The sequence below is a fragment of the Arthrobacter sp. efr-133-R2A-120 genome (assembly GCF_030209835.1).
GTDB lineage: Bacteria > Actinomycetota > Actinomycetes > Actinomycetales > Micrococcaceae > Arthrobacter.
In genome coordinates, this window is the sequence record NZ_JARVRF010000061.1 from 1 (window position 1) to 57,178 (window position 57,178).

The 57,178-nt window shown below is 63.9% G+C and carries 56 protein-coding genes (1 of these 56 cut by a window edge); 27 read left to right on the forward strand and 29 right to left on the reverse strand.

The window, feature by feature from the left end; genetic code table 11:
- Positions 1–135 precede the first annotated feature (135 nt).
- The 5 genes from pgsA to QRN52_RS21005 all read right to left on the reverse strand — a co-directional run bounded on the left by pgsA (position 136) and on the right by QRN52_RS21005 (position 5,634).
- Complete coding sequence (pgsA, locus tag QRN52_RS20985) at positions 136–765, reverse strand: phosphatidylinositol phosphate synthase (RefSeq protein ID WP_284755546.1); 630 nt, start codon at positions 763–765, stop codon at positions 136–138.
- Positions 758–1,366, reverse strand: coding sequence for an HIT family protein (locus QRN52_RS20990; RefSeq protein WP_284755547.1), 609 nt, complete (start codon positions 1,364–1,366; stop codon positions 758–760). Before QRN52_RS20990 ends, pgsA begins: the two co-directional genes overlap by 8 nt.
- 29 nt (positions 1,367–1,395) lie before the next feature.
- A complete protein-coding gene (gene thrS / locus QRN52_RS20995; protein ID WP_284755548.1) occupies positions 1,396–3,405 on the reverse strand; it encodes a threonine--tRNA ligase in 2,010 nt (669 codons plus the stop codon).
- Positions 3,406–3,651: 246 nt separating this feature from the next.
- Positions 3,652–3,936: a YegP family protein gene (locus QRN52_RS21000; RefSeq protein WP_284755550.1), complete on the reverse strand. Its 285-nt coding sequence runs from the start codon at positions 3,934–3,936 to the stop codon at positions 3,652–3,654.
- Between the two features lie 111 nt (positions 3,937–4,047).
- A complete protein-coding gene (locus QRN52_RS21005; RefSeq protein ID WP_284755551.1) occupies positions 4,048–5,634 on the reverse strand; it encodes a S53 family peptidase in 1,587 nt (528 codons plus the stop codon).
- Positions 5,635–5,877: 243 nt separating this feature from the next.
- Here QRN52_RS21005 and gad point away from each other — a divergent pair, with 243 nt between their 5' ends.
- The 4 genes from gad (at position 5,878) to QRN52_RS21025 (ending at position 9,437) form a co-directional block, all read left to right on the forward strand.
- Entirely contained in the window at positions 5,878–7,278 is a 1,401-nt protein-coding gene (gad, locus tag QRN52_RS21010) for a glutamate decarboxylase (protein ID WP_284755641.1), read from the forward strand.
- Between the two features lie 43 nt (positions 7,279–7,321).
- On the forward strand, positions 7,322–8,188 hold the full coding sequence (locus QRN52_RS21015) for a class II glutamine amidotransferase (RefSeq protein ID WP_284755553.1): 867 nt from the start codon (positions 7,322–7,324) through the stop codon (positions 8,186–8,188).
- 89 nt (positions 8,189–8,277) lie between these two features.
- Positions 8,278–8,430, forward strand: a complete 153-nt coding sequence (locus tag QRN52_RS21020; protein ID WP_172465612.1) for a hypothetical protein — start codon at positions 8,278–8,280, stop codon at positions 8,428–8,430.
- A 116-nt stretch (positions 8,431–8,546) separates the two neighbouring features.
- Positions 8,547–9,437: a helix-turn-helix transcriptional regulator gene (locus tag QRN52_RS21025; RefSeq protein ID WP_284755556.1), complete on the forward strand. Its 891-nt coding sequence runs from the start codon at positions 8,547–8,549 to the stop codon at positions 9,435–9,437.
- Positions 9,438–9,452: 15 nt separating this feature from the next.
- Here QRN52_RS21025 and QRN52_RS21030 read toward each other — a convergent pair whose 3' ends face one another.
- Together QRN52_RS21030 and QRN52_RS21035 are read right to left on the reverse strand one after the other, a co-directional pair.
- Complete coding sequence (locus QRN52_RS21030) at positions 9,453–9,896, reverse strand: hypothetical protein (RefSeq protein ID WP_284755558.1); 444 nt, start codon at positions 9,894–9,896, stop codon at positions 9,453–9,455.
- A gap of 203 nt (positions 9,897–10,099) precedes the next feature.
- The gene (locus QRN52_RS21035; RefSeq protein ID WP_284755559.1) at positions 10,100–11,080 is read right to left on the reverse strand and encodes a cation diffusion facilitator family transporter; all 981 of its coding nucleotides are present in this window, start codon (positions 11,078–11,080) and stop codon (positions 10,100–10,102) included.
- On the opposite strand from QRN52_RS21035, the gene QRN52_RS21040 reads away from it, so the two are divergent.
- The 7 genes from QRN52_RS21040 (at position 11,072) to QRN52_RS21070 (ending at position 15,528) form a co-directional block, all read left to right on the forward strand.
- Complete coding sequence (locus QRN52_RS21040) at positions 11,072–11,215, forward strand: hypothetical protein (RefSeq protein WP_284755561.1); 144 nt, start codon at positions 11,072–11,074, stop codon at positions 11,213–11,215. The genes QRN52_RS21035 and QRN52_RS21040 overlap by 9 nt on opposite strands.
- Positions 11,216–11,254: 39 nt before the next feature.
- Positions 11,255–11,464 (forward strand): hypothetical protein, encoded by a 210-nt coding sequence (locus tag QRN52_RS21045; protein WP_284755563.1) that lies wholly within the window; start codon positions 11,255–11,257, stop codon positions 11,462–11,464.
- On the forward strand, positions 11,461–11,982 hold the full coding sequence (locus QRN52_RS21050; protein ID WP_350225171.1) for a DUF6328 family protein: 522 nt from the start codon (positions 11,461–11,463) through the stop codon (positions 11,980–11,982). Before QRN52_RS21045 ends, QRN52_RS21050 begins: the two co-directional genes overlap by 4 nt.
- Positions 11,983–12,255: 273 nt before the next feature.
- Positions 12,256–12,567, forward strand: coding sequence for a hypothetical protein (locus QRN52_RS21055; RefSeq protein WP_284755565.1), 312 nt, complete (start codon positions 12,256–12,258; stop codon positions 12,565–12,567).
- A gap of 56 nt (positions 12,568–12,623) precedes the next feature.
- On the forward strand, positions 12,624–13,310 hold the full coding sequence (locus QRN52_RS21060) for an SRPBCC family protein (protein ID WP_284755566.1): 687 nt from the start codon (positions 12,624–12,626) through the stop codon (positions 13,308–13,310).
- A complete protein-coding gene (locus QRN52_RS21065; RefSeq protein ID WP_284755568.1) occupies positions 13,307–13,582 on the forward strand; it encodes a hypothetical protein in 276 nt (91 codons plus the stop codon). The genes QRN52_RS21060 and QRN52_RS21065 overlap by 4 nt, the downstream gene beginning before the upstream one ends.
- Before the next feature lie 53 nt (positions 13,583–13,635).
- Positions 13,636–15,528 carry a transketolase gene (locus tag QRN52_RS21070; protein WP_284755569.1) on the forward strand — a complete coding sequence of 631 codons (1,893 nt, stop codon included), beginning with the start codon at positions 13,636–13,638 and terminating at the stop codon, positions 15,526–15,528.
- Between the two features lie 76 nt (positions 15,529–15,604).
- Here QRN52_RS21070 and QRN52_RS21075 read toward each other — a convergent pair whose 3' ends face one another.
- Positions 15,605–16,681 carry a LacI family DNA-binding transcriptional regulator gene (locus QRN52_RS21075; protein WP_284755572.1) on the reverse strand — a complete coding sequence of 359 codons (1,077 nt, stop codon included), beginning with the start codon at positions 16,679–16,681 and terminating at the stop codon, positions 15,605–15,607.
- 165 nt (positions 16,682–16,846) lie between these two features.
- Here QRN52_RS21075 and QRN52_RS21080 point away from each other — a divergent pair, with 165 nt between their 5' ends.
- From QRN52_RS21080 to QRN52_RS21110, 7 genes are all read left to right on the forward strand, one after another.
- Positions 16,847–17,710, forward strand: coding sequence for an ABC transporter substrate-binding protein (locus tag QRN52_RS21080; protein WP_284755574.1), 864 nt, complete (start codon positions 16,847–16,849; stop codon positions 17,708–17,710).
- Between the two features lie 69 nt (positions 17,711–17,779).
- Entirely contained in the window at positions 17,780–18,568 is a 789-nt protein-coding gene (locus QRN52_RS21085; RefSeq protein WP_284755576.1) for an amino acid ABC transporter permease, read from the forward strand.
- On the forward strand, positions 18,565–19,341 hold the full coding sequence (locus tag QRN52_RS21090) for an amino acid ABC transporter ATP-binding protein (RefSeq protein ID WP_284755578.1): 777 nt from the start codon (positions 18,565–18,567) through the stop codon (positions 19,339–19,341). The genes QRN52_RS21085 and QRN52_RS21090 overlap by 4 nt, the downstream gene beginning before the upstream one ends.
- Complete coding sequence (locus tag QRN52_RS21095) at positions 19,341–20,384, forward strand: Gfo/Idh/MocA family protein (protein ID WP_284755579.1); 1,044 nt, start codon at positions 19,341–19,343, stop codon at positions 20,382–20,384. Before QRN52_RS21090 ends, QRN52_RS21095 begins: the two co-directional genes overlap by 1 nt.
- A gap of 66 nt (positions 20,385–20,450) precedes the next feature.
- The gene (locus QRN52_RS21100; protein ID WP_284755581.1) at positions 20,451–21,572 is read left to right on the forward strand and encodes an NAD(P)/FAD-dependent oxidoreductase; all 1,122 of its coding nucleotides are present in this window, start codon (positions 20,451–20,453) and stop codon (positions 21,570–21,572) included.
- A gap of 207 nt (positions 21,573–21,779) precedes the next feature.
- Positions 21,780–22,028, forward strand: coding sequence for a hypothetical protein (locus QRN52_RS21105; protein WP_284755583.1), 249 nt, complete (start codon positions 21,780–21,782; stop codon positions 22,026–22,028).
- A 143-nt stretch (positions 22,029–22,171) separates the two neighbouring features.
- The gene (locus tag QRN52_RS21110) at positions 22,172–22,582 is read left to right on the forward strand and encodes a YegP family protein (protein ID WP_350225172.1); all 411 of its coding nucleotides are present in this window, start codon (positions 22,172–22,174) and stop codon (positions 22,580–22,582) included.
- A 139-nt stretch (positions 22,583–22,721) separates the two neighbouring features.
- Here QRN52_RS21110 and ligD read toward each other — a convergent pair whose 3' ends face one another.
- On the reverse strand, positions 22,722–23,744 hold the full coding sequence (gene ligD, locus QRN52_RS21115; protein ID WP_284755584.1) for a non-homologous end-joining DNA ligase: 1,023 nt from the start codon (positions 23,742–23,744) through the stop codon (positions 22,722–22,724).
- A 64-nt stretch (positions 23,745–23,808) separates the two neighbouring features.
- Positions 23,809–25,635, reverse strand: coding sequence for a gamma-glutamyltransferase (ggt, locus tag QRN52_RS21120; RefSeq protein WP_284755586.1), 1,827 nt, complete (start codon positions 25,633–25,635; stop codon positions 23,809–23,811).
- A gap of 178 nt (positions 25,636–25,813) precedes the next feature.
- Between ggt and QRN52_RS21125 the strand changes: the two genes are divergently transcribed.
- From QRN52_RS21125 to QRN52_RS21165, 9 genes are all read left to right on the forward strand, one after another.
- The gene (locus QRN52_RS21125) at positions 25,814–26,803 is read left to right on the forward strand and encodes a LacI family DNA-binding transcriptional regulator (RefSeq protein WP_284755587.1); all 990 of its coding nucleotides are present in this window, start codon (positions 25,814–25,816) and stop codon (positions 26,801–26,803) included.
- 2 nt (positions 26,804–26,805) lie between these two features.
- Positions 26,806–27,786, forward strand: coding sequence for a 2-hydroxyacid dehydrogenase (locus QRN52_RS21130; protein ID WP_284755589.1), 981 nt, complete (start codon positions 26,806–26,808; stop codon positions 27,784–27,786).
- A complete protein-coding gene (manD, locus tag QRN52_RS21135) occupies positions 27,783–29,000 on the forward strand; it encodes a D-mannonate dehydratase ManD (protein WP_284755591.1) in 1,218 nt (405 codons plus the stop codon). Before QRN52_RS21130 ends, manD begins: the two co-directional genes overlap by 4 nt.
- Before the next feature lie 3 nt (positions 29,001–29,003).
- The gene (locus tag QRN52_RS21140; protein WP_284755593.1) at positions 29,004–30,527 is read left to right on the forward strand and encodes a mannitol dehydrogenase family protein; all 1,524 of its coding nucleotides are present in this window, start codon (positions 29,004–29,006) and stop codon (positions 30,525–30,527) included.
- Positions 30,524–31,576, forward strand: a complete 1,053-nt coding sequence (locus QRN52_RS21145; RefSeq protein WP_284755595.1) for an NAD(P)-dependent alcohol dehydrogenase — start codon at positions 30,524–30,526, stop codon at positions 31,574–31,576. Before QRN52_RS21140 ends, QRN52_RS21145 begins: the two co-directional genes overlap by 4 nt.
- Before the next feature lie 48 nt (positions 31,577–31,624).
- Positions 31,625–32,998: an MFS transporter gene (locus QRN52_RS21150; protein WP_284755596.1), complete on the forward strand. Its 1,374-nt coding sequence runs from the start codon at positions 31,625–31,627 to the stop codon at positions 32,996–32,998.
- 79 nt (positions 32,999–33,077) lie between these two features.
- Positions 33,078–33,752 carry a bifunctional 4-hydroxy-2-oxoglutarate aldolase/2-dehydro-3-deoxy-phosphogluconate aldolase gene (locus QRN52_RS21155; RefSeq protein WP_284755597.1) on the forward strand — a complete coding sequence of 225 codons (675 nt, stop codon included), beginning with the start codon at positions 33,078–33,080 and terminating at the stop codon, positions 33,750–33,752.
- Positions 33,749–34,702 carry a sugar kinase gene (locus tag QRN52_RS21160; protein ID WP_284755599.1) on the forward strand — a complete coding sequence of 318 codons (954 nt, stop codon included), beginning with the start codon at positions 33,749–33,751 and terminating at the stop codon, positions 34,700–34,702. The genes QRN52_RS21155 and QRN52_RS21160 overlap by 4 nt, the downstream gene beginning before the upstream one ends.
- 222 nt (positions 34,703–34,924) lie before the next feature.
- Complete coding sequence (locus QRN52_RS21165) at positions 34,925–36,214, forward strand: serine/threonine-protein kinase (RefSeq protein ID WP_284755600.1); 1,290 nt, start codon at positions 34,925–34,927, stop codon at positions 36,212–36,214.
- A gap of 27 nt (positions 36,215–36,241) precedes the next feature.
- Here QRN52_RS21165 and QRN52_RS21170 read toward each other — a convergent pair whose 3' ends face one another.
- The 19 genes from QRN52_RS21170 to QRN52_RS21260 form a co-directional block, all read right to left on the reverse strand.
- Positions 36,242–36,499 carry a DUF6458 family protein gene (locus tag QRN52_RS21170; protein WP_284755601.1) on the reverse strand — a complete coding sequence of 86 codons (258 nt, stop codon included), beginning with the start codon at positions 36,497–36,499 and terminating at the stop codon, positions 36,242–36,244.
- Positions 36,500–36,680: 181 nt separating this feature from the next.
- Positions 36,681–37,424, reverse strand: coding sequence for a polyprenol monophosphomannose synthase (locus QRN52_RS21175; protein WP_284755602.1), 744 nt, complete (start codon positions 37,422–37,424; stop codon positions 36,681–36,683).
- Positions 37,425–37,860: 436 nt separating this feature from the next.
- Positions 37,861–39,537, reverse strand: coding sequence for an amidohydrolase (locus QRN52_RS21180; protein WP_284755604.1), 1,677 nt, complete (start codon positions 39,535–39,537; stop codon positions 37,861–37,863).
- A gap of 32 nt (positions 39,538–39,569) precedes the next feature.
- Positions 39,570–42,467, reverse strand: coding sequence for a DEAD/DEAH box helicase (locus QRN52_RS21185; RefSeq protein ID WP_284755605.1), 2,898 nt, complete (start codon positions 42,465–42,467; stop codon positions 39,570–39,572).
- Positions 42,468–42,491: 24 nt separating this feature from the next.
- Entirely contained in the window at positions 42,492–43,286 is a 795-nt protein-coding gene (gene tatC, locus QRN52_RS21190; RefSeq protein ID WP_284755645.1) for a twin-arginine translocase subunit TatC, read from the reverse strand.
- A 48-nt stretch (positions 43,287–43,334) separates the two neighbouring features.
- Positions 43,335–43,601 carry a Sec-independent protein translocase subunit TatA gene (tatA, locus tag QRN52_RS21195; protein WP_234749305.1) on the reverse strand — a complete coding sequence of 89 codons (267 nt, stop codon included), beginning with the start codon at positions 43,599–43,601 and terminating at the stop codon, positions 43,335–43,337.
- A gap of 32 nt (positions 43,602–43,633) precedes the next feature.
- Complete coding sequence (locus QRN52_RS21200) at positions 43,634–43,984, reverse strand: hypothetical protein (protein WP_284755606.1); 351 nt, start codon at positions 43,982–43,984, stop codon at positions 43,634–43,636.
- Between the two features lie 9 nt (positions 43,985–43,993).
- A complete protein-coding gene (locus tag QRN52_RS21205) occupies positions 43,994–46,030 on the reverse strand; it encodes a helix-turn-helix transcriptional regulator (RefSeq protein WP_284755607.1) in 2,037 nt (678 codons plus the stop codon).
- 95 nt (positions 46,031–46,125) lie between these two features.
- Complete coding sequence (locus QRN52_RS21210; RefSeq protein ID WP_059389230.1) at positions 46,126–46,521, reverse strand: FKBP-type peptidyl-prolyl cis-trans isomerase; 396 nt, start codon at positions 46,519–46,521, stop codon at positions 46,126–46,128.
- Between the two features lie 49 nt (positions 46,522–46,570).
- Entirely contained in the window at positions 46,571–47,515 is a 945-nt protein-coding gene (locus QRN52_RS21215) for an FKBP-type peptidyl-prolyl cis-trans isomerase (protein WP_284755609.1), read from the reverse strand.
- Between the two features lie 110 nt (positions 47,516–47,625).
- Positions 47,626–48,990, reverse strand: a complete 1,365-nt coding sequence (gene pafA / locus QRN52_RS21220) for a Pup--protein ligase (protein ID WP_284755611.1) — start codon at positions 48,988–48,990, stop codon at positions 47,626–47,628.
- A gap of 1 nt (position 48,991) precedes the next feature.
- Positions 48,992–49,699 (reverse strand): proteasome subunit alpha, encoded by a 708-nt coding sequence (prcA, locus tag QRN52_RS21225; protein WP_284755612.1) that lies wholly within the window; start codon positions 49,697–49,699, stop codon positions 48,992–48,994.
- A 1-nt stretch (position 49,700) separates the two neighbouring features.
- Complete coding sequence (gene prcB, locus QRN52_RS21230; RefSeq protein ID WP_284755613.1) at positions 49,701–50,510, reverse strand: proteasome subunit beta; 810 nt, start codon at positions 50,508–50,510, stop codon at positions 49,701–49,703.
- Positions 50,511–50,588: 78 nt separating this feature from the next.
- Positions 50,589–50,792: a ubiquitin-like protein Pup gene (locus tag QRN52_RS21235; protein ID WP_234749319.1), complete on the reverse strand. Its 204-nt coding sequence runs from the start codon at positions 50,790–50,792 to the stop codon at positions 50,589–50,591.
- A gap of 122 nt (positions 50,793–50,914) precedes the next feature.
- On the reverse strand, positions 50,915–52,531 hold the full coding sequence (dop, locus tag QRN52_RS21240; RefSeq protein WP_284755647.1) for a depupylase/deamidase Dop: 1,617 nt from the start codon (positions 52,529–52,531) through the stop codon (positions 50,915–50,917).
- A gap of 50 nt (positions 52,532–52,581) precedes the next feature.
- Positions 52,582–54,396, reverse strand: coding sequence for a proteasome ATPase (arc, locus tag QRN52_RS21245; protein ID WP_084784542.1), 1,815 nt, complete (start codon positions 54,394–54,396; stop codon positions 52,582–52,584).
- Between the two features lie 101 nt (positions 54,397–54,497).
- Positions 54,498–55,550: a tRNA (adenine-N1)-methyltransferase gene (locus QRN52_RS21250; RefSeq protein ID WP_284755614.1), complete on the reverse strand. Its 1,053-nt coding sequence runs from the start codon at positions 55,548–55,550 to the stop codon at positions 54,498–54,500.
- 118 nt (positions 55,551–55,668) lie between these two features.
- The gene (locus QRN52_RS21255) at positions 55,669–56,838 is read right to left on the reverse strand and encodes a site-2 protease family protein (RefSeq protein WP_284755615.1); all 1,170 of its coding nucleotides are present in this window, start codon (positions 56,836–56,838) and stop codon (positions 55,669–55,671) included.
- Positions 56,839–57,178, reverse strand: partial view of an HAD family hydrolase gene (locus QRN52_RS21260; RefSeq protein WP_284755617.1) — the 3' end only. The gene runs 392 nt beyond the window's last position; only the last 340 of its 732 coding nucleotides appear in the window; its start codon lies beyond the right edge, outside the window; it ends in the stop codon at positions 56,839–56,841. It lies immediately after the preceding gene.

Consider the following 57,178-nt stretch of genomic DNA (forward strand, 5'->3'; position numbering starts at 1 on the left):
CCCCCGCCAAACACCCCGACGCAACCACTACTTCAGACCCACCCGGACATAAACCTGCACAGACACGAAACGCGCCTGCACACGGGGTTGATCGCCGTCGCGCAAAAACAGGGCCGGCCGCGGGCAAATCACCGCTTAGGCTGGCGTCCCGCCGTCGACGTCTGCCATCGCCTGTTCGCGGACGGCCGCCATCCTTTGGACGACCGTGACGCCCGTGGCGGCGGCGAGAATGACAAGGGTCACCAGCAAGACGACGGGAGGCAACCCGAGTCCGGTCAGGCCGGTGACGAGGAGCACCGAAATGAGCCTCTCCGCGCGCTCGGCGATGCCCACATTGGCGTAGAAGCCCAGTGATTCCGCCTTGGCGCGGGCGTACGAAACCACCATCCCGAGTACCAGGCACGCGAGTGCCGCCATGGCAATCGTGCCGTTCCCGCCGCCCGTGAAGAACCAGATTGCGACGCCAGCGAAAATCGCGCCGTCAGCCAGCCGGTCCAGCGTGGAGTCGAGGAAGTTTCCCCACGGTCCGCTGCGTCCCTGCTCCCTCGCCATGATGCCGTCCACGACGTCGGACAGCGCGAAAACGGCAATCAGCAGCGAACCCCACCAGAGCTGGCCCAGGGGGTAGAGAATCAGGGCGCCGAGAACAACGCCGGCGGTCCCGACGACGGTAACGGCGTCCGGCGAAACCCCAACCCTGAGTAGGAATCGGGCAAGGGGCGAGAACAACCCGGTGAAAAACCCGCGGGCGTGCCGATTAAGCATCCGTCTCCCCGGATAGCTCCGACTCTTCCGGCCAAGCGTCGGCCACCTGCTGCCGGACCTCGTCAAGCGTCTGTGTGATGGCCTTCGTCTGGGCGATAATCGGGAAGAAGTTTCCGTCCCCACCCCAGCGCGGAACCACGTGCTGGTGCAGGTGCGCGGCAATTCCCGCCCCGCCGGCCACACCTTGGTTCATGCCCAGGTTGAACCCGCTCGGGTTGGCCACCTTTCGCAGCACCCGCATCGCAGTCTGCGTGAGCTCCGCCATTTCCGCCGTTTCCTGCACCGTGATGTCCGTGTAGTCCGGAACATGCCGGTAGGGGCACACCAGCAAATGACCGGGGTTGTAGGGGAATAGGTTGAGCACCACGTAGCACGTCTTGCCGCGGCGCACGATGAGGGCTTCCTCGTCCGTGCGGCTCGGAGCCACGCAGAACGGGCAGTCGTCCTGGTTCTTGAACTGGTTTTGGCCGCCCTTGATGTAGGCGAGGCGGTGCGGAGTCCACAGGCGCTGGAAGGCATCAGGAACACCTGCCAGACCGAAGTCGTCGGTCACTTCGGCATCGCCCGGATAATCAGCTGTCACGCCCGTGTTCTCCTGCACTGTTTCTGCCCCCCGCGGTGTCCGACTCGTCAGCTCTCGCGGTTCTTGACGGCGTCCACAATCCTTCGGACGGCCTCGGCAACGGGCACACCGTTGTCCTGGCTGCCATCACGGAAGCGGAACGACACCGCACCCGCCTCTGCGTCCTCCCCGCCGGCAATGAGGACGAAAGGAATTTTGTCCTTGCTCGCGGTGCGGATCTTCTTGGGGAAGCGGTCGGAGGAAATGTCCACCTCGGCACGGATGCCCGCGGCCTTGAGTTGGCCGACGACGTCGAACATGTAGTCGTTGAACGCCTCCGCCACCGGAATGCCAACCACCTGCACGGGCGAAAGCCAGGCAGGGAATGCTCCCGCGTAGTGTTCGGTCAGGACGCCCATGAAACGCTCTACCGAGCCGAACAAGGCACGGTGGATCATGACCGGACGCTGGCGGGTGCCGTCGGCGGCCTGGAACTCCAGCTCGAACCGCTCAGGCAGGTTGAAGTCCAGCTGAATGGTGGACATCTGCCAGGTGCGGCCCAGCGCGTCCTTGGCCTGCACGGAGATCTTGGGGCCGTAGAACGCGGCTCCACCCGGATCCGGGACCAGCTCCAGCCCCGAGGCCTCGGCTACTTCGGCCAAGGTACGGGTGGCTTCCTCCCAGGCGGCGTCCTCGCCAACGAACTTGTCTTCGTTCTTGGTGGACAGTTCAAGGTAGAAGTCGTCTAGTCCGTAGTCCTTGAGCAGGCCAAGGACAAAGTTCAGGGTGGTGGTGAGCTCGTCCTTCATCTGCTCGCGGGTGCAGTAGATGTGGGCGTCGTCCTGTGTCATGCCGCGCACGCGGGTCAGACCATGGACAACACCGGACTTCTCGTAGCGGTAAACAGAGCCGAATTCGAAGAGCCGAAGGGGCAGTTCCCGGTAGGAGCGGCCGCGCGAACGGAAGATGAGGTTGTGCATGGGGCAGTTCATCGGCTTCAGGTAGTAGTCCTGGCCGGGCTTGCGCACGGTGCCGTCGTCGTTCAATTCCGCGTCGATGTGCATCGCCGGGAACATGCCGTCCCTGTACCAGTCAAGGTGGCCGGACACTTCGTAGAGGTGTCCTTTGGTGATGTGGGGGGTATAGACGAATTCGTATCCGGCGTCCACGTGGCGCTGGCGTGAATAGTCCTCCATCGCCTTGCGGATGATCCCGCCCTTGGGGTGGAACACCGGCAGGCCGGAGCCCAGCTCATCCGGGAAGGAAAAGAGGTCCAGCTCGGCGCCGAGCTTGCGGTGATCGCGGCGCTCAGCCTCGGCGATGCGCTCCTGGTACGCCTTGAGCGCGTCCTTGGTGGGCCAGGCGGTGCCGTAGATACGCTGCAGCTGCTGGTTGTTCTGGTTGCCCAGCCAGTATGCCGCCGAGGAGCGGGTCAGGGCGAAGGCGTTGGAGATCAGTTTGGTGTTGGGCAGGTGCGGGCCGCGGCAGAGATCGCACCAGACGCTCTCACCGCTCTTTCGGTCCACGTTGTCGTAGATGGTGATGTCTCCGGCGCCCACCTCGACGTTGACGCCCTCGCCGGCGTCGGCGGCGTCGTTCTTCTTGCCCAGCAGTTCGAGCTTGTAGGGCTCGGCCTTCATGGCTTCGCGGGCTTCGTCTTCGGTGACGACGCGGCGCACGAACTTCTGGTTCTGGTTGATGATCTTCTGCATCATCTTCTCGAGCTGGCGCAGGTCTTCAGGAGTGAAAGGCTCGGCAACGTCGAAGTCGAAGTAGAAGCCGTCTGTGATGTAGGGGCCGATTCCGAGTTTGGCATCCGGACGAAGCTGCTGCACGGCCTGGGCCATGACGTGTGCGGCGGAGTGGCGCAGGACGTTCAGGCCGTCCGGCGAATCGATGGTGACGCCATCAACCTGGGCTCCCTCGGGCAGTACCTGGTCAAGGTCCTTGAGTTCGCCGTCTACACGGGCCACTACGACGTCGCGGCGCTCAAAGAAGAGTTCCGCGCCGGTGGTCCCTTCCGTCACCTTGGTCTCTTCGCCATCGACGATGAGGGTGATCTGCTGGGCATCTGACACGGGTGTCTCCTATTCATTGATAAGGCTTCATAGCTTGTGGCGTACGGGGACCACAGCCAGCCATCGTCCATCGTATCCGCTCGGGCTGGGGCAGCCAAAGCAGGCGCGGGCGAGCCGTTTTTCAGCAGGAAGACTTGGTGGCGGACGGATTTTTGGCATGCCTCATTGCGGCCCGTGGAACCCGTAACGGGGAGGGCCTTGGGGACTGGAGTGCGGGGCGGTTCGTGAAACCGCGCTGCCGCAGGGCTACAAGCGGCCTGCCGCGCTTCTTACTTCGTGCTTCCGCCATGCGGGTTGGTGGAACAGATGCAAGTGGTGTGCCTGACGCTCAAGGGACGGCGTCCACCGTCCGTGGCTCCGGTCCTTGATGAGGGCCGTTCCGGCGATCTCCCTGAGTGTGGATATCCCTCGAACAGCCGACTGCTTGGTGGCGAAGGTCGTAGACATCGCCAGAATGTCGCCTTCGCCGTCGCGTAGGGCAATCCTGTACCCATCGTTGGGTCCGTCGATCAGCTCAAAGTATCCAGCCATTGTGTGGCCTCCTTTGAAACCCGAGGTTGTAAAGGACACCAACCAGTCTACCGAGCCAAACCCCTTTGGGCGGTGAGTTTTTGGGAGTAGTGCGACGGTTCCGCAGGTCCGCTAGGGCTTGGCTTCCAGCAATGCAAGGAGAGCACTGCCGTCCGGACTGCCCAGGCCCGTGCAGGGATCCCAGCCGGTCCCGGCATGGTAGCTTCCATTGGAGCCTGAGGTGATGTCATGGAAGCCCGACGCCGGTTGGGTGCCGTTTTGGTAGAGCAGCGGCTGGATCAGCCCGAAGCGCCTGTTAGTGGCCTGGGCGAGGCGGGCAACCAGGGCCGCCCAGAGAGGCGCCACCGCACTGGTTCCCCCGATCACCATGTCTTTCCCGTCGACGCGCACTTGGTAGCCGGTTTGCGGGTCGGCGACGCCGCTGACATCGGGCACACCCCTTCCAGCTTTCTTGTGCTTGGCATGTCCCGAGATGCCCGACTGCCAAGAAGGAACCGGAAAGACATCGCTGTATCCTCCGCCGGTAGCCGAGTTGGGGCCATCGTTCCAGACCGTTTCCGCGCTGATGACACCTGTTGCGGCGTCTGCTTGAAGGCGGGTCCCGCCGCAGGCCAGCACATGCGGGCTCGACGCCGGGAAATCGGCATGATCCTTGTTGTCCGTTGCGCCATCCGCACTGCCGTTGTCCCCGGCTGCTGCTGTCACCGTCACTCCGAGGGCTGCGGCGTCCGCCATGGCCTGGTCGAAAGCGGACCGGGCCTGGGCGGTCCAGGCGTCTTCGCTCTGACCCCAACTGATGCTGATCGCGGCCGGCGCCGGGTTTGCATGGGACGCTGCGACAATCGCATCCAGGAACCCGGCGTCGGTGTTGGGAGCAAAATAGGCCACAATGTTGGCCTTCGGCGCCAAGGCGCCGACCACTTCGATGTCGAGCAGGACCTCCCCGTCGGCGCCTGCCGGATCCTGCCCCGGCTGGTTCGCCCCGCCGTCGACTCCTACCGCGGTGATGCTCGGCGTCGCGATACCAAGCTCCTGGAAGTAAGCGTCAAGGTCTTGCTGCCCGTAGCCGCCGCCCAGCTCGAGGATGGCTACGGTTTGACCCGTCCCGTCCGTTCCCTTAGGGAAGTTGTAGATCTTTCCCAGCTGGGGCGGGGTATAGCTCGTACTGGCCGCGGCCAGGGGGATGGCGCGGAATTGTGCACGGGCCTGCGGCCGGTCGTCAAGGCCGAGGACGGCAACGACGACGCCGTCGAGGGCTGCAGGTAGTTGCAGGCCGCCGGTGCGATGCCTGTGGGTGACAGCGGTGCCGTCCGGGCTGCGGCTCGTCAGCTCGTCGAGGGACGTCCCGAAGATGCTGCTCATCTGCTCCACGGTTCCGGCCAGCCGAATCCTGCGGCTGGCCGCGTCCGACTCCACGACGTCGAGACCGAGGTTGGCGAAAGTGCCTACAGCCAGATCCAGGTCTGCTGCCGATGCGCCGTATCGGGAGGCAAGTTCGTCCCGCGAAAGGGCTGCGGACGGAACGTCGGCCATTTCTTCCCGGCGCCTCAGGATGACCGTCGCCTCGATCCGACGGGAAGGATCAACGGGACCGAAGGTAGCCCGGACGCCCGGAGCGGGAGCCCTCTCTGATCCTGGCAGCGGAACGCTTTGCGTCTCCCCCGGCTGGCGATCTTCTGGAGTGTCCTGCATCGACATTGGTGCCTCCTACCCTCGCGGTGACAAAGCTCAGTCCCCTGAGATTATGCACCAGGAGCCACTTTGGCACCATGGCCTGGGAGAGACCTCAAGCTGCGACGATCACCTCTTTGAGCTGCGCCAACCTGAGCGATTGCGGCTCCCGGAAGGGCTTGGGCAGGGCGGCCACCCACGGTAGCGTGGGGCCTTGGCGGGCCATGCCACTGCAGCGGCCTGCGCTGCGGCGAGTCAAAGGAGCGAACCATCAATAGGTCACACCGAACATCAGCCCATGAACCCGACACTGCAGTAGAACTGAACCCGGTGTTCAGCCGACCGGGAGAATCCAGTATTTTTCCACGGTTCACCATTCCGGACGGGGAGTCCCTTCCTTCCACTGCTTATCAGGTTGTCCACGACGAAGCCATGCTGGACGGCAACTCCCGCCTGAACCTGGCAACGTTCGTTGGAACGTGGATGGAACCGGAAGCGTCGAAACTGTACGCCGAGACGTTCGACAAGAACATGATCGACAAGGACGAATACCCCCAGACGGCCTTGATCGAGACCCGCTGCTGGCGGATGCTCGCAGACTTGTGGAACGCGCCCGAGCCCGCCAAATCCGTTGGGACCTCAACGATCGGTTCCTCCGAGGCATGCATGCTGGGCGGACTGGCCTTGAAGCGTCGCTGGCAGCACGCACGGCGGGCGGCCGGTCTTTCCACGGACAAACCCAACCTGGTCCTCAGCTCGGCCGTCCAAGTGTGCTGGGAGAAGTTCTGCAACTACTGGGACGTGGAGGCCCGGTACGTTCCCGTATCGAAGGAACACCAAGTGCTGGACGGCTACGAGCTGGACAAGTACGTGGACGAGAACACCATTGGCGTTGTAGCGATCATGGGCGTGACCTACACGGGAGCATATGAACCCGTGGAACAGATCTCGGCGGCGCTGGACGAAATCCAGGAAAAACGCGGCCTGGATATTCCGATCCACGTCGACGGCGCGTCCGGAGCCATGGTTGCACCCTTCCTGCAGCGGGAGACCGTCTGGGACTTCCGACTCCCGCGGGTTGCCTCGATCAACACGTCCGGCCACAAGTACGGCTTGGTTTATCCCGGCCTCGGCTGGGTCATCTGGCGTGACGAGCAGGCGCTGCCCGAAGACCTGATCTTCCATGTCAGTTACCTGGGCGGCAACATGCCGAGCTTCGCCCTGAACTTCTCACGCCCCGGCGCCCAGGTGCTCCTTCAGTACTACCTGTTCCTCCGGCTCGGATATGAGGGCTACAAATCCGTCCAGGCAACTTCCCGGGACGTGGCGCTTTATCTCTCCAGCGAAATAGGGGCGATGGAGTCGTTTACTTTGTGGAGCGACGGATCGGACATTCCGGTCTTTGCCTGGCAGCTCACTGACGGCTACACGGAAAAGTGGAACCTTCACCACCTGTCCGAACGGCTGCGGATGAATGGCTGGCTCGTCCCCGCATACCCCATGCCCGAAGGACTGAGCGAGATTACTGTCCAACGGATCGTTGTCCGCAACGGCTTTACACGCGACCTCGCGTCCAGCTTCCTGGCCGACCTCAAGAAGGAAGTCGCCTACCTGGACGGCCTCACGGCGCCGATGCCCGCCGGCGGGCAAACCCAGGCGTTCCACCACTAGCCAGCAGCTTCAACGCCAGCCGCTTCAAGGAAGGATGCGTGCCATGTGCCGGTTGTTCGGCTTGCATGCCGGTTCACAAGCAGTCCGGGCCACTTTCTGGCTTTTGGACGCCCCGGACAGCCTCGCTGACCAGAGCAGGCGCGAGCCCGACGGCGCCGGAATAGGCACCTTTGACGGCGACGGTAAGGCCCATGTCGCCAAACAACCGCTCGCCGCATGGGAGGACCACGCCTTTGCACGTGAGGCACGGGTCCTGAAGAGCACGACGTTCCTGGCCCATGTGAGGTATGCCAGCACCGGCGCGCACACCATGGTCAATACCCATCCGTTCGAGCAGGACGGGCGGTTGTTCGCCCACAACGGAGCCTTCGGCGACCTTGAACGGCTCGATCAGCGGCTGGCTGAGTTCGGGGTCGCGGACTTGGTGAAGGGCCAGACCGACAGTGAGCGCCTCTTCGCGCTGATCACCGCGGAAAGCAGACGGGCGGATGGCGACGTCGGCGAAGGAATTACCCAGGCGATCAGCTGGATCGCCAAGGAGTTACCGGTGTTCAGTTTGAACCTCATCCTGACGACCGCGAGCGATGTTTGGGCAGTCAGGTACCCGGACACGCATGAGCTTCACATTCTGGAACGGCTGCCTGCCCGCTCGGACGAGGCAGCTCCCCTGGACGCAAGGAGCTCCCGCATCCGCGCGCACAGCAGGGAGGCCTCGCGTGCCGGACACGTCCTCATCGCCACCGAACCGATGGATGACAACCCGCAGTGGAGTGCGCTGCCCGCCGGCGCTCTGGTCCACGTCAATCCGGATTTGGCTGTGACTATCAGCCACCCGTTCCCGGAGGCTCCGGCACATCCCCTAACCCTGTCCGACCTCTCCCCCTCCGCTGCCGCATCCCAGAAACCGTGATCCTCGACCACAAGCCAGCGCTCGGCGTCTTAGCCTGAAGGCCGCGTGTTCATCGTGTCCATGGGCCCTGCCGCGCATAAGATCGATCCATGACCGCTGAAGTCGAATCCGAAACCGCCTTCGTCCCGGCCGTCCAACTCGACGGGCAAATGAGCATCAACGACGTCCTGCTGGAGCTGGGACGGGAACCCGTGGTGTACCCGTCTGCGAACGCCGACGCCGGCGACTTCCACATCTTCTAGGACGACGTCGGGTCTCGGCCGACGTCGGGGCCACCACCGCCGCTGGGAAGTTTCCGTTGATAGAGGTACTGGCAGGGACTCCCTCAAGGCGCTTTTAGGTCACTATCGTTGATCGCATGGACAACCGGAACGACGCTCGCGATTTCCTTGCTTCCCGTCGGGCGAAGATCACCCCCGAACAGGCGGGGCTGCCGTCGTCGAGCGGGAACCGCCGAGTACCCGGGCTCCGTCGCGGAGAAGTCGCAACCCTGGCCGGGGTAAGCGTTGAGTATTACACCCGTCTTGAACGCGGAAACCTTGCGGGAGTGTCTGAAAGCGTCTTGGAAGCACTGGCCAATGCCCTCCAACTCGACGAGGCTGAGAGCGCACACCTCTTCGATCTCGCCCGCACGGCCGGAACAAGCAAGCGGCAGCGTCGGTCGGCCCCGCAGCAGGTCCGGCCAAGTGTCCAGTTTGCCCTTGATGCCATCACTGACGCGCCGGCATTTGTCCGCAACGCGCGCATGGACATTCTGGCTGCCAACAAACTCGGCCTTGCTTTGCATTCCGAGATGTATGTCAACCCGGTCCGGCCGGCCAACTATGCACGCTTCATATTCCTGGATGAAGAGCGGGCGCGGCGGTTCTTCCCGGATTGGGAACTTGCCGCCAACAACATGGTGGCCATCCTGCGCACCGAGGCCGGCCGCGACCCGTTCGACCGCGGGCTGAGCGACCTCGTAGGAGAGCTTTCCACCCGAAGCGATGAATTCCGCACTCGCTGGGCCGCACACAACGTGCGCCGCCACTACAGCGGTTTCAAGCACTTCCACCACCCCGTAGTGGGCGAACTCCGCCTGCTGTTCGAGGCAATGGAACTGTCGGCGGACACCGGGCTCTCCCTATTCATCTACCCTGCGGAACCTGGCTCCCCTTCCGCAGATGCCCTGCGCCTCCTCGCGAGCTGGGCCGCCACCCAGGAAATGGCAGAGCAACCCCAAGCCGCACCTGCTGCAGGTGGAGTGTGACGGCAGCGGGATAGCCTACGATCTCGGGTCCCGGCGTCCCTCCTCGTCGCCTCGGTCGTCCTCGCGTTCCCGTCGGGTTTCGTCGTCGTCCCTGTCCCGGCGGCTTTCCGTACCATCCGGGTCCGAGCGGTTGCCTGCATCGGGGTCCAGCTCTTCCGCCCGCCGCAGCCTGTCTTGCGAGACTTCGTTGGCCCGCTCGGCAGCCTTCTGCTTGTCCGCGGCCTCCTTGTGCAGCCGTTCCGCTTCGCTCTCGGCACGCGCGGCGTCGGCCGTCGCTCGAGCGGCCTCAGCGCTGCGCTCATGAGCTCCGACGGCGTCGGCCCGGGCCTTCTCGCGGAGGTCCGCGGCGCGCTTGCGGTTGGCGGCGTCTTTCGCACGGCGCCCAAAAACGACGACGGCGACGATCAGCGCGATGATTACAATCGCCACCACGATCCAAATCCAAATTTGCCCGTCCATTGCAGCTCCCCTCGACATTGACTGAGCATCCGCCGCGCCGGTTCCATCCTGCGGCCGACCCTGCCGTTGGCCAGCTGAGATCGGCGTCCTCGGATAGCGCGCGGAGGCAGGTTCCTTGAGTCAACAACTTTGCGTGAAGCATGGCACGAGTGTCGTCTACTTGTTTTCGCCAGGGCAGCGCCAGCGGATTGCCAGCCAGACAGCTACTCCACGGTTGGAGAGTGCCTGCGGGTGCCAAAGGTCAATGAGGGTTCGTCGGGGGTGGCCAGGGTCAGCACGGCTTCCTCCACGGTTTCCTGGTCCTCGAGTTCGCGTTCGACGCGGCGCAGGGCCACGGCCACTTCATGTTCCCGGAGGTCGCCCTTGATATCAACGGCGGCCACTAAATACAGCTTGCGTGGACCAACGAATTCCAAGTGCAAGTACGTCAGCCGTTCGATTTCCGCATGTTCCAAGACGCGCATTGCCATCGATTTCTCAAGCTCGGGAGTAACGCCTTGGCCTACAAGGAAGCGACGATTGCGATCTATCAGGACCACTGCGATGACACCGAGAAGGATGCCGACAAATATGGATCCGAGAGCGTCAGGCACCGGGGATCCTGTGACCTGGTGCAGGAAGACGCCCATGGAGGCAATGACGAGGCCGATCAATGCGGCACTGTCCTCCGCGAAGACAGCACGCATGGTGGGATCCGAGCTCTTGAGGACCTGCTCCAAAGTGCGGCGTTCAAGCTCCCGTGCGGACTTGCGGGCCTGCCGGAACGCCTGGACGAACGATCCCCCTTCGAGGACGAAAGATATCGCCAAGACCGCGTAGGCGATCGCAAAATCGCGGGCGGGCTCCGGTGCGAAAAGCTGTTGGATGCCGTGCATCACGGAGACCACTGCGCCGGCGGTGAAAAGCCCAAACGCAGCGAACATCGACCACACGTATGCTTCCCTGCCGTAGCCCATTGGATGGGCCACGTCCCGCTTTTTCGAGGATCTCCTCTCGGCCACCAGCAGGAAGACCTGGTTTCCGGTGTCGGCCCAGGAGTGGGCGGACTCGGCGATCATCGAGGCAGACCCGCTCATCACGGCAGCAACGGTTTTCGCCGCGGCGACAAGGAGATTTGCCGCAAACGCCAAGATCACGGTCATGAGTGATGACGATTGCATCTTGACCCTCTTGGTTTGAGCCATGGAAGCTACGGTACCCAACAATGGTGGAGGCCGCCCCTGGTGGTCGCCCAGGAAGGATCGGAAGGTTTGGGCGTTACGGACCGCATTCCCGCCGCCGTCGTTATCGGCCAGCCTATGGTCGACGTCCCTGAATAAGTAAGCTGATGATATTCGGAATCGATGAGAGGTTGGTCGATGGCCATGCGATTCGGGTCGATTTTCGGGCTGATCGTGGTGATCTGGCTCGTCATAGGAGCAGTAGCGGCCGGACAGCGAGGCTACTTCAGCGCCGTCCCGGCGCAGTGCTCCCAGTTCGCAACGATTAGCCTGAATATTGTTGCCGGTCCCTTGAACTACATGGGACTGAACCCCGTGGCAGGTTGCGAACTGCCGCGTCCGTCGTGAGCGGACCGGAAGATCCCCTGCTCCCCGGGCCGGCTCCCGACACCAGGCACGAGTCCGAGGACCAACGGATGGACCGCAATTGGAATGAGCTGCTCCAGGAAATGCGCGTCCTCCAGACAGGCGTCCAAATCATTGGAGGCTTCCTGCTGACCCTTCCCTTCCAACAGCGATTCGGCACGCTGACGGAGCTGCAGAAATGGTGGTTCCTCCTCCTCGTTGTCCTGGCAACCATGACTACCGGCCTCATGCTGGTTCCGGTCAGCCTGCACCGGCGACTTTTCCAGCATCACGTCAAGTACCGGCTGGTGGCTGCAGGGAACCTGATCGTGAAGGCTGTCCTGGCTTGCGTAGCCCTACTGATTGCAGGATGCGCCGGACTGATCTTCAGCGTTGCCGTGGGGCCCGAGGCAGGCCTCGCGGCGGGTGGCGGCATTCTTGTCGCTCTCGCGGCACTCGTGCTGCTGTACCCCCTGCTTTCCTGGTCTCCCCGGCGCCGGAAGGTAGCTTCGGAACCCTAGTTCGAGGTCCAATGCCGGCCTAGTCTAGGCCTTTAAGATCAAGATAGTAAGTTTGCTGATCAATTTCCCGGAATCCATGGACAAGAGACCGCCAGCCTACTAATTTCGATGTGGTAGCAAGCTCAAGCGACCGCCGAAAGAGGGCCGGCGTCCCTCTCGTCCGGGGCCCGGGTCCTGGATCTCCAGGCCGCCCTCCCGGTCACGACCGAAGACGTCGTGAGTAGCCGGTTCTTGATTTTCCATCAACAGGTTCAACCAATGCGGAAGGACGGTATGGATATGCACGAGCACCATGCAGCCGAGGAAGAGGAGTTCGGAGGTTACGGAACCCCGACGCCCGAACAAGAAATGCCAGGACGCGAGGGGCAGCAAGCGGATCAGTCGAAGGACACCGACACAACGACACCCGAGGAGGACGACGATTCAGCTGCTGTCCCATCGGCCGATGCCGAGCTGGACGACTCGAACTCCGAGGGGACCGATCCCGGAAGGTCTTTTTCGTCGGAGCCGAAGGGCGATGCAACAGGGCTGCCCGAGGATAAGTCGCCGAAAGACGACGACGGCGAAACATTCGACGCCGGCTAGATCGCCTAAGCGAGCACCAAACTCCGCAGGAACAAGCGCAAGCAAGGAGCATGAACATGGCTACGGTTAACCGAACAATCGACGTGGAAGTTCCCGTTTCAGTGGCATACAACCAATGGACCCAGTTCGAGTCTTTCCCGGAATTCATGAAGGGCGTCGAAGCGGTCGAACAAATCGACGAGACCGCCCTGCATTTTTCCACCAAGGTCGGCGGCGTCAAGCGCGACTTCAACGCCCAGATCCTGGAGCAGGTCCCGGATTCACTGGTCAGCTGGGCCAGCATTGACGGACCGAGGAACGCGGGCACGGTAAGCTTCGAGCCCCTTGGTGCGGACCGTACGCGGGTGAGTGTGGAGATCGAATGGGAGCCGGAGGGCCTTGCCGAAAAGGCCGGCTCCCTGGTGGGCATCGACGATATGCGGGTTTCAGCCGACCTCGACAAGTTCAAGAAATTCATCGAAGAACGCGGCTATGAGAGCGGAGCTTGGCGAGGCTCCGTAGCCGCCGGCGATGTCGACGACTCTGGGGAACCAGTCTCCCCTGTCGTCACCACCTCGGAACTGCCCGCCGTCGATCCTGACTTGACGACCCCTGCAGCTATGGAAGCGGCCGACGGCGGTGACGCGCCTCGTGTTGGCCAGTACACCGAGGGCGACTACGGCACGGAGCGCGTCACGGATCTGCCCGCCGAGCGGATCGAAGGCGACTACACCACTGAAGATATGCCGAGGAGCAAACAATGAGCGAGTTCCCTCCCGACCCCACGCGCGACCCGAACGCTGACCCCACCCGGGAGCCCGGCCCAAGCCCGGCGCCGGAGCCCGTCCCGTTCCCGGAGCCAGGTCCTACGCCCGTCCCGACCCCTGGCCCGGAGCCTGAACCCGGGCCCCGCCCGGGAACCCCCGAGCCGGTTCCACTGCCCGAGCCGGACCCGTCCCCTGTCCCCGAGCCGGGTCCGGACCTTCCCTTCCCGCCCTCGCGGCCCTTGGGGGAGCCGCCCCTCACGATTTTGTGAGCCCGGCGCGTAGAACAGGCGCGCCCGCTCGGAGCGTATGAAAGGCAACTGAGATGTCAAAAGGTCCAGAATTGCGGCCTGCACCGATGCAAGCCGGAGAAGCGGATTCCATCCGGGCACTGGCCACGCAATTGCGTGTGGATTCCATCAGGTGCAGCACCAACGCCGGCTCGGGTCATCCGACGTCGTCGTTGTCGGCCGCGGATCTCATGGCGGTCCTCCTCACCAGGCACCTTCGCTACGACTGGGATAATCCGGCCTTGCCGAACAACGACCACCTCATTTTCTCCAAGGGACATGCTTCACCCCTCCTGTATTCCATGTATCGGGCCGTGGGCGTGGTCGAGGAAGATGAGCTGCTGAACACCTACCGTCAGTTCGGTGCCCGGCTTCAGGGCCACCCGACCCCGGTGCTGCCTTGGGTTGATGTCGCTACCGGCTCGCTGGGACAAGGGCTGCCGGTCGCCGTCGGGGTAAGCATGGCTGGACGGTACCTGGACAAGCTGCCCTTCCATACCTGGGTGTTATGCGGAGATAGCGAACTAGCCGAAGGGTCGATTTGGGAGGCCTTGGACAAGGCGGCCTACTACAAGCTCGGCAACCTCACCACCGTCGTCGACGTCAACCGGCTAGGCCAGAATGGCCCTACCGAACTGCAATGGGATATGGACGCCTACGCCCGGCGCGTCGAGGCTTTCGGGGCCCGGTCCCTCATCATCGACGGACATGATCTATCCGAGATCGACGACGCGCTGAGCCGGGCCCGGAGCGATCCTGATAAGCCGACGGTCATTCTGGCCAAGACGATCAAGGGCAAAGGGGTTCCTGAGATCGAAGACCAAAACGGCTGGCACGGCAAAGCGCTACCGGCAGACATGGCCGAGAAAGCCATAGCAGCCCTTGGCGGACCAAGCAGCGTCCACGTGACCACCCTGTCTCCGGAGTCCGGCGCTCCAGCAATCACGCCGGACACTCACGTTGCGGTCACACTTCCGGATTGGAAGGTCGGCGACAAAGTGGCCACCAGGGCCGCCTTTGGCGCCGCCGTGTCCGCTCTTGCCGTTCGGCCCGACGTGGTGGTCCTGGATGGAGAGGTGGGAAATTCGACTCACGCAGGAGACTTCAAGGAGGTGGCCCCTGAGCGGTATTTCGAAGTATTCATTGCCGAGCAGCAACTCGTTGCCGCCGCCATCGGTCTCTCGGTTCGCGGCTACGTGGCCTTCGCGTCAAGTTTCGCGGCTTTCCTGGTTTCGCGGCCATTCGACTTCATCCGTATGGCCGGAGTCTCAGAGGTGAACATCCGGCTCGTCGGCACGCATGCCGGCGCTGAAATCGGGCAGGACGGTCCTTCGCAAATGGCGCTGGAAGACATTGCCGCCATGCGGGCAGTGCACAGTTCCACGGTGCTCTATCCGTCCGACGCCCCGTCCACAGCACAGCTCGTGAGCGCCATGGCAGACACGCCCGGAATCTCCTACCTGCGCGCCACCCGGGGTGCCTATCCCGTGATTTACGGGCCGGACGAACAGTTCCCCCTTGGCGGAAGCAAGGTCCACGGAGCCAGCCCCGAGGACCAAGTGGCGCTCATCGGCGCCGGCGTCACACTCCACGAATGCCTCGCAGCCGCCGAGCAACTGGCCCAGTCGGGAATCAAGGCCCGCGTCATCGACCTCTACTCCATCAAGCCGATCGACGTCGACACCCTGCGCCGGACGTGCCTCGAAACCGATGGCCGGATAGTTGTCGCAGAAGACCACTACACCCAAGGGGGCATCGGCTCGGCCGTGCTCGAAGCGCTCGCGAGTGCCAACACTCCCAAACTCCATATGGCACTTCTCGCCGTAAGGGAACTGCCGGGTTCCGGCGAACCCAAGGACTTGCTCAACGCCGCAGGTATTTCCGCACGCCACATCGCTGCCGCCGCGCGCGATCTGGTCATGGACTGATAACGCAACGGCGCGACGGCGGGACGGCGCCGCCAGTGTGAAGCCGCGGGCCGCCGCCGGCCGTTGTTGAACGAACCTAGACTCTTGCGGTACGCGGCATTGCGACCGAACCCCGCCGGATAAGACGCGCGGAGAACTCGGGCCCGTTGGCCACGGGCTTCCGCCCCTCGATTTGCCGAATCAGGGCACTGGCAGCGGCCACGCCCATTTCGTACACAGGTTGGGCAATGACGGTCAGCGGGGGGCTGGTCAGGCGTGTCCAGGAAAAATCGTCATACATCAGGAACGAAACGTCGTCGGGGATCGCGAGACCCAGCTCCTGGATGGCTTCGACGACGCTGAGAGCTATAAGGCCGTCGGATGCCACAATGGCGGTGACAGGCTCGGGCATGAGCAGAAGTCCGCGGGTGATGTTCCGGATGGAATCCGCGTCGCCGGCGTTGAGCCGCACATGGTCCTCCGAGAGCGTTAGTCCGATTTCCGAGAAGGCGCGCTGCATACCCTCCAGACGCTCCGAGATCTGCGTGGAATCCAGCACCATCCCGGCCCGGTACGCAGAGTCGGTCTTGAGGGTGGAGACAAAAGCGACCTGGCGGTGGCCGGCCTCGAGGAGATACCGGGTGGACTCGTAGGAAATGTCGATCATGCTTACTGCGATGGTCTCAACGTCCAGCCCCTCGGCTTTTCGGTCCAGGAGCACCAGGGGCCGCCCGGATTCGTGAACGTGCTGTAAATGTTTTGTTTCGACAGACGACGCCGGCGCCACGATCAGTCCGTCCACGCGCTTGTCGAGCAGGACCTGAACCGCCTCGACTTCCGCGGCTAATTCCTCATCGGTGTTGATCAGGATGACGTTGTAGCCGCTCTTCTTGGCAGTGTCCGTAATCCCCCTCGTTGCGAGTCCGAAGTGGGGGTTCTCAATGTCGCCCACGACTACCCCGATCGTGTTGGATTTCCCCGTGTTCATGCTGCGGGCCAGCTCGTTTGGCCTATAGGAAAGCTCCTCTGCTGCCGCAAGGACCCGGCCCCGGACTTCTTCGCTGACAGCCCCGTAATTTCCCAGTGCCCGTGCAGCCTGCGCCTTGGACACCTGTGCCGCTTTCGCGACGTCGGCGACCGTAATCTCGCGTCGCCTCGAACCGTTGCTGCTCATGTATGCCTTCCGAAGGGGGCCTTGACGGCCAGTGTGGCTTGGGTTACATTTTTTGCAACCCCTTGTGAGTCCGGTCTCAATCCTAATCACTGAGACCGGACTCAACAAGAGGAAATCCGCAAGGCTTTAAGGCCGCTTCCTGCTTCTCATGATTGGAAATTTGCTGTGACTAAACGACTGAACTTCCGCCCGGGTGTGATCGTTGCGGCTGCCGTCGCGGCCCTCCTCGCCCTCAGCGGGTGCAGCGGATCAACACCCGCCTCGTCGGCGACGGCTGGAAACCCTTACGGCCTCATCGAACCCGGCACCATCCGCGTAGCCAGCCTGGGCGATGCCAAGCCCTACACCTTCACGGACGCCACTGGAAACTTCACGGGATTCGACGTCGAGCTGTTCAAGGATGTCGCGCACCGCGCCGGTGTGGACAAGGTCGTCTTTACCGGACAAGACTTCTCGGCGATCCTGCCGGCCGTCGCCAACGGACAGTTCGACGTCGGGGTAGCGGCCATCGGTATCACGGACAAGCGTAAGCAGACCGTGGACTTCTCCAACGGCTACCTAGCTGGATACCTGACTGTCCTTACGACCAAAACCTCCGGGATCAAGGATGTCAACGGACTCGCCGGCAAGCGGCTCGGCGTTGTACAGGGCACTCTGCAAGAGGCTTACGCGGTGAAAAACTTCCCCTCTGCAAACCTGGTGCGCTTCCCGGACAACAACTCCGCGATCTCGGCAGTGAACAGCGGTTCGGCTGACGCCCACTTCCTTGACTACGAAGCCGCGAAGTCCTACGAACAGCAGTTCGGGCTGGTCAGCGCCGCTGATATTCCCTCTTTTGACGCACCGGCCGGCTTCGCACTGGCCAAGGACAAGACCGCCCTCAAGGATGCCTTGAACAAGGGACTGGCCGCGGCAATGGAAGACGGCACCTGGGAAAAGCTCTACCAGAAGTGGTTCCCGGGCTCCCCGATGCCTACCCAGTACCTGCCCAAGGCTGAGCAGACCGCCAGCCCCGCGCCTAGCAAGTAAATCACCTGTTGGCGGGCGGACCATTCGCGGTCCGCCTGCCCAGCAGCCACCTAAGTCTGAGAGCAAACCATGGACTGGTTAAGCACCATCACACGTACATTCTTCGATTTCGGCGCAATGGCCGAGGTCCTGCCGCAACTGATCGCTGTGGGACTGCTGAACACACTGATCATTTCGGTTTCCGCCACAATCATCGGCGTCGCATTGGGCATGGTAGTTGCCGTCATGGGGATCTCACCCTCTGCCTGGCTGCGCGTCCCTGCCCGCATCTACACCGACCTGTTCAGGGGCCTCCCGGCCATCCTCACCATCTTGCTGATCGGCCAGGGCTTCGCCCGCCTGAGCCAGTCGATCTTCGGCCCCTCCCCCTACCCGCTCGGCATCATCGCGCTGAGCCTGATCGCCAGCGCCTACATCGGTGAGATTTTCCGCGCCGGCATCCAAAGCGTCGACAAAGGCCAAGGCGAGGCGTGCCGAGCCCTGGGCATGAGCTACGCCAAATCGATGCGGCTCGTGGTGGTGCCGCAAGGCGTCCGCCGGGTATTGCCGGCCCTGGTGAACCAGTTCATCGCGATCGTCAAGGACTCCTCGCTGGTGTACTTCCTCGGCCTGCTGGTCGGCGAGCGCGAGCTCTTCCGGGTAGGCCAGGACGCCGCCGTGCTCTCCGGAAACCTGTCGCCGCTGGTCATGGCCGGTGTCTTCTACCTCATCATCACCGTCCCGCTGACCCACCTCGTGAACTACTTCGACAGCCGCTTCCGCACAGGCCGCCGTCGGCCCAGCGCGCCGAGCAGCGGCCTGAAGGAAGTCACAGAACTCGACGCGGCATCGCCGCTAATCACCGGGAGCAACACATGAGCGCCAGCACCAGCACCAACAACACCACCACTGGTGTCCAGACATTCCACGGTTCCAGCCTGGAGCTGAGAAGCCTGACCATGGCGTACGGCGACATCGAGGTGCTGCGCAATGTCAGCCTGAACGTTGCGCCCGGCACCACCACGTGCATCATCGGCCCCTCCGGATCCGGCAAGTCGACCCTGCTCCGTGGCGTCAACCGGCTCCACGAACCCAAGAGCGGCGACGTCCTCCTTGCCGGTGAAAGCACACTCAAGGTCAAACCGGACATCCTGCGCAGCCGCATCGGCATGGTGTTCCAGCATTTCAACCTCTTCCCTGACCACACTGCCCTTGAGAACGTGGCCTTGGCACTTTGGAGCGTCAAGGGAATGTCCAAGGCCGCAGCCAGGGAACGTGCCCGCCGCAGCCTCGCCGAAGTGGGGCTCGCCGAACGCGCCGACCACAGCCCCCGCGATCTCTCCGGCGGCCAGCAACAACGCGTCGCCATCGCCCGGGCGCTTGCCATGGAACCCGAGGTCATGCTCTTCGACGAAGCCACGAGCGCACTGGACCCAGAGCTCGTCAAAGGCGTATTGAACCTCATGGCCGGCCTGGGACGGCGCGGCATGACCATGCTGGTCGTCACACACGAAATGGGCTTCGCCCGGAAGGTCGCCGACCAAGTGGTGTTCATGGATGAGGGTGAAGTCGTGGAGTCAGGCACCCCTGCCGAGCTCTTCGACAACCCCCGCAGCAAACGGCTCCAACGATTCCTCTCGGAAGTGCTGTAATGCCGAACCCTGCCCCCTCTCCCATCCGGACGGCCGTCGTCGGATTCGGGGTTTCCGGAAAGGTCTTCCATGCGCCGCTGGTCGCGGCGGACCCCGGCTACTCCCTCGACGTCATCGTCACGGCAGACCCGCGGCGTGCCTCGGAAGCGGCAAGGCTCTATCCCGGCGCGCAGATTGTCCCCACCACGGAAGCATTGTTCGCACTGGCCCCCGACCTGGACCTCGTGGTCCTCGGCACTCCCCCGCTCACCCACTTCGACCTGGCGGCAGCCGCGATCGCCCACGGCCTCCACGTGGTGGTGGACAAGCCTTTCGCCACAACAGCGGCTCACGGTGAAGAGCTCATCGCCAGGGCGTCCCACGGCGGCGTGCAGCTGACGGTTTTCCAGAACCGCCGGTGGGACGCCGATTTCCTCACCCTCCAGAAGGTCTTGCGGGAAGGCGGCCTTGGCGAGGTCCGGAGCTTTGAATCGCGATTCGAGTGGTGGCGCCCGGAAGGCTTCGGCAATTGGCGTGACAGCGCGTCCTTGAGCGAGGGCGGCGGCATCCTCCATGACCTCGGTGCCCACTTGATCGACCAGGCCATCCAGTTATTCGGTCCCGTTGAAGGTTGCTACGGCGAGACCGCAAATCACGGACAGCACCCGGCGGGCGCCGATACCGAGGCCTTCGTGTCGCTGCTCCACACCTCAGGCGTGCGATCCAGGTTGTGGATGAACGGCATGGCTGCCCAAGTAGGGCCGCGGTTCCATGTCCTGGGTTCGAACGCCGGCTACACCAAGTGGGGACTGGACAGCCAGGAGGAGGCCCTCGCAGCCGGCCTGCCGCCGTCGGATCCGGCCTATGGCGTTGACCCCGTAGCTACATGGGGCGTTCTGGGGACCGATGGAGACCATGAGCCCGTACCTGCCGAAACCGGCGCCTACCCCCGGTTCTATGCCGAACTTGCGGCAGCCATTCGCGGGGACAGGCCATTGCCCGTGGACCCCGCGGAATCACTTGAAACCCTCAAAGTCATCGAAAGAATCCACGCCGTCGCGTAGGCGGCCTTTCAGATTTGCCGCGGTTCCGCGCGGCCAGACAACCAAACCCAAACGAAAGGGAGAGCTATGTCCTCCACGCCCTCTACGAAACATGTCGTCGTCATCGGCGGCGGCATCCTCGGAGTCTCCACAGCGGTGCACCTGCTCCGCGAAGGCGCGTCAGTTGCCCTGCTCACCGAAAGCGGCCTCGCCAGCGAGGCTAGCGGCCGCTCGCTCTCGTGGTTGAACTCCGCGGGAGAACGCTCCACCCCCTACCACCGTCTGCGCCTCGCCGGCGTCGACCGCTACCGCACAATGTTCGCCGCGGATCCAAGGCGTGAATGGCTGCAATTCGGCGGCGGCCTCATGTGGAACGCTGCTGGACAGCACGCCGTGACGGAAGCACGCCACGCTTACGAGAAATCCGTGGGTTATGACTCCAAGCTGCTGAAGCCTGAGGAGATTGAATCCGCCACCCCCGGAATCAATGCAAGCGCGGTGCCGGATTGCGCCATTTTCAACCCGGGGGAAGGCTGGGTCAGCCTTCCGGACCTGATCGAATTCCTCATGGAAGAATTCCATGCCCGCGGTGGCCGGCTTGTCCTCAACGCCGGCAAGGCTTCCGTCACGGTCGACGGCGGCCGCGCCACCGGCGTGGAGACCGTCGCCGGCGAAACCTACCCAGCCGACGCCGTCCTGGTGGCTTGCGGTGCCGCTACCCCTGCCGTCGTCGCGCCGCTCGGCGTCGACATCCCCAACGGTTCCCCCGTCTCCATGCTCGTGCTGACCAAAGCCGTGGATCATGAGGTGAAAGCCGTCATGAACACCCCCCGCGCCGCCATCCGGCCCAACCCTGGGAACACCTTCGCACTGGACCACGACTGGTACGAAGAGCACATCACCGAGCACGAGGACGGTTCCTTCAGCATCCCTGATGGCATCGTCCAGGAACTCGCCGACGAGGCATCCAAACTCATCGCCGGCAATCCCGAGCTCAAGCCGGCGTCGTGGAAGATCGGCTACAAGCCCATTCCGGGCGACTGTGAGCCCGTGCTCGGCGAACTCGATCAAGTGCCGGACTGCTATGTCGCCTTCACGCACTCCGGAGCCACGCTCGGACTCATCGTCGGCGAACTGTTGGCGGGTGAAATCCTCACGGGAATCAAGCACCCCATGCTCTCCACCTTCCGTCCCGGCAGGTTCTCCTAGCCACGCAGGATGGCTGGCGCCCCCATGAAGAGGGCCCAGCCATCCGCCATCGTGTCCGCGTCACAAATCGTCGTTTCGTTGCCATTTTCATCGTTCTGATCCGCAAGCAATGAACAATCCGGGCACCCTCATTACTATCGAGAGTGCATGGGGGGCGAATTCCGGACTCCGCTGGGACTTGCCGGGATGAAATATCAGGAGCTGGCAATGTCGGAACCTTTGGAATCTGAAGACCCACTCGTCGAACCGGAACCGGTTCTGGTTCCCGGGGACGACAGTGCCAGCCTGTCTGCCCTGCGTGGGCAAGCGCAGGAGATCATCGACGAAGTCCTGAACGGAACCGAGCCAAGCGGGGAACATCTCCGGGCAAAACTCAGGGCCAGCATCGCCCGGCACCCCGGATTCCCGGAACTGGCCCTGCTCGAGCACCTGATGAACCGGGCGAGTGGCAGCTGACCCGCCCGGGGGTTGCACACGTTTTACACAGGGTTTACTCACCCGGTCTTGTTAGCCTCGACGCAGTCAGCACAGACTGAATATCACGTGAACAACGATTCATGGTGGTTGTTCAACCAGAGCAGCGGACGAGGAATGCAGCGATGCTCCGTCCCGCTCGTAGTGAAGTAGCTACGGAGCAGGATCCGCAGACCGTGGAGGTAGCAGTGGCCGGCATATTCGAAGTGTTTGTTGACGGGGACTCCTTTTTCAGGTTCCGCCTCAAATCACCTGATGGAGCGGTCATTGCCGTTTCGACCCAATACGAGGACAAGCCAGCGGTTGCCGCCGGCATCGCCGCAGCGCGGGAGTGTGCAGGCATGGGACTGGTCACCGACCTTTGCCCGGCGGCGGGCGTACGTGAACCTGCCGCGACCGCTCTTCCGAACGCAATCCCCCACGCTGCTGTTTCCCAGGCCTGTGACGAACCGCGGAAGGCCGCAGACGGATTCCGCACCCGAGCCAGGGAACTCCGGCGAGCGGCAACCGCGCCCAGATGGACCGGCGCGGCGTAAGAGGTCGGTAACGTCAGGACCGACGGCGCACTGGGGGACTCACCTGGGTCTCAGCAGGCAAGATGCGCCGCCGGCCGTTTTGGTCCAGCCCTAATTCTCCCACTCATTGTCTGCCGAGGCCACATTCCCAGCCTGTCAGTCAGTCGTGCCTGCGCGCTCGACTCGGCTGCACACGTGGCGGTTCGCCCGGCATCTTCGGGTAGTCAGGCGGGAACGGCATTTCCCCGAGCCCTGCGCCGAGGTCGCGGTCCCACCATTGAAGCAGGACGTCGATCCTCCCTGCTTTGGAATTCATGTCACTCCACGGATCGCCAAGGGCTTTCAACCTGCCGGGCACGGTCAGGATGGTGAAGTTCTTCGGGTCCGCAGATTCAAGTTCGTCCCACGTGATTGGACAGGACACGGAAGCATGAGCGAGCGCCCTCGGACTGTACGCGCCCGCTATGGTCCGGTCACGGTTGGCTTGATTAAAATCGACGAACACCCGTTCACCTCGTTCTTCCTTCCACCAGGCCGTCGTGACCTTGTCCGGCATTCGGCGCTCGAGCTCCCGGGCGGCGGCAATGACGGCATGCCGTACGTCCAAGAACTCATGCGAAGGCTCGATCGGGGCATAGACGTGGAGCCCACGGTTTCCGGAGGTCTTGATGAAGGTGGTCAATCCGGCCTCCGCGAGTACGCCTTTCAGCGCAAGAGCCGCGGGAATCGCGTCGTCGAAATCTGTTCCGGGCTGCGGGTCCAGGTCGATCCGCAGCTGGTCAGGGTTGTCCGTGTTTTCGACCCGCGAAGGCCATGGGTGAAAGACCACCGTGTTCATTTGGACGGCCCACACAGCCGCGGCTGGCTCATCGAGCACCAATTGGGGATGCGAGCGCGCACTCGGATACACCACCTTCACTGATCGGATAAAGTCCGGTGTCCCTTTGGGCGGATTCTTGGAGAAGAACTGCTCGCCGTCGATGTTGTCCGAAAAGCGCTGCAGCGAGACCGGCCGGTCGCCGTTTGCAGAGATGAATGGCTCCCCGACATCAACGATATAGCGCGCGAGATCCAGCTTGGTCAGGCCGAGCTCCGGCCAAAGGACCCGGCTAGGACTGGAGATCCGTATTTCGCGAGGACCGTTCGGGCCGTCAACGGTGAGGATGGTTGCTTCGGTAGCCATGGGGACAAGCTACTCCGACGCTACCCACGGTGTCAGCAGCTTGAAGGAATTCCGCATTCATCGCTCATCGCGACGGTTTGAGAACCATCGCTGACCCTCCTCCGCGCCGCACTGGCTCTGCGGCAGCGATCATGAGCCCGCCGGGCCTGAACTCGATCGCCGTTGCCGCACCGATCTCCGCGGCCGAGGTGAAAGCATCACCCGATGGCGTGAACTGATGGCCAAACGGTGTCAATTGACTCCCATACGCCGTGATGAAGTCCGGCTCGGCCGTCACTTTGGCGGTGTTCCGTTGCGAAGCACGCGGGGCTGCGATCGCATCGGAGATGCTCATGCCCAAGTCCACCCTGTTCAGAATCGTCTGCAGCACGGTGGTGATGATGGTCGATCCACCGGGTGAACCGAGGGCGAGGAACGGCTTGCCATCCTTGAGGATGATGGTCGGGGACATCGAGGAGCGCGGGCGCTTGCCCGGCTCGATCCGGTTCGGATCAGCCGCGTTGTAGACGGTCGAGAAATCGGTCAGCTCGTTGTTGAGCAAGAAGCCCCGCCCGGGCACTACGATTCCCGATCCGCCGGTCTGCTCGATGGTAAGTGTGTACTCGACCACATTTCCCCATTTGTCCGCGACCGTCATGTTGGTCGTCGAGATGTTCTCGGTGTCCTTCTCATCGGCGAGCGCGGCAGCGGAAGCCGGGCACACGCCGTCGTACCCGGTCACATCCCCCGGTGCGACGGGCTTCGTGGCCGCGTGCAGCGGGTCGATCTGGCAGGCGCGTTCCTTGCCGAAGATCGGGTCGGTGAGCGCTTCCGTAGGAACATCGACGAAGGCCGGGTCCCCAACGTACTTTCCACGGTCGGCGAACGCGAGCGCGCTCGCCTCGAGGTAGTGATGCAGAGCGGCGGGTTTGGACATTTCCGAGAGGTTGACCGTGTCCAGGATGTTGAGCGCCTCGCCCACGGTGGTGCCCCCGCTGCTCGACGGCGCCATGCCGTAGACGTCGAGGCCGCGGTAGTCGACGTGGGTGGGCGCCTGGTCCAGGGCCTTGTAGGCGGCGAGGTCGGCTGTGGTCATGTGCCCCACGGGGACGGGAAGCGTGGTGGTGGCAGTCTTCGGCGGGGCCTGGACTGTTGCCGCGATCTCGGCGGCCAGCGGGCCTTCGTAGAAGGCGCTGATGCCCTCCTTCGCGAGGAGCCGGTAGGTCGCGGCGAGGTCGTGGTTCTGGAAGACGCTGCCGACGGCGGGTGCGTCGCCTCCTGGTAGGTACAGCTTGCTGGTGGAGCTGAACGCCGCGAAGCGGAGCTTGTTGTCGAGAGTCTGTTGGCGGAAAGTTGGGTCGACGACGAAGCCGCGGGTCGCAACCTTGATTGCCGGCTGGAGGGCATCTCCAAGGCTCAAAGTACCCCAACGGTCCAGGGCGCGCTCCCCGGTTGCCGCTGTTCCGGGGACACCGACTGAGACGCCACTAGTAACTAGCTCGGGCGTGAAGTTGTACGGCTTCCCCGTGGCGGGATCGATGAACGCGTCGTGGGGCATCGCCGCCGGCGCGGTCTCGCGCCCGTCGATGGTGCCGATCTTGCCGGTCTTCGCGTTGTAGAACACGAAGTAGCCGCCACCACCGATCCCGGCACTGTACGGTTCGGTCACGCCCAGCGTCGCGGCGGCGGCGACGGCCGCGTCGGCTGCGTTGCCGCCCTTGCGGAGGACCTCGATGACGGCAGCGGATGCTTCTGGGTCTACGGTGCTGACCGCGCCGCCGTATCCGGTGGCGGTGGCCGTCTTTTCAGTCTGGCGCGGATCGGCAAAGGCAGGGTTGGTGACGGCGCCGCTCGTCACGCTTAGCGCGAGTACTGCCGTCATGGTGGCCAGTCGAAGTTTGAGATGTGACATGGTCGCTCCTCAATTGGTGGTGCGAGGTGGGTGGGGCCACCCTACTCCGCAGCTACGCGACGCTCAACGGATCCAGGCAAGCCGGCAGTCCCAACAACCTTGTGCAAACCATTGACAAACTTGTACAAGTCTTTCCATACTTGCAGGACAAGGTTTCAACGAAGCAACTGGAGGACAGATGTCGGCAAAACTCACGGATGTCGCAAAGCTGGCGGGGGTCTCCCTGGCAACGGCGTCGAGGGCATTCGGAGACCCCGGCCGGCTGGCAGCCGAAACGCGGCAGAAGGTCATGGCCGCGGCCGAGCAGTTGGGATACGACGTGCCCGGAGTGACGGGCAGCCGGACGTTCGGCGTCATCGTCCCCGACATTTCAAATGCGGTTTTCGCCGCCCTCATCAAAGCCATCCAGGACCAGGCATGGCACGGCCGCCACCGGATGGTCCTCGCCGACACCTCCGAGTCCTCCTCGCGGGAACAGGCACATCTCGAATCCTTCGCGACGGGCGTGGATGGGATCATCCTTTGCTCGCCCCGCCTGCCTTCCGAGCAGATTCACAATCTCGCCGGTAGCGCGCCGCTGGTGGTCATCAATGGCGAGGCCGAGCACGCCGCGCGGGTGCTCATGGAAGCCGGCGAGGGAATCCGCCAAGCCGTCGAGCATCTCTATGCACTCGGCCACCGCAAGCTCGCCTATATCCCCGGACCCGCGTCGTCGTGGGCCAACGGCCAACGCCGTGCAGCGATCACCCGCTTCTGCGCCGACTGGGGCATCGAACTCGTGACCGTGGGGAACCAGAATGCAACGGTCGACGGCGGACTGGCCGCGGCGGCTTCCGTGGTCGCCAGCGGTGCCACCGCTGTTATTGCCTACAACGACCTGGTCGCCATCGGCATGCTCGCCGGCGCCCGTACCCTTGGTTACCACTGCCCGGAGGACATCAGCGTTGTCGGCATCGACGACCTCGACATTGCCGCCGCGGCAGAGCCGGGGCTCACCTCCATCCGCGTACCCATTGACCGAAGCGGCGCCCTCAGCCTTGAGCTCCTCCTGGAGCAGATGGCCGGAAAGCCGACAGCAACTGAAGCCGTGCACCTCAGTTCACAACTCATCGTGCGTGGCTCCACTTTTGCCGCGCGCACCGCAGAGCAAGCCCTCCAGGGAAAGTAACCATGAGAATCGTCATCGCAGACCCCAACCTGATGCCCCACCGCTCCACTTTCGAAACCGCGCTCCCCGAGGGCGCCCTTGCCTCCTGGCACGACAGCTGGAGCGAGCATGCGGTGCTCACCGACCTCAAAGATGCCGACGTCTACGTCGGGCCACGTTTCACCGAAGCCATGGGCTCGGCCGCGGGCAACTTGCTCCTGGTCCACGTGGGCGGTGCCGGATACGACGGTATCGACGCGTCCGCACTGCCCGCAGGGGCGGTGTGCGCGAACACCTTCCACCACGAAAGCTCCATTGCCGAACACATCGCCACGGTTTTGGTGGCCCTCCGTCGCAACCTGATCGGTCAAGACGCGGCGCTTCGGAGCGGTGTCTGGTCTTCGTCCGTTTACTCCTCCGAAATCCGCCAGCCGGAAACACTGCGCGGCGCTGTGGTGACATTCCTCGGGTTCGGGCACATCGGCGGAGCGGCATGGTCGCTCCTCAAGGCCTTCGGCGCCGAAGGCATCGCCATCACCCGCAGCGGAAGCGTCGACGCACACGCCAACTCCTTGCGGTGGGCAGGCACCACTGAACGCCTCGGCGAGGCACTGAGCGAATCGGACATTCTGGTGGTCAGCATCCCGCTAACGGAGCAAACCACCGGCATAGTGGGCGCGGCCGAACTCGACGATCTCGGCCCGGACGGGTTGCTCGTCAACATTGCCCGCGGACCGGTCGTCGACGAAACCGCCCTCTATGAAGCCCTGAAAGACCGGCGGATCGCGGGCGCTGCGATCGATGTCTGGTACCAATACCCGGGCACTGACGGCCGCGGCGATCCTTCCACCCTGCCGTTCGGCCGGCTGGACAACATCATCATGACCCCGCACTCCTCCGGCGTCACTGCAGAGACCTTCCGCAGCCGTGCGCTTGAGATCGCCGAAAACATCACCCGCCTTTCCAAAAACCAGCCGCTGAAGAATGTAGTGATTTCCCGATGACCCGAAAAATCGTCGACGTCGACGTCCTGGTAACCAGCCCCAGCCGCAACTTCGTCACCCTCAAGATCACCACCGACGACGGCATCGTCGGTTGGGGTGACGCCACGCTGAACGGCCGCGAACTCTCTGTCGCGAGCTATCTGCGCGATCACCTTGCCCCAGCCCTGCTGGGCAGGGACGCGGACCGCATCGAAGACACCTGGCAATACTTTTACAAAGGTGCATACTGGCGCCGCGGGCCGGTGACCATGGCCGCGATCGGCGCCATCGACCTCGCCCTCTGGGACATCAAAGGCAAGGCCCTCGGGGTTCCGGTCTACCAACTCCTGGGCGGCGCGGCCCGCGACAAGATCCTCACGTACACGCACGCCACCGGCTGGGACCTTCCGGAGTTGCTGGACTCGATAGACCAACGCCGCGAGCAGGGCTTCCGCGCCGTCCGTGCCCAGTCCGGCGTCCCCGGCCTCGACAAGGTTTATGGCGTCACCAAGGGTGCCGCGAGTTATGAACCGGCCGGACGCGGTGCCGGTCCAGTCGAAGAAGACTGGGACACCTCTGCCTACCTGCGCCACGCCCCGAAGATCCTCTCCGCAGTCCGTGAGCACGTCGGTCCCGAGCTGAAGCTCCTCCACGACGTCCACCACCGGCTCAACCCCACCGAAGCCGCCCGCTTGGCCCGCTCTTTGGAAGACGTGGACCTGTTCTGGCTCGAGGACGCCACACCTGCCGAGAACCAGCGGCTGTTGCGCACGCTGCGCCAGCAGACCACCATTCCGCTGGCGATCGGCGAAGTCTTCAACACCGTCTGGGACACCGAGTTGCTCATCACTGAACGGCTCATCGACTACATCCGCACCGCCGTCGTGCATGCCGGAGGCATCTCCCACGTCCGCAAGATCCTGGCTCTCGCCGAGGTCTACCAGATCAAGGGCGCACCCCACGGCCCGTCCGACGTCTCCCCCATCAACCTCTCGGCATCGCTGCACCTGGGCCTGGCCACCAGCAACTTCGCCATCCAGGAGTACATGGGCTACGACCCCTTGGTCTCGGAAGTCTTCCAATCGAGCTTCCGCTTCGAAGACGGCTACCTGCACCCAGGTGACGAGCCCGGCCTGGGCGTCCAGGTGGACGAAGCAGCCGCAGCCCGCTTCCCGTACACGCAGGCTTACCTGCCCATCGCGCGGGAGCTCGACGGCTCCATGAAGGACTGGTGAAACATGGCCACGTCAATCCTGCCGCCGCTGAGCGCGGAAACGCCCGGAATCCTTCGGCGAAGCGTCGCCCCTGCTCCCGGCATCGTGCACCTCGGCTTCGGAAACTTCCACCGCGCACACCAGGCCGTGTACACGGAAGGCGCCATAGCCGCCCACGGCGGTGACTGGGGGATCATCGGAATTTCCAGCCGTTCCTCAGCCATCACCGATGCCATGCACGCCCAGGACATGCTCTACACCGTGGTGGAAATCTCGCCCGAGGGATCGAAGTTCTCGACCCCGCGCGTGCACACGGACGCCTTCGTCGCGGCACGGGAACCGGAGCGCGTCGTGGCCGTCATCGGTGCCGAGACCACGCGCATAGTGTCACTGACGGTTACGGAAAACGGCTACACCTACAGTCCGGCAACGGGCTCGCTGAACGTTGCCGACCCTGACGTCCAGCACGATCTCGCCAACGGCCCTGCGCCCCGCACCCCGATCGGGCAGATCGTCCGCGGGCTTCAGCAGCGGGCACGAACCCACGGCAAACCAGTGACGGTCCTCAGTTGCGACAACCTCGCGGACAACGGGCACCACACCCAACGGCTCGTCCGCGAATTTGCCTCATTGCTCCCGGCCGGCGAGGCCGCCGAGACGCTGCGATGGATCGACGCCAACGTCACCTTCCCGTCATCCATGGTGGACCGGATCGTGCCCGCCACGACGGACCACTACCGTGGCCTCGTCGCCGAACAACTCGGCTACGCGGACCAGATCCCCGTCCCGGCCGAACCCTTCACGATGTGGATCCTGGAGGACAACTTCATAGCCGGCCGCCCTGCGTGGGAGGCCGGAGGCGCGATCTTCACGGACGACGTCGCAGCCTATGAGCAGCTCAAGGTCAGGCTCTTGAACGGCACCCATTCCCTGATCGCGTACCTCGGGGCCCTGTCCGGTGCAGCCACCATTCCGGACGCGACGGGCATCGACTACATCGAAGCCGCCGCCCGCCGGGTCCTCCGCGACGAGTACCTGCCGAGCGTCACTGTGCCCGGAGCCGTCGACGTCGAGGCCTACGAGGAGCAACTTTTCTCGCGGTGGCGCAACTCGGCATTGGGGCACCGGACCAGCCAGGTAGGCAGCGACGGCTCCGTCAAGCTTCGCCAGCGGATCCCGATTCCCGCCTTGGAAATGCTCGACGCCGGCGCCATGCCCCACTACCTTGCCCTCACCGTCGCCGCGTATCTCTCATGCATCGCGCCGCTTCAGGGATTCGAACCCGGCAACCATGCCAAGGAGATGCAAGACCCCGCCCGCGGGACACTCCAGGAGCTCGCAAAGGGATCAGGCTCCGGGCGGGAGCTCGCCGCAAAGGTGCTCGGCGAGCACCATCTTCTCGGTGACGAACTCTCGACCCGTGAAAGCTTCATCCGGCGCACCGGCGAGTTCATCGACATCATCCACCGGCAAGGCCCCCTCGCCGCCGCAAACGCGGCGGCCGAGCCACCTTCACTTCTTCCCGCACAGACCCGGAGCATCCGATGACCACCCAAACTGTCCGCCGCACTGACGGATCCTCCCTGCCGCTGGCCACGGAAGCCGCCGTGCTCCACGGCGCAGGAGATCTCCGTATTGAAGAGAAACCCCTGAAGACCCTGGGGCCGAACGATGTCCTGGTAGAAATGCGCTCCGGCGGAATCTGCGGCTCGGACATGCACTACTTCGCTGACGGCCGCAACGGCACCAATGTCCTCCACCAGCCCACTGCCCTCGGCCACGAGGGAGCCGGCGTCGTCATCGCATGCGGTGAAGCAGCCGGCATTGCCGCGGGCACCGCCGTCGTGATTGAACCGGCGCTCCCGTGCCGGGACTGCCCAACGTGCCTCTCCAGACGCTACAACCTGTGCCCCACGGGGACGTGCTTCGGTTCCCCGCCCACGGACGGGGTGTTCGCCCGCCACGTGGTGGTGCCCGAAGCCGCCCTCCACGAACTCCCGGCCAACATCCCGGCCGAGATCGGGGCAGCGATCGAGCCCCTCGCCGTCGCCGTCTGGGCGGTTGAACGCGCCCAAGTCCAAGCCGGGCACCGGGTGCTGATCACGGGCGCCGGACCGATCGGGCTGCTCGTGGCCCAAGTGGCGGCATCCCGCGGCGCGTCGGAGATCATCGTGACCGACGTCAACGACGATCGCCTCGCTGTCGCCGCCCGGTTCGGCGCCACCCGGACCATCAACACCTCGGTCACCGCTTTGGATCTGAAAGACATGGATCGCCTGATCGAATGCTCAGGCAACACCCGCGCGCTGGCCGACGGCATCTACACCCTCGCGCCGGCAGCCCGGGCCACCGTGGTCGGCCAAGCCCGCCCCACGGTCGACGGGATCCCGCTCGGTTTCCTCCAACGTTTTGAAATCGACCTGGTGACCGCGTTCCGTTACGCCAACGCGTTCCCGACGGCGATCCAGCTCGCCTCCTCCGGGGTGGCGGACCTTCGCTCCATCATCACCGCCACATATCCCCTCGCCAACGCGGCGGCCGCACTTACCGCCCCCGTGACAGACCCCACCAACCTCAAAGTCCTCATCACCTACTGACTCGGCCCACGTACGGGCCAGCGGACATCCATTCAAAGGAGTATGGAAATGACCACAGCAGCAAACCTCCCGCCCACGCCGGTGGACCAAAGCAAGGTCCGGAAAGCCGCCGTCGCCGGGCTCATCGGCACCACACTGGAACTCTACGATTTCGTCATCTACGGCACCGCGTCGGCACTCGTCTTCAGCAAGTTGTTCTTCCCGAACATTTCGCCCGCCGCAGCGCTGCTGGCAAGTTTCAGCACCTTCGCCGTCGGATTCCTGTTCCGCCCGCTCGGCGGAATCTTCTTCTCCCACTTCGGTGATCGCCTCGGCCGCAAGTGGGTCCTGGTGGTCACCTTGCTGCTCATGGGCGGGGCGACGCTGGCGATCGGGCTCCTGCCGACCTTCGGCCAGATCGGCCTCTTTGCGCCGGTGCTGCTGTGTCTCTGCCGCGCTGCCCAGGGCTTCGGCGCCGGTGCTGAACAATCAGGCGGCGCAACACTGCTCACGGAGTCCGCAGCCCCTGGAACCCGGGGCAAGCTGGCCTCGCTGATCATGGTTGGCGCGGCCGCAGGAACGGCGCTCGGCGCACTCGTGTGGATCGCGGCGCAGTCCTTGGCACCCAACGACATGCTCACGTGGGGTTGGAGGCTCGTCTTCCTCTCCAGCATCTTCGTGACCATCGCAGCGCTGGTCATCCGGCGCAAGCTGGACGAATCACCGGTCTTCGAAGAGATCAAGCAGGCCCGCACGGAACCCCCGGCACCCCTGCGGGAAGTTGCCAAGTACGGCAAGGCCAACGTCCTGCGCGTCATCCTGATGAACCTCGGAGTCAGCACGCAGTCCTACACCATCCAGGTGTTCATGGCCTCGTACCTTATCACCGTGATTGGAACGGACCCGAAGTTCATTCCCCCCGTGCTCCTCATCGGTTCGCTCTGCGGCGGCGTCGCGGCCGTCTCCTTCGGAATCCTGTCCGACAAGATCGGGCGCCGGCGCGTCGTCTCACTTATCACCGGGGCACTCATCCTGTTCCCCGCCCCAGCGTTCCTGCTGCTGACCACCGGCTCGCCGGTAGCCATCGTGTTGGTGATTGTGGTCGGCTTCGTCCTGGCATGCCAGGGCGTGGTCGGCGTGCACATGAGCTACTTCCCGGAGATCTTCGGCAGCCGCTACCGTTACGCGGGTGTCACCTTGGGCCGCGAGTTCTCTTCCATCATCGGCGGAGGCATCGCTCCCATGATCTGCGCTGCCCTGCTGGGCATGTTTAGCAACTCATGGATTCCTGTGGCGATCTACATGTCGGCGACCATGCTGATCAGCTTCATCGCCACCCGCATGTCACCGGAAACCCTGAACCGCGACCTCACGGACCCCGAGGACGCCGCCCACAGCAAAAGCGGGATTGTCCCGGTGACCTCCGAAGCGCAGCACGCCTAGTAGCACCCGAAGGGCCTCGACGGCGGCAAGTGCCGCCGTCGGGAGACCCCGCCAGCCAACCACAGCACGAAGGACATCCATGTTCCATCTCGAAACCCCGGACACCGTCTCCCGTCCGGCGCCATCCGCCATCCTCCGCGACACCAGGGTCGTGGCAGTGCTGCGGGCCAAGCATGCAAAGGACTACAGCCCCGTCATCGAAGCCCTTCGGGACGGCGGTGTGCTCAGTATTGAGTTGACCTTGAGCACGCCGGGGGTGTTCGAGGAGCTTCCGCTGTTGCTGGACCGCTTCGGTGATGCCGTGGAAATCGGCGTCGGCACGGTGACCACTCCTGCCGAAGCCGAAACGGCGCTCGACCTGGGCGCCGCATACATCGTCACGCCCATCACCGAACCGGACGTCATCACCGCCTGCGCTCGACGCGGCGTGCCCGTCTTTCCCGGCGGGCTCACCCCCACCGAGCTCCACACTGGTTGGAAGCTGGGCGCCACCGCCGTCAAACTCTTCCCCGCCTCTACGGTCGGGCCCGGCTACATATCGCAAGTCCGCGGGCCGTTCCCTGACATCCAAGTGGTCCCCTCAGGCGGCGTCAATATCGAAGACGTACCTGCATGGATTCGCGCAGGCGCATTGGCGGTGAGCCTCGGAGGGCCGCTCCTCGGCGATGTCTTCAAGGGCGGGAGCCTGCCGGAGTTGACCACGCGGGCGCGGCGGGTCCGCAAGCTCGTTGATGAGGCACGTGAATCCCTATGAGTCATGGAACATACGTCGTCACCCTTGGCGAAACCATGGCGCTCATGGCTTCGGACAAGGCCGGCCCGCTGGCCCATGCGTCCACCTTGAGCCTTGGCATCGGAGGTTCTGAATCGAACGTGGCCATTGGCCTGCAACGCTTGGGTGTCCAGGCTGTCTGGTGCGGCCGGATCGGGGCGGATTCGCTCGGCCAGCTTGTGGAGCGGGAGATCCGCGCCGAGGGCGTCGTCGTCCACGTGACGGTGGACGACGACGCGCCCACCGGCCTGATGATCAAGGAACGCCGGACCCCGACAGCCCAGAAGGTTGCGTACTATCGCTCCGGCAGTGCGGGTTCCCGGATTGCGCCCGACGACGTCGACGAACGGCTGATTGCGGGGGCGGCGTTGCTCCATGTCAGCGGGATCACCCCGGCACTCTCTCCGCAGGCCGCTTCCACCCTTCACTACGCTATCGCCGCGGCCAAAGCAGCCGGCGTTCCGGTCTCTTTCGACCTGAATTACCGCAGCAAGCTCTGGGACGCCGGGACCGCCGGACGCGCCTACCGCGAGATTATCGCGCATGTCGACATCGTTTTCGCGGGCCTTGAGGAGGCCGAAGTCGCGATCGGGACAGCCCGCGACGCCGAAGAGGCCGCCCGATGCATCGCTGCCATGGGTCCGAGCCAAGTGGTTATCAAGCTGGGTGCAGATGGCGCCTTGGCATTCATCGACGGCCAACTCTTCAGACAGGAGGCGATGGCAATCGACGTCCTCGATACCGTGGGCGCCGGCGACGCGTTCGTGGCCGGATACCTCGCCGAATTCGTAGAGGGCCTGGGCGCGGAGGAACGTCTTCGGACAGCAGTGAGCACGGGGGCTTTTGTGTGCCTTGTGCCCGGCGACTGGGAGGGGCTCCCCCGGCGCGATGAGCTGCGACTCCTCGGCAACGGTGAACCGGTCAGTCGATGAGCACATCGTGACAACCGTTCCCGGGACCATGGCGCGGCTTGGCTGAGACAGTGGAGCAGCGCGTGGCCGTCATTTCGACAACCCTCGACCTGGCCCGCCAGGCCGAACCGTAACTTTCCCTTCGTCCGGGACGATTACCGCAGAGGGGACGAATGTCCACGTCCCGGCAAGGGGGCCTAGACTGTACGGGCTCCGTCGGTTCAAAGAATGCGAGGTGAAACCGTGCCGGATGGCCCTATCACTGGGGACAGCGAGGCTCTTGTTGCGGGTAGGTACAGGCTGGGAACGCTGATCGGCCGCGGCGCGACCGCGTCGGTGTACCGGGCGCAGGACGAGAGGCTAGGCCGCGACGTGGCGCTAAAGCTCTTTGCTCCCCTGCTCAGCGGGCCGGACGAGCTCGCCCGGCATGAAAACGAGATGCGGCTCCTTGCGACATTCAACCATCCGTCGCTCGTGACTCTCTTCGACGCCGGTACCGACCATCGGGACCCGGAGCATGCCCGGACATTCCTCACTATGGAACTGATTCACGGTCCTGACCTGTACGCCAGATTGCGGGACCGACCGCTGACCACCCGGGACGTAGCCCACATAGGAGCGGATCTGGCGTCTGCCCTGGAATACATCCATGGGCGCGGGATCATCCACCGCGATATCAAACCCGCGAATGTCCTCCTGGCCGATTCCCCCGTAGGATCCCCCATCCGGCCTAAGCTCACCGACTTCGGAATCGCCCGCATCATCGAGGGAACGCGCCTCACCGCAACAGGCACGATGGTGGGAACCGCCGCATACCTGAGCCCGGAACAGGCCACCGGCTCTGCCCTCGGACCGGCCAGCGACATCTACTCCCTCGGACTCCTGCTCCTCGAATGCCTGACCGGAAAGCTCGAATACCCGGGAACCAGCGTGGAGTCGGCCGTTGCCAGGCTCCACCGCCCACCCCGTGTGCCGCAGGCCCTTGGGACGCGGTGGGTTGACCTCCTGACCGCCATGACATCGACTGAGCCCTCTGCGCGTCCCGGCGCACTGGAGGTTGAGCAAGCACTCCGGGATGCCTTCAGTTCCGGCGTCCCCGCGGCGACGCCCGTTGCCCCGAACGGAGCGACGCAGAGCCTTCCCCGTATGCCCGATCGCCCGCCCCGCACAGCAAAGGCAACTATCCAGATGCGGGTGCAGCCCGCGGCAGCGCCAGGCGAAAACGCGGGCGATGGCGCCGCGATCGGTCCGGCCGTAGGAAACAGGCGCGAATGGCGAGGGAAGCACGTAAGCCGCGCGCGCAGACTTGCGTGGGCTGTCGGCGCGGCACTTCTCACCACCGCCCTGGTGATCGTTGGTGTGAGCGCCTTCCAGCCGCCTGCTCCCGCCGCCCCGGCCCCGTCCGTCTCGGCAACGCCCACGCCCAGCGCCTCAACGCCAACGCCGTCACCGAGCATTGAGCCATCGACGCCGGTTCCCGTAGCACCGGCCCCAGGGCACCGCAAGGGCAACGGCAAGGGTAATGGCGGCTAAGAACGGTCCCGACGGCAACGACGGTTGCTAGAGTCCGCTATCGCGGCTGTCCCTCGTCACGATTCGTTCCCCGGTTGCCGGGTCTACAGTGGCGCGGCTTTCGGTGATTCGACGGGTCCGGCGCGGGCCGAACACAACGAGGGAAACGATCAGGCCGATGACGCCAGCGACCATAAGGATGTAGCCGACCATGTGGAGGTCGATGAATGACACGACGTCTCCGGGGATGGCGAAGGCCAGAATAGCGCCGATGGCAATAAGGAAGATGGATGATCCGATACCCACTGCTGTACCTCCTGCTGAACCGCGGACCCGGCGGTGGCGGGTAATACTAAGCTTGCTTGGCATCGCCTAAGCTACACGCCGGCGCCCCATCCGGCAACCACATCCCAAATAGCGCCGAGCTGCAGAAATGGCCGGGTCCGCACTCTTTTCAGAGCGCGGACCCGGCCATTGCCTGTTTGGCCTACTTTGAGACCGGAGTCTTCTTCCCAGTCAACGCGGCCCAACGGGAGGCCAGCCCCCACTTGGTGACGTTGATCATGGCCTCAACAACAATGTTGCCGCTCATCTTGGAGGCCCCGAGCTCGCGCTCCACGAAGGTGATGGGGCGTTCAACAATCTTCAGGCCGAGCTTGGCGACCCGCCATGCCAAGTCCACCTGGAAGCCGTAGCCAACCGATTCGACTTGGTCCAGCTTGAGCGCCTCAAGGGTGCTGCGGCGGAACGCACGGTAGCCGCCGGTGATGTCTTTGATCTTCAAGCCAAGCATGAGCCGGGCATAGGTGCTGCCCGTGCGTGAAATCGCCTGGCGGTAGAGGGGCCAGTTCACCGTGCCGCCACCCGGAACCCAGCGTGAGCCCATGGCGAGGTCGGCGCCATCGTTGATCGCGTCCAGCAGCAACGGCAGTTGCTCTGGCTGGTGCGAACCATCGGCGTCCATCTCAACGAGGACGTCATAACCTGCGGCCATACCCCACTTGAATCCGGCAATATACGCGGCCCCGAGGCCTTCCTTGCCCTTGCGGTGCAGGACATGGACCTGGCTGTCCTCGGCGGCGATGCTGTCGGCGAGCTGTCCCGTGCCGTCAGGGCTGTTGTCATCGACAACCAGGACGTCGGAGGCGGGCACAGCCGCGCGCAGCCGTCCGAGGGTCTTGGGTAGCGATTCCAGCTCGTTGTACGTGGGGATGATCGTCAGGACACGCAAGAAGAGGCCTTTCCTTGATGGAGCGGTCAGTGGGCCGGAGCAGCAGCGTGGCTGGCATTCAGGCGCAACTCTCCATTATAGGACGACAACTTGACGCACCCGGGCCACTTGTGGCTTCCGCCACACAAGTCGCGCGTGGCCGCGGGCAGGTCCACAAGCCCAGGTCCAGTGCCGGCCCGCGTGTTGAACTCGAGGCCGAACCGTTTTCTGCAGCACCGTGGACCTGCCCACTACGAGTGCCGCGGTCTTGGAAAACGGGTCCGTTGACTGTTTTTGGCAGCGGACCCCACCGCGGCCAGACAACCAGGTGTTCCCTGTGGAAGCCTGTTGACCCTAAATGCTACGGACTTCACAAATCCTGTCAAGCGCCGCCTGAGCTGGGGCTTTGTTCATACACGCAGGTCAGGGGCCCTCAGGACCAGCAAACGATCTGCAACTATGACCGCAAAGTTTCACTCGCGAAGATCTCCTGGCCTTCGCGCACGGTCAGCAGGCAAGCGGGATCGCTGCCGCTGTCCAGCGCGGGGAGGAGGGGCGTTCGTGCGCGTGGATCAGTGGACCAGGACTGGACGCGGTCGTCGGCAACTTGCACCATCAGTTCCTCGACTTCCCACACCGCAAAACTTGCCGGGGCCCCGGGGACCAATTGCCCCATGAGTGGATTGCGCTCTTTGCTGGCCCGCCAACCGGCCCGGGTGTGTCCGAGGAACGCTGCCCGCGCCGAGATGCGTTGATCCGGATTGCTGTGTTCCAAGCATGCCCGCACGCTGGACCAGGGGCGCAACGGGGTGACAGGGCTATCGCTTCCGAAGCACACCGGCACGCCCTTGGAGTAATACGACGCGAAGGGGTTCATGGCCAGGCTTCGCTCCCCCAGGCGCTGCTCATACAGTTTCCCTGGCCCGCCCCAGGCGGCATCGAAGGCGGGCTGTGCGCTCACCGTAATCGAATACTTCGCCAGCCGGGCGAGATCGCCGGCGTCCGCCATTTCCACGTGTTCGAGCCGGTGCGCAGCGGCACGTACCCTCTGCTCACCCACTTCCGACGCGGCACGGTCCAAGGCATCGAGCGCCGTCTTGAGTCCCGCGTCGCCAATGACGTGGAAGCCTGCCTGGATGCCGAGCGCCGAACACGCGGCAAAGTGGCCGGCGGCTTCGTCGACGGAGAGGTACAGGCTTCCGCGGTGGCCCGGCGCGTCGGCGTAGTCTGCGCTAATCACGGCCGTTCGCGATCCGATGGAACCGTCGATGTTCAAATCACCGGCCAGGCCAAGGACGGGAACGCCCAAGCCTACCAGGATGGCAGAGGCGTGCTCGGCCGAGGTGGCCAGTTCGCCCCAATAGGGAAGGATTCCGGGGACGCCCGCCAGGCCCTCATTCCACGATGCGGAGTTCCACGACACGGACATCCGGAGGTCTTCGACACTGCAAATGTGCGGTGCCGCCATTTCGGCCAAGGCGACATAGCCGTTGGCGGCGGCCTCGCGGAGGGCCAGTTCCTGGTATCGGCGGCGTTCGGCGTCGGGGAACTGCCTGGCAGCCAGCCGGGCAGCAGTGTGGGCGGCCCTCAGGACGTGCGCTGAACCGTCGTACCCGTCGATGCCATCCAGGCCGGCCGCGGACGCCAAGGAGGATGAGGCAAGGGCCGAGTGCGCATCCACGCGCGCCAGGTACACCTTGCGCCCGCCGGCGGCGCGGTCGAGCTCCTCGGGCGTGGGGAGCGTCCTTTCGTGCCACACGGACTCGTCCCAACCGTGGCCAAGCACTGTGGCGGTAGTGCCGAGAGCCTTGGCGGCCAGGGCGACGGCGTCGAGCAGTTCCCGTGCGGAGTGGACCCCGGCCAGTTGGAGGGAATCCGAAGCAATTCCGGTCTCCGTGAGGTGCATGTGCGAGTCCACGAAACCGGGCGCCAGCAAGGCCCCCCCGAGATCGATGACCTCCATCGAAGAATCGGCGATCGAGGTAGCTGCCTGCTCCGAACCAACCCAGGCGACAGTGTCGCCGTCAACCAGCATTGCGGTCGCGAAGGGATCGGCGGCCGTGTAGACGGAGCCGTTCCGGTACATCGTGACCTTGCGGGGACGGGTATCGGCGGGCACGCCTGGATGGGTCATGGAAATGCTCCTTGCTGGGAATCAGTGGTGGGTCAGGAGACGTTGGAATACGCGACGACGCCGCGGCGGACCAAGTCGATCGCCTCGCGGCACATCTTGGTCTGGCGCCGTTCGAGCCCTGGAATCTTGGCCATCTGGTCCAACAGGTCGATCACTTGCTTCGCCCAGCGCACAAAGTCGCCCGCAGCGAGGTCGGTGCCGCTGAGAACCTCTTGAAGATGGCGGCCCTTGGCCCATTTGAAGATGGGCCACACGAGTCCCAGTTCCGGCTCAGCGGTCAACGGCAGCCTGTTCTTGTCCTCGACGTCCTCCAGCGCAGACCACTCACGCACCACGATGTCCACGGATGTTTCGAGGGATACGGACGGCATTTTGGGCCGCAGGCCGCGATCGTCGCGCTTGGCTTGGTAGACCATCGTGCTGGCCAGCGCGGCCAGCTCGGCGGCGTCGAGGTCCTTGATGGCCCCTTGCCGTATGGATTGCGAGATCAGCAGGTCTTTTTCGCCGTAGATGCGGCGCAGGCGCTGGCCGTCCGCGCTGATGGTGACATGGCCGGCGTCGGACGTCTGGAGGTAACCGTAGGCGGCGAGGACATCGCAGACGCGGTCAAATGTCTTCGCGATCGTATTGGTACGGCCCTGGATCTGCCGCACGAGCCCATCGGTTTCATGGCGCAGTTTCCACCAGCGCTCGGCCCAACGGGCATGGTCCTCGCGCTCGCTGCAGCCGTGGCAAGGATGGGCGCGCAGTGCCCGGCGGAGGTCCGCGATCTTCTTTTCCTGGTCCGGCATGTAACGTGCCCGGCCGAAGTCCTCGCTCCGGTTCGTGCCGCGGGCCGGCGGACGTCCCTCGCGCACGGCGTTCCGCATGGCGGATGCCAGATCACGACGGGATTTGGGCAGCTTCGCGTTGAACGACTTGGGAATCCGGATCCAGGACACAGGAGCAACCGGCCCCTCGACTTCGTGGGCACCGATCCTGTGCAGCTGGTTGTCTTCCGTCAGGACAGCGGGCCGCGGTTCACGCGAGTTGGGATCGGCGTTGAGCACGACGGCGTAACCCGGCGTGCGTCCGCCGGGAACCTTGACGATGTCGCCGGGCATGAGCCGGGCCAAGGAGTCCACGGTCAGCGATTTGCGGGCCCGCGAGGTGCTGCGTGAGGCAAACTGCTCGGCCTCGCCAAGGTCCCGCCGGAGTTTGGCGTACTCGGTGAAGTCGCCCAGGTGGCACTTCATGGATTCCGCATAGCCGGCCAGCGACTCTTCGCGGCTTCGAACCTGCCGGGCCAGGCCCACCACGGAGCGGTCCGCCTGGAACTGGGCGAACGACGATTCAAGGATTTGCCGTGCCCGTGGCCGGCCGAACTGGGCAATCAAGTTGATGCTCATGTTGTACGTGGGACGGAAGCTCGAGTTGAGCGGATAGGTGCGCCGCGAAGCGAGGCCGGCGACGGCGGCGGGATCAGTACCCGGTTGCCACAGGACCACGGCGTGGCCTTCGACATCGATTCCACGCCTTCCGGCACGCCCGGTCAACTGGGTGTACTCCCCCGCGGTGATGTTGACATGTGCTTCGCCGTTGAACTTGTCGAGCTTCTCCAGGACAACGCAGCGGGCTGGCATGTTGACGCCCAGCGCGAGGGTCTCCGTGGCAAAAACGGCCTTCACCAGGCCATCGGCGAAGAGCGTCTCCACGACTTCCTTGAAGGTCGGCAGCAAACCGGCGTGGTGTGCGGCGAGCCCGCGGAGCAGTCCGTCACGCCAGCTCCAGAATCCCAGGACATCGAGGTCGTCGGCGGGAATCTCGCGGCTGGCCTCATCGACCCGGGACGCGATGATCTGTTGCTCGCGCTCCGTTGTGAGCCACAGCCCGGCGGCGGCACACTGGGCGACTGCCCCGTCACAGCCGGCACGGGAGAAGATGAAGGTAATGGCCGGTAGCAGTCCTTGGCGGTCCAGGCTCGCAATGATCTGGGGCCGGCTGGCCTTGCGCACCGGACTGCGCTGCTCCCCGGCAGTGTTGTCGCGCTGGCGGTCCTGCCGGCGGCGGCTGCGTCCGCCATGGCCAAAGCGGCCACGGAAGTTCATCTGGCTTTCCGCCCGGGCCATGGACAATAGTTCCGGGTTGACCTCGAATTCCCGCTGCAGGGGATTCCGCTCAGGCTCGCGCACTACTTCCGGCGCGGGCGCTTCGCCGTCTGGCGCCTCCGGAGCGATCTCGTCAAAGCTGGTATCCCCCGCAAAGAGATCGACGATCTCACGCCCTACCATGACGTGCTGCCACAAGGGGACGGGACGGTGTTCGGAGACTATGACGTCCGTGTGTCCGCGCACTGTGTCAAGCCACGCGCCGAACTCTTCCGCGTTGGACACCGTGGCGCTGAGGGAAACCACTTGCACCTCGCTGGGCAGGTGGATGATCACTTCTTCCCAGACTGCGCCGCGGAAGCGGTCTGCCAGGTAGTGCACCTCATCCATCACCACGTAGCCAAGGTCCCCCAGGGTGTCCGAGTCCGCGTACAGCATGTTCCTGAGAACCTCAGTGGTCATCACCACAATCGGAGCTTCGCCGTTGATGGTGGTGTCACCAGTCAGCAGTCCCACGCTTGAGGCACCGTACTTCGCCGAGAGCTCGGAGAATTTCTGGTTGCTCAGTGCTTTGATGGGCGTCGTATAGAACGCCTTGAGCCCGCGTTCGAGCGCAAGGTAGATAGCGAACTCGCCCACGATTGTCTTCCCGGCCCCGGTGGGCGCCGCCACCAGCACTCCTTTGCCTTCCTGGAGCGAACGGCACGCGTCACGCTGGAAAGCGTCAAGTTCGAACTCCAGCGACTGGGCAAAGGTGCCTAGATAGGTTTTCGACTCAGCACTCCGCTGCGCTGCGGCTTGAAAGGCTTCTGAGGGCGAAAGGGCCCCTGAATTGGAGGACATGCTTCAAGCCTAGTGGCCGTGAGACTACAGATTCTCCAGATCGGAGGCAGGTGTGGCGACGTCGGCAGTGGCTTCCGTCTCAGCGGTGATCTTCGACTGTTGGCGCGCACGCCGTTTGTCGTTCAGCATGCAGAGCCCGATCGCGGCAAAGAACAAGGCAAGGAGGGGACCGGCGAGCATGAACATCGACAGCGCGTCCGCACCGGGCGCGGCAACGGCCGCCAGGACAAACACGAGGAAGACCGTGATGCGCCAAGCCTTGAGGATGGTCCTGCCGCTCAAGACACCTGCCATGTTGACGCCCACCAACACCACCGGTACCAGGAACGCAATGCCGAGGAAAAGAAGCATGTGCGTGGCGAACGTCAGGTACTGGGATGCGTCGATGTTGTTGGCACCGTTTTGCGGTGTGAACTGCAGCAGCGCGCGCACGACGTTTGGAATGACCGTCCATGCGACATATACGCCAGCCAGGAACAACGGCACCGCGGCGGCCATGTACCCGAGCGTGTAGCGGCGCTCCTTCTTGGTCAGGCCGGGCGTGATGAAGGCCCAGACCTGGTAGATCCAGACGGGGCTGGAGAGCACCAGGCCGATCTGGATGGCTATACGGAGCTTGAAGTCGAAGGGATCCCCCACGCTCGCGAAGTTCAGGACCGCGGTCCGTTTGGTCTCCTGGGCGATCTTGACCAACGGATCCGACAGGCTGTTAACCACCGGCTCATAGAGGAACCACCCTGCCACGGCGCCGAGGAGAACGCCGATGGCAGACTTGATCAGCCGGTTCTTAAGCTCCTTCAGGTGGTCTAGGAGCGCCATCCGCCCTTCGGGGTTGGCTTTGCGGCCCGTCTTCGTTGCCACTACTGCTTAGCTACGGTTTGCGGGCGGAACGTCAGTGTCGTTGCCGCTCTTGTTCGCTTCGGGGTGGTTGACCACTTTGCCTTCAACGGGGTCCGTGTCGTCCTTGGCCGCCGGCTTGCCGTCGTTCTTCATTTCCTTGACTTCGGATCTGATGATGCGCATCGACTGGCCGAGGCTACGGGCCATTGCGGGCAGCTTGGGTGCCGCAAACAGCAGCAGGGCCACGATGATGATAATGACAATTGGCCAAGGGCCATCAAATAGTCGTCCCACGGGAAGTCCTTTCGTTGGAATACATCCTACGTCTAACTGAATTCGATGTCGTGCAGAGACTGGGGTTGGCCCCGTTCTGCTTTGCGCTTAACGCGCTTTTGGCGACGCACTTCCTGGCGGGAGGCCTTGGCCGTCACGTAATCATGACGCATCTCTTCCGGTGAGGCAAAAACAGCCGCACCGAACACTTTCACTGAAGCCCCGCCGTCGTCGTCGGCGCGTTCAGGAAGGTACGTGCGGTGCCCTAGCCGCTCCCCTGCGGCACTCAATTCATGCACCGTGGCCATGAACTTCCGGAAAAGGCGTATGCCCAGCAGGACGTAGCAGAGCAGCGAGACCGCAACGAGAGCGACCCACAGAAGGATCCAGGACCACCAAGGCATTTGAGTAGTCTAACCAGCCTTCACAGTTTGTATCGGGTCCGCTTGCTTGTACTGCCGGAGGGCCGCTGCCACCCACGCTGCAGAAGCGTCCGCCAGCTCGGAGGGTTGCAAAATGCGGGCCGCACCACCGTGCTGCGCAACGAACATCGGCAACCAGTCAGCATTTCCGAACCGGACCTCGGCGAGCAAGCCGCCGTCAGGGAGCACAGCCGTCCGCTCAGCATAATAGTCATCCGCCAGCCCGGCGCCTTGCCGGGTCAATTGGAGGACGACAACCACGTCGTCGTCGTTGGGCGTGTACAGCTTCACCGGAACGCCTTGCTCAGTCCCGGCGCCCTCGGAAACCAGACGGCCGTTGGGCACGATCTCCTCGATGCGGTCCAGGCGGAAGTTTCGCAGTCCGGCTTTGCTGTGGCAGTACGCCTCGAAATACCAGGTGTTGTCCAGTGAATACAGCCGGAAGGGGTCGACGTCCCGCTCGGAAACAGAGTCGTGCTGCTGTGACAAGTAGCGAAGCCGCAATTGATGCCCCGACTGAATCGCGCGGGTGATGGTGTCGAAGGCCCCGGCGTCGGCCGGGGTGACGGGTGGGCCGGCGACGGCCGCTGCCAAACGGCCGGCCTCCCCCGCCGCGCCGGTGAGCTTCAGGGTCACGGACTCCAAGGCTCCGCTTTGCTCGTCCTCGGACATGCCGGCCTGGGCGGGAAGCCCGCCCAGGGTGGCCAAGCCCGTCAGCAGGGCGCAAGCCTCGTCCACGCTGAAGCGGATGGGCCGGTTGAGTTCGAGGTGCTCGCGGATGTAGACGTGCTCGTTTTCCCAATCGATATCAAACAAGTCGTCCGGATACCCTTCGGGGCGGCCGGAGCAAATCAGTATCGTCAGATCGTCCACCAGTTCGTTGCGGGTGACACCGAAGCGGTCCGCGACTTCCTGGATGGGAAGGCCCTGGTTATGGACAAGGAAAGGGACCAATTGCAGCATGCGGTTGAGCTGGTCTTCCGAGGTCCGCTTGCGGGCCCGCGGCGCAGGTCCGGCGTTCGGGAAGTGGATATCGACAGCGGGGCTTGAGGCGAACGCGGCGGCAGCTTCAAGGCGGCGGATCACGGCGCCGCGCAGCTCGGGAGGTCCAGCCACGCGGACGTGGGGACCATAAGAGGCCAGTTCTTCGGCGAGCAGCTCGCTGTCCCGGAACGGCACGGAGAGGCGGTCAATGCCCGGCCGGGAGCCGCTGGTGGCGGCGGCCCCTGTGACATCCACCGCACGCTTCCGAAGACCCAGCAAACGGCCTTCGGCCACGTCGAGATGGGCCTCTTGCAAGGGAAGTTCACTGAGGCCATCCAATTCGGCGCGGGTATCAAACCCTGGCGGTATCTCGCAGTGCTGACCGGCCTCAACATGGACATCGCTCGTCATCCGGGACAGCCGGAAAAAGCGTTTCGCCTTCCGGCCCCGGTCGAATCCCACTAGGTACCACTGGCCGAAGCGGCTCCCGAGGCCCCAAGGCTCTACCAGGCGGCGTTCGTCCTTTCCGGTGCTGGCGGCACGGTAGCCGAAACTCACCGGGTGCTGGCCGTTCATGGCCGCGATGATGTCGTCAAAGGCCTGGCCGGCGGGCTTGATGCGCGGCTGGACACCGGCAGGGAGTTCGACGTCGGCAAGGTCGCCGGAAGCCTGCAGCTTCCGTAGCGCGCTTGCAGCGGCCGAGCCAAGGGCCGCGCGTTCCCACAGCTGCGCAGCCAGGAGCAACACCGTGCCCTCCGCCGGGGTCAGTTGCACATACGGCAGGCGATTGGATTCCTTGCCGATGCGATAGCGGGCCGACGCGGGATCGTCCGAGCCGAACCCGTGGTCGAAGAGCGTTTCGATGTCGAAGCCAAACTGCTTCAGGTCCGATTTGTCGCGTTCAAACATGCGTCCGAACGCGACGTCGCTGGCGCCGGCGTCATGGTAGACCTTCTCCCTGAGAACGGCCCGGGACAGCCCGTATTTCGTGTTCAGGAGGGCGATCAGCAGGTTCAGGAGTCGTTCGGTACGTGATGCGGACACGATTGCAACGTTACTAAATTCCTCCGGCAAAGGCGGAAGGCGCGTCTGCGGCCGGATTTCTCCGGCTGCGGACGCGCCTTCCTATGCTGCGAAACCTAGCGGACCGCCACGAGGTCCACTACGAAGATCAGGGCTTCGTTGGGCTTGATAGCCCCGCCCGCGCCTCGGGAGCCGTACGCAAGTTCGGAAGGGATCTCGAGGCGACGGCGGCCGCCGACCTTCATGCCAAGCAGTCCCTGGTCCCAACCCTGGATGACCTGGCCGACGCCCACGCGGAAGTCCAGCGGCGCGCCGCGGCCCCAGGATGCGTCGAACTCTTCGCCGGTGGACCAGGCAACGCCAACGTAGTGGGTGGAGACGGTGTCACCGGCCTGAGCCTCGGCGCCGTCACCAACGATGATGTCCTTGATAACGAGTTCCGTGGGGACGTCGCCCTCTGGGAAGTCGATCTCGGGCTTCGTGCGGTCGTAATCACGCTGACCAAATGACATGGGTACTCCTCAATTTGATAGGGACAGTGTTGTGGAAGTTTGCGGAAGGTTACTGGGCGCCGAGGATGTCCACGACGAAGACCAGATCGCCCGTAGGCTGGCCCTGGGCTGCGGCGGTGTCGCCATATGCGAGGCTCTTGGGGATCACCAGGAGGACACGGGAGCCGACTGTCTTGCCCGCAAGGCCTTGCGTCCAGCCCTTGATGACGCCGTTCAGCGCGAAGCTGGCGGTCTGGCCCTTGTCGTAGCTGGAGTCGAACTTCTTGCCATCAGCCAAGGTGACGCCGACGTAGTTGACCGTCAGGGTGTCTGTTTCCTTGACGACTGCGCCCTTGCCCTTGATGAGGTCCTGGGAAACGAGGGCCTGCGGGGCCTTTGCGCCGTCAACGGAAATCTGCGGAATTCCCTTGTCATCGACCTTGACCGTGGGGAGGCCGGCGGGCGGAGTGACGGTATCGCCCTCCGGCTTGTCCAGGGGCTTGACTGCGTCCTTGACGCCGGTGATCTTGAAGACCACGAGCTGGGATGACGTAGCCGCTGCTTCAGCCGACGCCGCGGTTCCGGGGACGGCGAAAGCGATGTCAGCGCCCACCTTCGCACCGACCAGAGCGTTGTAAAGCACAGCGCTGCCGGTCTTGAGCTGGTCGTTCAGTTCGACGGGCTGGGACCCGGTCGGGAAAGTGTCCTCGAGGGTCTTGCCATCCTTGCCATCCACGGCAATGTAGGTGATCTGCGCCACCTGACCGGCTTTCACCTTGTCGCCGGTGCCGTCGCTGACCATCTTGATGGTCGGCTGCGTTACGTCCAACGGCTTGTTGAATTCCAGGCCGGGCGCCTTCTTGTCTCCATTGTCGGAGACCTTGAGGGAATCCAGCTTGGCGACATCGCCGGCGGACTGACTGGTGGGCTCCGGGGTTGCTGTTGTTGCCGGACTTCCGCCGCAGGCGGTGAGCAGCAAGAGGCCAGGGATAAGAATTGCTAGTAGACGTCGCACAAATTGAACTTTCGTCGGGGCAAAAGGAGGGCATGGCCGGGCCAGGCTCGGCCATGCGCGTAGCGGCCTGTTAAAAGGCCAACCTCCAGAATAGCTGGTGAAGCTGGGAGTCAGCTCATCGAGTCCAGGAGGGCATCCACTCTTTCGTCGACGCTGCGGAAAGGATCCTTGCACAAAATCGTCTGGTGCGCGCGGTCGTTCAACTTCAAATGGACCCAGTCCACCGTGTAGTCGCGGCCGAGTTCCTGGGCGCGCCGGACGAAGTCGCCACGGAGTTTTGCCCGGGTGGTCTGCGGCGGTGCATCCACGGCATCCTTGATGTCCGTGTCGGCGACGAGGCGCCGTGCCGCACCGCGTGACTGGAGCAGGAAGAAGAGCCCGCGCTTGCGCGAGATGTCGTGATAAGTCAGGTCCAGTTGCGCGATCCTCGAGGAATCGAGGCCGATTCCATGGCGACGCATGTATCCATCCATCAACTTCTTCTTGATGGCCCAATCCACTTCCGTGTCTATTCCGCTGATGTCGCCGCTATCGATCGCGTCCAGCGTCCTCTCCCAAAGGTCCAAGATGAGGGGTACGTGCGGATTGTGTGCTCCGTTTGATGCTACAAAGGCGCTGACTTTTGCAAGGTACTCGCGCTGGATGTCCAAGGCCGTCAGTTGCCTGCCGTTGGCCAGTCGCACCAGGGCTTTACCGCTCAGGTCGTGGGAGATTTCCCGGATACTGCGGATGGGGTTCTCCATGCGCATGTCCCGCATGATCGCTCCAGCCTCAATCATGCGGAGGAGCAGATCCACCGTTCCCACCTTCAACAGGGCGGTGGTCTCGGACATGTTGGAATCGCCCACGATCACATGCAGACGGCGGAAGAACTCGGCATCGGCGTGCGGCTCGTCACGGGTGTTGATGATCGGGCGGGACCTCGTCGTCGCTGAAGACACGCCTTCCCAGATGTGGTCGGCACGTTGGGAGAACGCGAAGGTGGCACCGTGGGGTGTTTTCAGGACCTTGCCCGCACCGGCGATCAGCTGCCGAGTGACGAGGAAAGGAATGAGGATCTCGGCGAGCCGCGAGAACTCACCCCGCCGGGGAATCAGGTAGTTTTCGTGGCTGCCGTAGGAATTGCCGGCGGAATCGGTGTTGTTCTTGAACAGGTAGACCGTTCCGTTGAATCCCTCGGCCGCAAGCCGCGCCTGCGCTTCATCAACGAGGTCATCGAGAATGAGCTCCCCGGCCCGGTCGTGGGCGATCAGCTGCGCGAGGTCGTCGCATTCCGCGGTGGCGTACTCCGGGTGCGAACCGACATCCAGGTACAGGCGCGAACCATTCGTGAGGAAGACGTTGGAGGAACGGCCCCAGCTCACTACTTTGCGAAACAGGTACCTGGCGACTTCCTCGGGGGCCAAGGGCCGCGAGTCCGGGCTCGAATACGAAATACCGAACTCGGTTTCAATCCCGAATATCCTTTTGTCCATCTCAGGCCTCCCCTGCCAGCAGCTGCGTGATTTCTTCCGCCCGGAGCCGACGGAAGGCCCGCCGGGATCCGCGCCCGCTTTCCGGACTTCGGTCCAGCACTGCGGCCTCGACGGCGGTGCCGGGCAGGGCGTCCACTTCCTTGTCCGTGGCAAGCGCCTTGACGGCCAGGCGCAGTGCGCCGGCCAGGTTGAGGTCAGCCTTCCAACCGTGGGCCACAGTCTCGGCTACTTGCTCTGCCAAGCCGCCCATCACCACAAAACCGTTCTCGTCGGCAATCGAGCCGTCGAAGGTCAGGCGATAAAGATGGTCATCGCCCTGCGTGTGCCCCACCTCGGCCACCGCAAGCTCGACTTCGAACGGCTTTTGTTCCGCCGTGAAGACGGCGCCAAGGCTCTGCGCGTAGACGCTCGCGAGCCCGCGGGCCGTGACGTCCTCGCGATCGTACGAATAGCCGCGGACGTCGGCGTAGCGGACACCCGCTTGCCGAAGACTCTCGAACTCGTTGTACTTGCCCACGGCGGCGAAGGCGATCTTGTCGTAGATCTCGCCGATCTTATGGAGCGACGGCGAAGGGTTTTCCGCCACCAACGCGATCCCGTCGGCGCAACTGATCACGACGACGGAACGGCCACGGGCGATGCCCTTCCGCGCGAAGTCCGCGCGGTCCTTCATCAGCTGCTCGGGCGAAACATAAAACTGCTGGGTCATCTCAGGCCTCCCGTCCGGCAACTGCGCGCGATTCAACAATGGATCCAGCGATCGCCGCCAACTCCCGTTCTGACACCCGGCGGGCACCGGCGCGGTTGACGGTATACACCACCGGCCAGAGCTGCCGGACAGGATCCGGACCGCCCGTGGCGGAGTCGTCGTCGGCAGCGTCATAGAGGGCTTCAACCGCGACGGCAACCGCCTCGTCTTCGGTGAGGTTCGGCCGCCACAGCTTCTTCAAGGCGCCACGAGCGAAGACAGAACCGGAGCCGACGGAATGGTGCTCCAATTCCTCATACCGTCCACCGGTGACATCGTAGGAAAACAGCCGTCCCACGCCGGCTGCCTGGTCGAAGCCCGCGAAGAGCGGTATCACGGCGAGACCCTGCATGGCCATCGGCAGGTTCCCCCGGATCATGGCTCCAAGCCGGTTGGCTTTGCCGTCCAAGCTCAGCAGCGTGCCTTCGATCTTCTCGTAGTGTTCCAGTTCCACCTGGAACAACCTGGTGATGTCGATGGCCAGGCCCGCTGTCCCGGCAATTCCCAGGACGGAGTATTCGTCGGCCGGGAAGACCTTCTCGATGTGCCTGCTGGCGATCACGTTGCCCATGGTGGCACGCCGATCCCCCGCCATCAGGACGCCGCCGGGGTAACTGAGGGCGACGATCGTTGTGGCATGGGGCACCGGCGGAATCTGTCCCGCGGGCAGCGCTTGATTGAAAGGGAGGAGTTCAGGCCTGGAGTGTTGCAGATGCTCTATGAACGAAGACGTTGCTTGGGTGGCCAGGTGGCCGGCTGATGGATCCTGCATTGCTGCGCTCCTTCGACTCTGACATCCGATGCCCGGCAGCCTCGCGCCGGCCGGGCCCTTGGCTTAGCTGGCGGCTCGCTATTGGCCGCCCTTTTGCACAAATGCCCGCACGAACTCTTCAGCGTTCGACTCAAGGACGCCGTCGATTTCGTCGAGGAGATCGTCCACGCCCTGCGTGGCGACCGAGGCCTGTGCCTCCGGTGCTGCGGGCGGCGCCTCGGGGGCGTCGGCCTCTGCCTCGACGTCCCGCGATTGCGGTTGCTGCTGCTCCTGAGCTGCCATTTCCTTCTCCATTCTGTCCATCCCCGGCTACGGGGACTTCCTGTAATGCCATACTGCCACGGGCCGGGCCGCGACGCTGCGGTTTTAAGGGCCCGTTTGGCAGCCTTTCGTCAGCTTGCCGTTCACGCGGGCGGGGTCGGGTCCAGGCCGAGCAATTCACGGAGGAATGCGCCCGCTGTTGCGTGTTTCCGGAACAGCTGGCCCGTGAGTGCTTCCGTGCCGCGGAGGGGTTCCCGGGTGGGCACCCGCTGAAGTTTCCCGATCCCGGGAACGTCGAAGATGACCGAATCCCAACTCGCGCCGACCACGTCCTTGCCAAAGCTGGAAACACACTTCCCGCGGAAATATGCGCGGGTATCCGACGGCGGTTCGATGACGGCCCGGTTGATTGCGGCGTCGTCGACGATAGTCTGCATGCGGTCGCGGGAAAGCATGCGGTAGTACAGGCCTTTTTCCGGCCTCACGTCGGACCATTGCAAATCGACAAGGCCCAGGCGGGCATCGTTCCATTCCAGACCGTCACGGTTCCGGTAGCCATCAAGCAGGGACATCTTCGCCAGCCATTCGACAGAAGACGCGGCACCTGCGGGGTTGCTCCCCAATAGCCCCAGCGTCGACTCCCAACGCTCCAAGACATCACGGGTGTGGCCGTCTCCACTGAAGGAATCGGAGACCCCGGTTTCCTGGCCAAGCTTCGCCGCAGCCTCGTAGTACATCCACTGGATGTCAAGGGCTGTCACGCGCCGTCCGTCGAGCAGCCTGACGGTGGCAGTCAGGGAAGTGTCGTGGCTGATTGCCTGCAGGCCCGCCACCGGCTCATGTACTTCGATCTTCGGAGCCTGGCCCGCTTCGATAAGGCTCAGGACCAAAGCCGTGGTGCCGAACTTCAAGTAGTTCGACACCTGGCTGAGGTTGGCGTCGCCGATGATGACATGCAGTCGCCGATACTTGTCGGCGGTGGCGTGCGGTTCATCCCGGGTATTGATGATCGGACGCCTGATAGTGGTTTCCAGCCCCACCTCGGCTTCGAAGAAATCCGCGCGTTGACTGATCTGGAACCCGGCAGTTGAACCGTCCTGGCCCTTGCCGAGCCGGCCTGCACCGCAGATGACCTGGCGCGTGACGAAGAACGGTGTCAGGCCTCGGACAATGTCCCCGAAAGGCACGGAACGCGGCATGAGGTAGTTCTCGTGGGAACCGTAGGACACCGATTTGTTGTCGGTGTTGTTCTTGTACAGATTGATGGCCGGCAAATCGGGATCGGCTGCCACCTTCCGAACCGTGGCGAGGGCAACGAGGTCGCCAGCCGCGTCCCACGCGACGATGTCACGGGGATTCGTGACCTCGGGGCTGGAATACTCCGGATGGGCATGGTCCACGTAGAGCCGGGCCCCGTTGCCGAGGACCATGTTCATCAGCAACGATCCTGACTCGTCGCCGCCGTCGGCCTCCAGCTCCTGGCGGCCGTATGCCAGCGCGACGGCTTCGGCGTCGAGCACGGGGGGCCTGTCAGTCAGCTGGCTGGGATCGGCGGCGCTGCGCTCCACCGTCCAACCGCGCGCGTCATGCAGCGGTTCTTCGTCCGTATAGTCCCAGCGGGTCTCAGCGCCGCCGGCCGCGCGCTGACGCGTGAGGTTGGCGTAGGCCTGGATGATCCGTGCGGACATCATCGTGGCGTTCGCCCCCGGTGCGGACGGCGAATGGATACCGTATTCAGTTTCCGAACCCATCACCCGCATGGCCCCGCCCACGGGAAGCTTGTCCGAAGGCAGGCCTTCCGGCCGGGCCGTCACAGGTACTGGCCGGTGTTGGGAGTCGTTTCGATCGACTTCCCGGGCTCCTGGCCGGCCTTGCCCTGGACGATGGTGCGGATGTAGGTGATGCGTTCGCCCTTCTTGCCCGAGATGCGTGCCCAGTCATCCGGGTTGGTGGTGTTGGGCATGTCCTCGTGTTCGCGGAATTCGTCGACGACGGCGCGCAGGAAGTGGTCTATCCGCAGCCCTTTCTGCTGGGTCAGCAGGAGGTCCTTGATGGCGTACTTCTTGGCCCGGTCCACGACGTTCTGGACGACGGCTCCGGAATTGAAGTCCTTGAAGTAGAGCATCTCGGTATCGCCGTTGGCGTAGGTGACTTCGAGATACTCGTTGGACTTCTCCGTCGAATACATGGCTTCAACGGTGCGTTGGATAATGGCGTCGACCGTGGCCTGGACATCGCCGCCGTGCTCCGCCAGATCCGTCGCGTGGAAAGGAAGGTCAGTGGTGATGTATTTGGCGAAAATGTCGGCGGCCGCTTCGGCGTCGGGCCGCTGGATCTTGACCTTCACGTCCAGCCGGCCGGGACGAAGAATCGCCGGATCGATCATGTCTTCACGGTTCGAGGCGCCGATCACGATCACGTTGTCCAGCCGTTCGACGCCATCGATCTCGCTCAGGAGCTGCGGGACGATGGTTGTTTCGACGTCGGAAGAGACACCGGTGCCGCGGGTGCGGAACAGCGAGTCCATCTCGTCGAAGAACACCACCACGGGGCTGCCATCCGAGGCCTTCTCCCGGGCGCGCGCAAAGATCAGGCGGATGTGCCGCTCTGTTTCGCCCACGTACTTATCAAGGAGTTCAGGTCCCTTGATGTTCAGGAAGTAGCTCTTCAGGTCCACGTTGCCGGCCCGTTCGGAGGCGCGGGCGGCAAGCGAGTTGGCAACAGCCTTCGCGATCAGCGTCTTGCCGCAGCCCGGAGGACCGTAAAGCAGGATGCCCTTGGGCGCTTTGAGCCCGTGTTCGCGGTACAGGTCCGGGTGCAGGAACGGGAGTTCCACCGCGTCACGGATCTGTTCGATTTGCGGGCCCAGGCCGCCGATGTCCTCGTAGGTAATATCCGGGACTTCCTCGAGGACCAGGTTTTCGACCTCTGCCCGGGGCACCTTCTCCAAGGCGTAGCCCGTGCGGGAATCCAGCGACAAGGCATCACCGACGCGCAGGTGCACCTTCTGCAGGGCGCCTGAAAGCCGGACTACCCGCTCTTCATCGGCCCTGCCCACTACGAGGGCGCGGTCCGTGCCAAGCATTTCCTTGAGCGTGACGAGTTCGCCTGCCCGTTCATAGCCCAGGCCGGTCACCACGAGCAGGGCCTCATTGAGGAGGACTTCCTGTCCAACGGCCAACTGGTTGATGTTCACGAGCGGGCTGACGCCCACGCGCATCTTGCGGCCGGCATTGAAGATGTCAACCGATTCCTCAGTGGCCGCCTGGCCGGTGCTGCCCGCCGTTGGCTGGCGCCTGGGATTGATCTGCAAGATGGTCCCGAAGCTGTACGGCGGTTGGCCGTCCTGCTCAAGGGCGCCTTTGAGCCGCAGGATTTCGGCCTTCGCCGTTTCCAGCATGGTCACAAGCTTGGTGTTGTTCTGGGTGGCGGCGGCAAGCTGACGGTCGATGTGGCGCAGCTTGTCTCGAAGGATGTTTATCTGGCGTTCCGCGACGGTGAGTTCCGCGGAGTCGTCCACCGGTTGGATTGCCCCACCCCCGTGTCCCGCTTTTCCCTCAGTCACAGCCTTGTTCGATGGCTCCTCCGGTGTTGTTCGCCCGAAGTCATTGTTCGACGTATCCACGAAGCATCAGCTCCTTCCCGCTTTCTATAAATAGACCTTAGCCCTCAAAAGCGTCGGGAAACCTGTGACATCCGGAATGCGGACCAGTTTGTGATCTTTCCTTAGGGAGCGGGTGTGGGGTCGTCCTTGACGTTGGTGCCGGCAATCGCATCCCGTGCCGCCCGCCGCAGTTTCTTGTCGGAAACCGCTCGCTCTCCTACGGCTCCCGGTGTCCAGGCATTCAGGTCCTCTTCGCTGAACTCGGTCTTGGAAGGACGCCGTTTGACGGAGATCCCGGTCACGCCGTCGGCGAGGCGACGGGTCACCAGGAGGAAGCCGGTGTGGGCCACCATGCGGTGGTCGGGACGGACGGCAAGGCCCTCAAGGTGCCAGCCACGGACCATGGACTCCCAGGCGTCCGGTTCCGTGAAGCGCCCGTCGGCGCGGATGGCTTCGGCGGTACGGGACAGCTGGGTCACCGTGGCCACATAGTTGATCCACACGCCACCAGGGGCCAAAACAGTCGCTACGGCGTCGAGGCATTCCCACGGAGCGAGCATGTCCAGCACCACACGGTCCACGGATCCGGGCTCTTCGCTGCGGACAACTTCTTCCTGGAAGTCGCCCAGCGAGATCTTCCAGGCCGGGTGCGGACCGCCGAAAATGGTTTCCACGTTGCCGCGGGCGATGTCGGCGAATTCCTCGCGACGCTCGAAAGAGTGCAGGTAACCGCCGTCGCCCACTGCACGAAGCAGGGAGATCGAAAGGGCGCCGGAACCAACGCCGGCTTCCACGACGCGGGCACCCGGGAAGATATCGGCCATGGTGACGATCTGGCCGGCATCCTTGGGGTAGACCACTGCGGCGCCGCGGGGCATGGACAGCACGAAGTCCGAGAGCAGCGGACGGAGCGTCTGGTATTGCTGGCCGATGTTGTTGGCCACCACCGAGCCGTCAACCTGGCCGATGATTTCGTCGTGGTTGAGGAAGCCGCGGTGCGTGTGGAAGGCGCCGCCTTCCTCCAAGGTGATGGTGTTCATCCGGCCGCGTTCGTCCGTGAGTTGAACCCGCTCGCCCACCCGGAACGGCCCTCGGCGCCGTGCCGCACCGGTCGGCTGGATGGCTGCGTCGGCGGCGCCGGTGGCCGTGTAGTTGGCGGCGGTTTCGCTGCTCATGGGTGTTTCCTCGCTCCTGTACGGCTGGGCCGTCATTTGTTGCCGCAGTTACTGCTTAGTGATGCGCACTGCCGGCCTGGTTATTTCACGGCCGGCAGGTAACTCTACCGGGAAGGTCCTATGGGCGTCCGCTCCGCCGGGCTACTTTACCTGTAATGGCTGTCACTACGGCCTGCTGCCGTAGCAGGCCCATGACCGTACCGCGTTCGTCCACGACGGCGTATTCGGCGCCGCTGAGCTGCGCCAAATACTGGATCAGTTCCTGGCCGCTGGACGTCCAGGGGACGTAGGCGCCGTCGGCGAGCGGGGTCGAGACTGCGGTCACAAGCGTTGTGTACACCTCAGAGGGCGGCACGGCTGCCGTGGCATGCGGATCGACGAGACCCTGCGGCCGCCCATCCGGTCCGCAGATCACGACGGCGGGAGTGCCGTTGGGTGCCACGCGCAAGACGTCGGCGACGGTGGCCGAGTTCGGAATCCCGACGGCGGGTTCGGCCAAAGCTGAGGCACTCACCAAAGGGAGTCGGCCGCGGAGCGTGGCCTGCTTGATCGCACCGGAGGCGCCCATCCACAGGAAGCTGCAAACAAGGAAGGTGATGAGCATAAGGCTGAGATCGGGGGTATTTCCACTCAGAACTGGCAGTACGACGAACCAAACAACCAGGACGATCACGATGACCCGTCCGGCCCAGCCAGCCGCCACCGTCCCCTTTTCCTGGCTGCCGGTCACTTTCCATACCGCGGACTCCACCAGGCGACCACCGTCAAGAGGCAGGCCCGGGAGGACATTGAAGATGCCGATCAGCAAATTGGCCCACATGAGGATGTTCGTCAGCGTGTCCCCTACCCCGGTGAAGACACCGGCCTGCAGCAATAGCCAGGCACCGCCCGCAAGGACAAAGTTGGCCGCGGGTCCTGCCAAGGCAACAACCACCGAGCGGCCCGGGGAAGCGATGAAACTCTCGAACTGGGTGTGCCCGCCCCAGAGATTCAAAACGATCTTCTCTGTGGGCCAGTTGAAGGCCTTGGCGCTCAAAGCGTGGGCAAGTTCGTGGACGAGCACGGAGAGCGCGAGGAGGAGTGCGTAGGCAAAGGCAACGAAGTAGGCGCCGATTCCCAAGGAGTGGTTCCGGATGAGCAGCGCTGGTCCATAGACGATCACCGTGAACGCGGCGATGATGAACCAGGAGTACGCAAGATACACGGGGATTCCCGCGATGCGGCCGAGTGGAATGCCGTCCTTCCTGCTGCTACGCGTGCTGTGGCCACCGTTCCGGGGAGTGCTCACTTAGTTTGCCTGTCCAAGGAAAGCCGCGGCGGGCATGTTGGCGGAAGCGCGGGCGGCGACAAGCGCTTCAAGGTCGGAGACCTTCCGTCCCTGGAGGGTGTCCCAGGTTGCCCGGCGAGGATCCTCAGGCAACGGCATTTGGTGCGGAATTCCGACCGTGACCACCCCGGAGGCGATCGCGGACGCGACTCCCGGGACGGAATCCTCGAGAGCGACGCAGTGATCGGCGGTCAGCCCGGGGTCCGTGTCCCGGAGTCGCTCGACGGCGGCGAGGTAAGCCTCGGGGTGGGGTTTTCCTTGGCTGACGGTGTCCCCGGTGATGAGGAACTCGAAGTAGGGC

Excerpts from the sequence above, each read along its gene's own strand:
- QRN52_RS21015 (WP_284755553.1), top strand. The coding sequence starts at position 7,322 with ATGTGCCGGTTGTTCGGCTTGCATGCCGGTTCACAAGCAGTCCGGGCC.
- QRN52_RS21145 (WP_284755595.1), top strand. The coding sequence starts at position 30,524 with ATGACCACCCAAACTGTCCGCCGCACTGACGGATCCTCCCTGCCGCTG.
- QRN52_RS21075 (WP_284755572.1), bottom strand. The coding sequence starts at position 16,681 with ATGAGCAGCAACGGTTCGAGGCGACGCGAGATTACGGTCGCCGACGTC.
- QRN52_RS21030 (WP_284755558.1), bottom strand. The coding sequence starts at position 9,896 with ATGGACGGGCAAATTTGGATTTGGATCGTGGTGGCGATTGTAATCATC.
- QRN52_RS21000 (WP_284755550.1), bottom strand. The coding sequence starts at position 3,936 with ATGGCTGGATACTTTGAGCTGATCGACGGACCCAACGATGGGTACAGG.
- QRN52_RS21160 (WP_284755599.1), top strand. The coding sequence starts at position 33,749 with ATGAGTCATGGAACATACGTCGTCACCCTTGGCGAAACCATGGCGCTC.
- pafA (WP_284755611.1), bottom strand. The coding sequence starts at position 48,990 with ATGGACAAAAGGATATTCGGGATTGAAACCGAGTTCGGTATTTCGTAT.
- QRN52_RS21110 (WP_350225172.1), top strand. The coding sequence starts at position 22,172 with ATGCTCCGTCCCGCTCGTAGTGAAGTAGCTACGGAGCAGGATCCGCAG.
- QRN52_RS21140 (WP_284755593.1), top strand. The coding sequence starts at position 29,004 with ATGGCCACGTCAATCCTGCCGCCGCTGAGCGCGGAAACGCCCGGAATC.
- manD (WP_284755591.1), top strand. The coding sequence starts at position 27,783 with ATGACCCGAAAAATCGTCGACGTCGACGTCCTGGTAACCAGCCCCAGC.
- QRN52_RS21150 (WP_284755596.1), top strand. The coding sequence starts at position 31,625 with ATGACCACAGCAGCAAACCTCCCGCCCACGCCGGTGGACCAAAGCAAG.
- QRN52_RS21100 (WP_284755581.1), top strand. The coding sequence starts at position 20,451 with ATGTCCTCCACGCCCTCTACGAAACATGTCGTCGTCATCGGCGGCGGC.
- QRN52_RS21210 (WP_059389230.1), bottom strand. The coding sequence starts at position 46,521 with ATGTCATTTGGTCAGCGTGATTACGACCGCACGAAGCCCGAGATCGAC.
- QRN52_RS21005 (WP_284755551.1), bottom strand. The coding sequence starts at position 5,634 with ATGTCGATGCAGGACACTCCAGAAGATCGCCAGCCGGGGGAGACGCAA.
- QRN52_RS21085 (WP_284755576.1), top strand. The coding sequence starts at position 17,780 with ATGGACTGGTTAAGCACCATCACACGTACATTCTTCGATTTCGGCGCA.
- QRN52_RS21090 (WP_284755578.1), top strand. The coding sequence starts at position 18,565 with ATGAGCGCCAGCACCAGCACCAACAACACCACCACTGGTGTCCAGACA.
- QRN52_RS21125 (WP_284755587.1), top strand. The coding sequence starts at position 25,814 with ATGTCGGCAAAACTCACGGATGTCGCAAAGCTGGCGGGGGTCTCCCTG.
- QRN52_RS21130 (WP_284755589.1), top strand. The coding sequence starts at position 26,806 with ATGAGAATCGTCATCGCAGACCCCAACCTGATGCCCCACCGCTCCACT.
- pgsA (WP_284755546.1), bottom strand. The coding sequence starts at position 765 with ATGCTTAATCGGCACGCCCGCGGGTTTTTCACCGGGTTGTTCTCGCCC.
- QRN52_RS21105 (WP_284755583.1), top strand. The coding sequence starts at position 21,780 with ATGTCGGAACCTTTGGAATCTGAAGACCCACTCGTCGAACCGGAACCG.
- ggt (WP_284755586.1), bottom strand. The coding sequence starts at position 25,635 with ATGTCACATCTCAAACTTCGACTGGCCACCATGACGGCAGTACTCGCG.
- prcB (WP_284755613.1), bottom strand. The coding sequence starts at position 50,510 with ATGCAGGATCCATCAGCCGGCCACCTGGCCACCCAAGCAACGTCTTCG.
- QRN52_RS21060 (WP_284755566.1), top strand. The coding sequence starts at position 12,624 with ATGGCTACGGTTAACCGAACAATCGACGTGGAAGTTCCCGTTTCAGTG.
- QRN52_RS21200 (WP_284755606.1), bottom strand. The coding sequence starts at position 43,984 with ATGCCTTGGTGGTCCTGGATCCTTCTGTGGGTCGCTCTCGTTGCGGTC.
- QRN52_RS21235 (WP_234749319.1), bottom strand. The coding sequence starts at position 50,792 with ATGGCAGCTCAGGAGCAGCAGCAACCGCAATCGCGGGACGTCGAGGCA.
- QRN52_RS21020 (WP_172465612.1), top strand. The coding sequence starts at position 8,278 with ATGACCGCTGAAGTCGAATCCGAAACCGCCTTCGTCCCGGCCGTCCAA.
- prcA (WP_284755612.1), bottom strand. The coding sequence starts at position 49,699 with ATGACCCAGCAGTTTTATGTTTCGCCCGAGCAGCTGATGAAGGACCGC.
- QRN52_RS21055 (WP_284755565.1), top strand. The coding sequence starts at position 12,256 with ATGGATATGCACGAGCACCATGCAGCCGAGGAAGAGGAGTTCGGAGGT.
- QRN52_RS21180 (WP_284755604.1), bottom strand. The coding sequence starts at position 39,537 with ATGACCCATCCAGGCGTGCCCGCCGATACCCGTCCCCGCAAGGTCACG.
- QRN52_RS21185 (WP_284755605.1), bottom strand. The coding sequence starts at position 42,467 with ATGTCCTCCAATTCAGGGGCCCTTTCGCCCTCAGAAGCCTTTCAAGCC.
- dop (WP_284755647.1), bottom strand. The coding sequence starts at position 52,531 with ATGCGGGTGATGGGTTCGGAAACTGAATACGGTATCCATTCGCCGTCC.
- QRN52_RS21070 (WP_284755569.1), top strand. The coding sequence starts at position 13,636 with ATGTCAAAAGGTCCAGAATTGCGGCCTGCACCGATGCAAGCCGGAGAA.
- QRN52_RS21155 (WP_284755597.1), top strand. The coding sequence starts at position 33,078 with ATGTTCCATCTCGAAACCCCGGACACCGTCTCCCGTCCGGCGCCATCC.
- QRN52_RS21250 (WP_284755614.1), bottom strand. The coding sequence starts at position 55,550 with ATGAGCAGCGAAACCGCCGCCAACTACACGGCCACCGGCGCCGCCGAC.
- QRN52_RS21045 (WP_284755563.1), top strand. The coding sequence starts at position 11,255 with ATGGCCATGCGATTCGGGTCGATTTTCGGGCTGATCGTGGTGATCTGG.
- QRN52_RS21095 (WP_284755579.1), top strand. The coding sequence starts at position 19,341 with ATGCCGAACCCTGCCCCCTCTCCCATCCGGACGGCCGTCGTCGGATTC.
- QRN52_RS21065 (WP_284755568.1), top strand. The coding sequence starts at position 13,307 with ATGAGCGAGTTCCCTCCCGACCCCACGCGCGACCCGAACGCTGACCCC.
- QRN52_RS21035 (WP_284755559.1), bottom strand. The coding sequence starts at position 11,080 with ATGGCTCAAACCAAGAGGGTCAAGATGCAATCGTCATCACTCATGACC.
- tatC (WP_284755645.1), bottom strand. The coding sequence starts at position 43,286 with ATGGCGCTCCTAGACCACCTGAAGGAGCTTAAGAACCGGCTGATCAAG.
- ligD (WP_284755584.1), bottom strand. The coding sequence starts at position 23,744 with ATGGCTACCGAAGCAACCATCCTCACCGTTGACGGCCCGAACGGTCCT.
- QRN52_RS21025 (WP_284755556.1), top strand. The coding sequence starts at position 8,547 with ATGGACAACCGGAACGACGCTCGCGATTTCCTTGCTTCCCGTCGGGCG.